The organism is Enterobacter cloacae complex sp. IR5458, from assembly GCF_049238025.1.
Taxonomy (GTDB): domain Bacteria; phylum Pseudomonadota; class Gammaproteobacteria; order Enterobacterales; family Enterobacteriaceae; genus Enterobacter; species Enterobacter kobei.
On the sequence record NZ_JBMKIF010000007.1, the window covers coordinates 171,097 to 228,767 of the forward strand.

Annotated in this window: 53 protein-coding genes, 1 tRNA gene and 3 rRNA genes (2 of these 57 only partly in view); 25 read left to right on the forward strand and 32 right to left on the reverse strand. The window is 51.6% G+C overall.

Annotated features, from left to right (window positions below; translation table 11 throughout):
- The 7 genes from yhdP to csrD all read right to left on the reverse strand — a co-directional run.
- On the reverse strand, positions 1-3,593 hold the 5' portion of the coding sequence (yhdP, locus tag ACOTYN_RS08295) for an AsmA2 domain-containing protein YhdP (protein ID WP_071922849.1). 205 nt of this gene lie to the left of the window's left edge; 3,593 of the gene's 3,798 nt are visible here — the first part of the coding sequence; it begins with the start codon at positions 3,591-3,593; its stop codon lies off the left edge, out of view.
- 42 nt (positions 3,594-3,635) lie between these two features.
- A complete protein-coding gene (gene rng, locus ACOTYN_RS08300; protein ID WP_014885432.1) occupies positions 3,636-5,105 on the reverse strand; it encodes a ribonuclease G in 1,470 nt (489 codons plus the stop codon).
- Complete coding sequence (locus tag ACOTYN_RS08305) at positions 5,095-5,688, reverse strand: Maf family protein (protein ID WP_014885433.1); 594 nt, start codon at positions 5,686-5,688, stop codon at positions 5,095-5,097. The genes rng and ACOTYN_RS08305 overlap by 11 nt, the downstream gene beginning before the upstream one ends.
- Before the next feature lie 9 nt (positions 5,689-5,697).
- On the reverse strand, positions 5,698-6,186 hold the full coding sequence (gene mreD / locus ACOTYN_RS08310; protein ID WP_008502849.1) for a rod shape-determining protein MreD: 489 nt from the start codon (positions 6,184-6,186) through the stop codon (positions 5,698-5,700).
- Complete coding sequence (gene mreC, locus ACOTYN_RS08315; protein WP_008502850.1) at positions 6,186-7,202, reverse strand: rod shape-determining protein MreC; 1,017 nt, start codon at positions 7,200-7,202, stop codon at positions 6,186-6,188. Before mreC ends, mreD begins: the two co-directional genes overlap by 1 nt.
- 61 nt (positions 7,203-7,263) lie before the next feature.
- Entirely contained in the window at positions 7,264-8,307 is a 1,044-nt protein-coding gene (gene mreB, locus ACOTYN_RS08320) for a rod shape-determining protein MreB (RefSeq protein ID WP_000913396.1), read from the reverse strand.
- Between the two features lie 282 nt (positions 8,308-8,589).
- The gene (gene csrD / locus ACOTYN_RS08325; RefSeq protein WP_023337866.1) at positions 8,590-10,530 is read right to left on the reverse strand and encodes an RNase E specificity factor CsrD; all 1,941 of its coding nucleotides are present in this window, start codon (positions 10,528-10,530) and stop codon (positions 8,590-8,592) included.
- A gap of 182 nt (positions 10,531-10,712) precedes the next feature.
- Here csrD and ACOTYN_RS08330 point away from each other — a divergent pair, with 182 nt between their 5' ends.
- The 15 genes from ACOTYN_RS08330 to fis all read left to right on the forward strand — a co-directional run bounded on the left by ACOTYN_RS08330 (position 10,713) and on the right by fis (position 27,326).
- Entirely contained in the window at positions 10,713-11,687 is a 975-nt protein-coding gene (locus ACOTYN_RS08330; protein ID WP_071922848.1) for an MDR family oxidoreductase, read from the forward strand.
- Between the two features lie 77 nt (positions 11,688-11,764).
- Positions 11,765-12,766, forward strand: a complete 1,002-nt coding sequence (gene msrP, locus ACOTYN_RS08335) for a protein-methionine-sulfoxide reductase catalytic subunit MsrP (protein WP_023331424.1) — start codon at positions 11,765-11,767, stop codon at positions 12,764-12,766.
- Positions 12,767-13,366, forward strand: coding sequence for a protein-methionine-sulfoxide reductase heme-binding subunit MsrQ (gene msrQ / locus ACOTYN_RS08340; protein WP_014885437.1), 600 nt, complete (start codon positions 12,767-12,769; stop codon positions 13,364-13,366). It abuts the gene before it with no gap.
- Positions 13,367-13,600: 234 nt separating this feature from the next.
- Positions 13,601-14,053 carry a type II 3-dehydroquinate dehydratase gene (gene aroQ / locus ACOTYN_RS08345; protein ID WP_023331425.1) on the forward strand — a complete coding sequence of 151 codons (453 nt, stop codon included), beginning with the start codon at positions 13,601-13,603 and terminating at the stop codon, positions 14,051-14,053.
- A gap of 21 nt (positions 14,054-14,074) precedes the next feature.
- Positions 14,075-14,536 carry an acetyl-CoA carboxylase biotin carboxyl carrier protein gene (accB, locus tag ACOTYN_RS08350; RefSeq protein ID WP_010436174.1) on the forward strand — a complete coding sequence of 154 codons (462 nt, stop codon included), beginning with the start codon at positions 14,075-14,077 and terminating at the stop codon, positions 14,534-14,536.
- Positions 14,537-14,546: 10 nt separating this feature from the next.
- Positions 14,547-15,896 carry an acetyl-CoA carboxylase biotin carboxylase subunit gene (gene accC, locus ACOTYN_RS08355; RefSeq protein WP_003860388.1) on the forward strand — a complete coding sequence of 450 codons (1,350 nt, stop codon included), beginning with the start codon at positions 14,547-14,549 and terminating at the stop codon, positions 15,894-15,896.
- 219 nt (positions 15,897-16,115) lie between these two features.
- Complete coding sequence (locus tag ACOTYN_RS08360; RefSeq protein ID WP_332957636.1) at positions 16,116-18,017, forward strand: M60 family metallopeptidase; 1,902 nt, start codon at positions 16,116-16,118, stop codon at positions 18,015-18,017.
- Between the two features lie 171 nt (positions 18,018-18,188).
- Entirely contained in the window at positions 18,189-20,087 is a 1,899-nt protein-coding gene (locus tag ACOTYN_RS08365; protein WP_332957634.1) for a M60 family metallopeptidase, read from the forward strand.
- 171 nt (positions 20,088-20,258) lie between these two features.
- On the forward strand, positions 20,259-22,160 hold the full coding sequence (locus ACOTYN_RS08370; RefSeq protein ID WP_224955178.1) for a M60 family metallopeptidase: 1,902 nt from the start codon (positions 20,259-20,261) through the stop codon (positions 22,158-22,160).
- A 104-nt stretch (positions 22,161-22,264) separates the two neighbouring features.
- Entirely contained in the window at positions 22,265-22,507 is a 243-nt protein-coding gene (locus ACOTYN_RS08375; protein ID WP_014885441.1) for a YhdT family protein, read from the forward strand.
- On the forward strand, positions 22,497-23,948 hold the full coding sequence (gene panF, locus ACOTYN_RS08380) for a sodium/pantothenate symporter (protein ID WP_014885442.1): 1,452 nt from the start codon (positions 22,497-22,499) through the stop codon (positions 23,946-23,948). Before ACOTYN_RS08375 ends, panF begins: the two co-directional genes overlap by 11 nt.
- Before the next feature lie 11 nt (positions 23,949-23,959).
- Positions 23,960-24,841: a 50S ribosomal protein L11 methyltransferase gene (gene prmA, locus ACOTYN_RS08385; protein WP_014885443.1), complete on the forward strand. Its 882-nt coding sequence runs from the start codon at positions 23,960-23,962 to the stop codon at positions 24,839-24,841.
- A gap of 128 nt (positions 24,842-24,969) precedes the next feature.
- The gene (locus ACOTYN_RS08390) at positions 24,970-25,710 is read left to right on the forward strand and encodes a carbonic anhydrase (protein ID WP_050863149.1); all 741 of its coding nucleotides are present in this window, start codon (positions 24,970-24,972) and stop codon (positions 25,708-25,710) included.
- Between the two features lie 330 nt (positions 25,711-26,040).
- Positions 26,041-27,006 (forward strand): tRNA dihydrouridine synthase DusB, encoded by a 966-nt coding sequence (gene dusB / locus ACOTYN_RS08395; RefSeq protein ID WP_014885445.1) that lies wholly within the window; start codon positions 26,041-26,043, stop codon positions 27,004-27,006.
- Between the two features lie 23 nt (positions 27,007-27,029).
- The gene (fis, locus tag ACOTYN_RS08400) at positions 27,030-27,326 is read left to right on the forward strand and encodes a DNA-binding transcriptional regulator Fis (protein WP_000462905.1); all 297 of its coding nucleotides are present in this window, start codon (positions 27,030-27,032) and stop codon (positions 27,324-27,326) included.
- 157 nt (positions 27,327-27,483) lie between these two features.
- On the opposite strand, the gene ACOTYN_RS08405 is transcribed toward fis, so the two are convergent.
- From ACOTYN_RS08405 to ACOTYN_RS08480, 16 genes are all read right to left on the reverse strand, one after another.
- Positions 27,484-27,792: a DUF3892 domain-containing protein gene (locus ACOTYN_RS08405; protein WP_001547818.1), complete on the reverse strand. Its 309-nt coding sequence runs from the start codon at positions 27,790-27,792 to the stop codon at positions 27,484-27,486.
- A 150-nt stretch (positions 27,793-27,942) separates the two neighbouring features.
- Positions 27,943-29,604 (reverse strand): terminase large subunit, encoded by a 1,662-nt coding sequence (locus tag ACOTYN_RS08410; RefSeq protein WP_332959464.1) that lies wholly within the window; start codon positions 29,602-29,604, stop codon positions 27,943-27,945.
- Complete coding sequence (locus ACOTYN_RS08415; protein ID WP_023326190.1) at positions 29,588-29,944, reverse strand: phage terminase small subunit P27 family; 357 nt, start codon at positions 29,942-29,944, stop codon at positions 29,588-29,590. The genes ACOTYN_RS08410 and ACOTYN_RS08415 overlap by 17 nt, the downstream gene beginning before the upstream one ends.
- Before the next feature lie 273 nt (positions 29,945-30,217).
- A complete protein-coding gene (locus tag ACOTYN_RS08420; RefSeq protein ID WP_032672058.1) occupies positions 30,218-30,661 on the reverse strand; it encodes an HNH endonuclease in 444 nt (147 codons plus the stop codon).
- A complete protein-coding gene (locus tag ACOTYN_RS08425) occupies positions 30,661-30,954 on the reverse strand; it encodes a head-tail connector protein (protein WP_032660536.1) in 294 nt (97 codons plus the stop codon). Before ACOTYN_RS08425 ends, ACOTYN_RS08420 begins: the two co-directional genes overlap by 1 nt.
- Positions 30,951-31,289: a phage head closure protein gene (locus ACOTYN_RS08430; protein ID WP_001201224.1), complete on the reverse strand. Its 339-nt coding sequence runs from the start codon at positions 31,287-31,289 to the stop codon at positions 30,951-30,953. Before ACOTYN_RS08430 ends, ACOTYN_RS08425 begins: the two co-directional genes overlap by 4 nt.
- A complete protein-coding gene (locus ACOTYN_RS08435) occupies positions 31,286-32,521 on the reverse strand; it encodes a phage portal protein (protein ID WP_032672059.1) in 1,236 nt (411 codons plus the stop codon). Before ACOTYN_RS08435 ends, ACOTYN_RS08430 begins: the two co-directional genes overlap by 4 nt.
- A 1-nt stretch (position 32,522) precedes the next feature.
- Complete coding sequence (locus tag ACOTYN_RS08440) at positions 32,523-33,083, reverse strand: HK97 family phage prohead protease (RefSeq protein ID WP_019077813.1); 561 nt, start codon at positions 33,081-33,083, stop codon at positions 32,523-32,525.
- A gap of 51 nt (positions 33,084-33,134) precedes the next feature.
- Complete coding sequence (locus ACOTYN_RS08445) at positions 33,135-34,301, reverse strand: phage major capsid protein (RefSeq protein WP_032672060.1); 1,167 nt, start codon at positions 34,299-34,301, stop codon at positions 33,135-33,137.
- Between the two features lie 242 nt (positions 34,302-34,543).
- Entirely contained in the window at positions 34,544-35,026 is a 483-nt protein-coding gene (locus tag ACOTYN_RS08450; protein WP_032660547.1) for a hypothetical protein, read from the reverse strand.
- 1 nt (position 35,027) lies between these two features.
- Positions 35,028-36,089, reverse strand: coding sequence for a hypothetical protein (locus tag ACOTYN_RS08455; protein WP_032672061.1), 1,062 nt, complete (start codon positions 36,087-36,089; stop codon positions 35,028-35,030).
- Between the two features lie 140 nt (positions 36,090-36,229).
- Positions 36,230-36,490 carry a hypothetical protein gene (locus tag ACOTYN_RS08460; protein ID WP_032672062.1) on the reverse strand — a complete coding sequence of 87 codons (261 nt, stop codon included), beginning with the start codon at positions 36,488-36,490 and terminating at the stop codon, positions 36,230-36,232.
- Between the two features lie 275 nt (positions 36,491-36,765).
- On the reverse strand, positions 36,766-38,535 hold the full coding sequence (locus ACOTYN_RS08465; RefSeq protein WP_332959455.1) for a DNA primase family protein: 1,770 nt from the start codon (positions 38,533-38,535) through the stop codon (positions 36,766-36,768).
- Positions 38,519-38,731, reverse strand: coding sequence for a hypothetical protein (locus ACOTYN_RS08470; RefSeq protein ID WP_032672064.1), 213 nt, complete (start codon positions 38,729-38,731; stop codon positions 38,519-38,521). Before ACOTYN_RS08470 ends, ACOTYN_RS08465 begins: the two co-directional genes overlap by 17 nt.
- Entirely contained in the window at positions 38,728-38,922 is a 195-nt protein-coding gene (locus ACOTYN_RS08475) for a hypothetical protein (RefSeq protein WP_332959453.1), read from the reverse strand. The genes ACOTYN_RS08470 and ACOTYN_RS08475 overlap by 4 nt, the downstream gene beginning before the upstream one ends.
- Complete coding sequence (locus ACOTYN_RS08480; RefSeq protein ID WP_057951293.1) at positions 38,915-39,100, reverse strand: host cell division inhibitor Icd-like protein; 186 nt, start codon at positions 39,098-39,100, stop codon at positions 38,915-38,917. Before ACOTYN_RS08480 ends, ACOTYN_RS08475 begins: the two co-directional genes overlap by 8 nt.
- 187 nt (positions 39,101-39,287) lie before the next feature.
- On the opposite strand from ACOTYN_RS08480, the gene ACOTYN_RS08485 reads away from it, so the two are divergent.
- Positions 39,288-39,473: a YlcI/YnfO family protein gene (locus tag ACOTYN_RS08485; protein ID WP_048982935.1), complete on the forward strand. Its 186-nt coding sequence runs from the start codon at positions 39,288-39,290 to the stop codon at positions 39,471-39,473.
- 352 nt (positions 39,474-39,825) lie between these two features.
- Here ACOTYN_RS08485 and ACOTYN_RS08490 read toward each other — a convergent pair whose 3' ends face one another.
- From ACOTYN_RS08490 to ACOTYN_RS08505, 4 genes are all read right to left on the reverse strand, one after another.
- Positions 39,826-40,518, reverse strand: a complete 693-nt coding sequence (locus ACOTYN_RS08490; RefSeq protein ID WP_226434701.1) for a hypothetical protein — start codon at positions 40,516-40,518, stop codon at positions 39,826-39,828.
- Positions 40,519-40,538: 20 nt separating this feature from the next.
- A complete protein-coding gene (locus tag ACOTYN_RS08495; RefSeq protein ID WP_019077824.1) occupies positions 40,539-40,823 on the reverse strand; it encodes a helix-turn-helix transcriptional regulator in 285 nt (94 codons plus the stop codon).
- A 620-nt stretch (positions 40,824-41,443) separates the two neighbouring features.
- Positions 41,444-42,094 carry a hypothetical protein gene (locus ACOTYN_RS08500; protein WP_019077825.1) on the reverse strand — a complete coding sequence of 217 codons (651 nt, stop codon included), beginning with the start codon at positions 42,092-42,094 and terminating at the stop codon, positions 41,444-41,446.
- The gene (locus ACOTYN_RS08505; protein WP_023326200.1) at positions 42,094-43,314 is read right to left on the reverse strand and encodes a tyrosine-type recombinase/integrase; all 1,221 of its coding nucleotides are present in this window, start codon (positions 43,312-43,314) and stop codon (positions 42,094-42,096) included. Before ACOTYN_RS08505 ends, ACOTYN_RS08500 begins: the two co-directional genes overlap by 1 nt.
- A gap of 364 nt (positions 43,315-43,678) precedes the next feature.
- Between ACOTYN_RS08505 and ACOTYN_RS08510 the strand changes: the two genes are divergently transcribed.
- Both ACOTYN_RS08510 and ACOTYN_RS08515 read left to right on the forward strand, forming a co-directional pair.
- A complete protein-coding gene (locus tag ACOTYN_RS08510; RefSeq protein ID WP_014885446.1) occupies positions 43,679-43,843 on the forward strand; it encodes a DUF2556 family protein in 165 nt (54 codons plus the stop codon).
- Between the two features lie 136 nt (positions 43,844-43,979).
- Positions 43,980-46,061 (forward strand): putative bifunctional diguanylate cyclase/phosphodiesterase, encoded by a 2,082-nt coding sequence (locus tag ACOTYN_RS08515; protein WP_045268630.1) that lies wholly within the window; start codon positions 43,980-43,982, stop codon positions 46,059-46,061.
- On the opposite strand, the gene envR is transcribed toward ACOTYN_RS08515, so the two are convergent.
- Positions 45,977-46,693 carry an acrEF/envCD operon transcriptional regulator gene (envR, locus tag ACOTYN_RS08520; protein WP_014885448.1) on the reverse strand — a complete coding sequence of 239 codons (717 nt, stop codon included), beginning with the start codon at positions 46,691-46,693 and terminating at the stop codon, positions 45,977-45,979. The two genes, ACOTYN_RS08515 and envR, sit on opposite strands and share 85 nt — an antisense overlap.
- A gap of 389 nt (positions 46,694-47,082) precedes the next feature.
- On the opposite strand from envR, the gene ACOTYN_RS08525 reads away from it, so the two are divergent.
- The 7 genes from ACOTYN_RS08525 (at position 47,083) to ACOTYN_RS08555 (ending at position 56,501) form a co-directional block, all read left to right on the forward strand.
- Positions 47,083-48,222 carry an efflux RND transporter periplasmic adaptor subunit gene (locus ACOTYN_RS08525; protein ID WP_014885449.1) on the forward strand — a complete coding sequence of 380 codons (1,140 nt, stop codon included), beginning with the start codon at positions 47,083-47,085 and terminating at the stop codon, positions 48,220-48,222.
- A gap of 11 nt (positions 48,223-48,233) precedes the next feature.
- Positions 48,234-51,347, forward strand: a complete 3,114-nt coding sequence (locus tag ACOTYN_RS08530) for an efflux RND transporter permease subunit (protein ID WP_071922846.1) — start codon at positions 48,234-48,236, stop codon at positions 51,345-51,347.
- A 304-nt stretch (positions 51,348-51,651) separates the two neighbouring features.
- Positions 51,652-51,873: a lipoprotein gene (locus ACOTYN_RS08535; protein ID WP_008502867.1), complete on the forward strand. Its 222-nt coding sequence runs from the start codon at positions 51,652-51,654 to the stop codon at positions 51,871-51,873.
- Between the two features lie 474 nt (positions 51,874-52,347).
- Entirely contained in the window at positions 52,348-53,373 is a 1,026-nt protein-coding gene (locus tag ACOTYN_RS08540) for an amino acid ABC transporter substrate-binding protein (protein ID WP_014885451.1), read from the forward strand.
- A gap of 67 nt (positions 53,374-53,440) precedes the next feature.
- Complete coding sequence (locus tag ACOTYN_RS08545; protein ID WP_047344605.1) at positions 53,441-54,622, forward strand: amino acid ABC transporter permease; 1,182 nt, start codon at positions 53,441-53,443, stop codon at positions 54,620-54,622.
- A gap of 9 nt (positions 54,623-54,631) precedes the next feature.
- Positions 54,632-55,735: an amino acid ABC transporter permease gene (locus ACOTYN_RS08550; RefSeq protein WP_071922845.1), complete on the forward strand. Its 1,104-nt coding sequence runs from the start codon at positions 54,632-54,634 to the stop codon at positions 55,733-55,735.
- A gap of 7 nt (positions 55,736-55,742) precedes the next feature.
- Complete coding sequence (locus tag ACOTYN_RS08555; RefSeq protein ID WP_071922844.1) at positions 55,743-56,501, forward strand: amino acid ABC transporter ATP-binding protein; 759 nt, start codon at positions 55,743-55,745, stop codon at positions 56,499-56,501.
- Between the two features lie 106 nt (positions 56,502-56,607).
- On the opposite strand, the gene rrf (ACOTYN_RS08560) is transcribed toward ACOTYN_RS08555, so the two are convergent.
- The 4 genes from rrf (ACOTYN_RS08560) to ACOTYN_RS08575 all read right to left on the reverse strand — a co-directional run.
- Positions 56,608-56,723 (reverse strand): 5S ribosomal RNA (gene rrf / locus ACOTYN_RS08560).
- Positions 56,724-56,766: 43 nt separating this feature from the next.
- Positions 56,767-56,842 (reverse strand) — tRNA-Thr (locus ACOTYN_RS08565).
- A gap of 14 nt (positions 56,843-56,856) precedes the next feature.
- Positions 56,857-56,972: ribosomal RNA gene (gene rrf, locus ACOTYN_RS08570) — 5S ribosomal RNA — on the reverse strand.
- Between the two features lie 73 nt (positions 56,973-57,045).
- Positions 57,046-57,671 (reverse strand): 23S ribosomal RNA (locus tag ACOTYN_RS08575); its annotated part runs 1,253 nt beyond the window's last position; the annotation flags it as partial.

Sequence of the window (57,671 nt, forward strand, 5' to 3'; positions counted from 1 at the left end):
ACCACGGCTTCCATATCCAGCTCACGGCGTACCAGATTGACTGAGCCTTTCATGGCGATATCCGCTTCCAGGCCGTCTACCAGCGTGTCATCCGTATGCATCACGCCGTCCTTTATCCACGCCGTGCTGCGGATGGAATCGTAGTAGAAACCTTCGCTGAAGGTGTCGCTGAAATCGAAGCGCAGCTTGCGCAGCAGCGCATCAAAACTCAGCAGGCGCAGGATCTGCCCGGCGCGCCCCGTGCTCACATCGGCGATTTCCCCCTTGCCAAAGCGGGTTTTTAAAATACCGTTCAGTGACGCTTCGTCTGGCTTCCACGGCGCGTCTCGCCAGTGAAGATCGTAATTCACGTCAAATGACGATCCCCGCAGCGGCGTAGTGATGCCAAAGAAATTGGTTGCCGCATCCAGTTTGTTGCCTTTAATGTCGCCCTTCAGGGAGGTACGCTGTTCGCCCGGGTTATTGACCCATTCCCCTGCGGCCGTCATGCGGCCAAAACCGGTATCGACCAGGCCGCCGGAGAGCGTAAGCGTATTCCCCTGGATGGCAAAATCGCCGTCGATACGGCCATATTTTTGCCCCCACAGCCAGCATTCCGCGCAGCGCAGCTGGAGATCGGGCCAGCCGCTAAAATCGACGCGGGAGGCTTGACTCAGCGGCGATGTATTCGCCGGTTGATCTTTACTCGCGGTGGCCGGGTTGTAGTAGAGATAGCGAATCGCTGCCTGCCACGGCGCGTTATTACGCATGGTAAGCGTGCCGTTGATCTCCCGGCCCTGCGCCTCCACTTTGGAGCCATTCGCGGTGGGCTGAGAAACAATGCTAAGGTTGTTCCACTGCTGTCCGCCCAACATCAGCGACGGCGTGCGTACCGTAACGGTTTGCGGGAACTGGGCGGCTTCATCCACGTTTTGTCCAACGCCTTTCTGGAACAGCGCCAGCCACTCCGCGCCATCCATCGGCGGAAGATTGAGCTCAACGCCCGCATGGTCGGGCAGCGGCGGCGTGGTTTTGCTGTCCGTCGTCCAGATAGCCCTGTCGAGGGTGAGTTTGCGATTAAGCAGCCAGCGGCTGTTGAAATGGTTTGTGCTGCCCGCATTTCCGGTCAACGCAAAGCTGTTCAGGTTGCCATCGACGTTGACCTTCACCGGCAGCGATTGTCCGGCCTGTTTATCCAGCGGCGCGGGCAACTGGCTGTGGATGTTTTTCAGGTCACCCGTGATGTCGACCTTATACTGCACGCCTGCGTGATAAGGCAGCTCAATAGCCACTTTGCCATTCCAGGCTACCGCGCCATCCACTGATGACGCGATCGGCTTCGGCAGGACGTCCATACGCGCAGGCTGCCAGTTACCGTCCAGATTGACGGCCACCTGGTAAGCTTTTTCACCCTCAGTGGTTGTGAAGTCAATATTCACCGGCTGATTAAACCAGCTGGCGGTCAGCGGCTCGCTCTTGAGGTTACCATTCACAAAACTGAACTGCCCGCTGAGGTTTTTCAGGGTGCTCTCAAGCGGTTTAATGTACAGACTGTTGTTCTTCAGACGGACATCACCTTTGGCGGTGGTCATCTCACCGTCCAGCGGGATATCAAGATGTAAGCGAGCATTCACATCGCCATCAAGCTGGAGCTGCTGCAGCGTCGCCGCCAGAGACTCTTTCAGCGGCGTCTCCTCAAAGTACGGCCCCACCGCTTTACCTGGACCGTTAATGTCGGCATCAATAAGCAGCTTCTCTTTTGAGTAGTCCGGGATGTTAGCCGTCAGGTTGCTGGCCGTCACGCCGCCCAGCGCAACGCTGTCTGACTTCATCCATAAGCCGTCATTGAGGAAGTTAAGTTCGATATCCAGGTTTTTCAGCGCAGGCCAGCCAGGCTGGAACGCGAAGGTGGCGTTGTGCAGCGGCACCAGCACCTGGAACTGACCTTCATTGTGTTTGTACGGGAAAAGGTGCGGATTACCACCGTAGACCAGTGTGGCATTATCCGCCTGACCGCCCTGAATCGCGCCGCTCAGATAGTCGACCAGCGCTTTCCCCATCAGGTTTTCCGGGAAATAGCGCCAGGCCTGAGAACCATCATCGGTACTGATGCCGGCCAGAATACCCAGCCAGGGCTCATCGCCATCTGGCTGCAGGTAGCGGAAATCGCCGCGTGCATGCACCGCTTTGGCTTTGACGTCGATATGCCTGCCATCAAGCTGGAAGCCCTTATCATTACGGAGCCAGTTCAGCACCGCATTGCCCTGTTCAATTTCCAGCGGCGCACGGAAGACCGTCTCGTAAGGCATTTTGGCGTTGTGCATATCCACCGTCAGCCTGCCGTTTTCCACGCTACCTTCCAGCTTGCCGCTGAAGTGCTCGGCTCCCGGAAGCAGCTTCCACTGCTTCCAGGCAAGATCGTTCCACGAGGCCTGGAAACGGGTTTTCTCTGTGGCCTGAAGCGGGATATCCAGCGCCAGCGCATCAATCTTGCCGCTCGGCTGCGTTGCCAGCCAAATCTCGCCCAGGTCCGGGGAGAGTTTCGCCGCCATCGAGCGCAGGCCTTCGATGGCTGTCAGATCGAGGTTACTGGCGCGGATACGCAGCTCATCGCTGCGTTTACTGGCCGCACCGCCCACGTCCTGCTCCGGCATCCAGGCCAGCGTCAGCGCACCGCGCGGCCACGGCTTGCCGTCCATCGTGATGCGCGTATCCGGAATAGCAAACTGCCAGCCCTCTTTCTCCTGCGTCACATGCGCGGTGAGGTTATCGACGGAAAGCTGATGCTGCTGATTTTCGCCCTTCCAGCTTGCGCCCCCTTGCTTCAGCCAGATATCGCCGCTGGCGAATTTTCCCTTCGTCAGGGTTAGCCAGCCCTCAAGGCTAAAGCGGGCGGTTTCCAGCTGCATGTTTTGCTGTAACCAGTCGCCGAGCCAGGGCTTCACGTCCACATCGTCGGCCTGCAGCCAGACTTTACCGTTGTTTAGCAGGCCGTCATCGTCGCGCAGATCCATACGTACCTGCATCACACCATGCTGGCCGTTCAGGCTGGACAGGCTCACCAGTCCTTCCGCGCGGTGTCGGTTCTTGCCGTTAAGCCAGGTTAGCTGTGGGATCGCCAGTTCGGCGCGCTGGCCGGAAAGGGTAATAAAGCTCACTTCGCTGTCGCGCAGATCGAAATGATCGAACTGGCGGAGGAAGAGATCGCTGAAGCGGTTGGCTTCCAGGCCCTGATTATCCTCACCGCCCGTCAGCGGCGTATTGGTCAGAAACTGAAGCTGGTAAAAGGTGAGATCGCGAAACTGCCAGCGCAGATGCAGCAGGCTTTGCCAGACGTCCAGCGCCAGGGTCACGCGTTTGATTTTCAGATGGCCGCCATCTTTCAGGCTGGCATTGATATCCCGGACGTCGAGCGTCGGGCCAAAATTTTGCCAGCTGGCGCTTAGCTGGCTTACGTCCACCGGCACACCGGTGGTGGATTCGATTTTTGCCAGCAGCTGCGGACGCCAGCTGTCGAGATGCGGCAAAACGAGGCGTAGCCCGCTCACGAGCAACGCGACAATCACGACCAGCGTTGCCCCTGTAAGCAATAAAATCCCCGGCAATCGCCTCACGCATCTCTCCTTGTCAGCTTTCGTCACGCAGCGTACTGCGTTTTACATCATCACAACGTCAAACTGCTCCTGGTTATAGAGCGGTTCAATTTGTACTTTTACCTGTTTGCCGACAAAGATTTCCACTTCCGCCAGCGCGTGCGACTCTTCGCCTTTCAACGCTTCCGCCACCGCAGGGGAAGCATAGACCAGAAAACGGTCGGAGTCGTAGGCGTGATGAACTCGGACGATTTCACGCATAATTTCGTAGCAGACGGTCTCAACCGTCTTTACCGTTCCGCGTCCATGGCAGGTTGGGCATTCATTACACAGCACATGCTCAACGCTTTCTCGGGTGCGCTTACGCGTCATTTCCACCAGCCCCAGCTGCGAGAAACCGTTAATGCTGGTTTTCACGCGATCCTTACTCAGCGCCTGCTCCAGTGAATGCAGCACGCGGCGGCGGTGATCTTCATTACTCATATCGATGAAGTCGATGATGATAATGCCGCCGAGATTGCGCAGACGCAGCTGGCGGGCAATCGCCTGCGTGGCTTCAATGTTGGTGTTGAAGATGGTGTCATCGAGGTTGCGATGGCCAACAAACGCGCCGGTGTTGATATCGACGGTGGTCATCGCTTCGGTCTGATCGATAATCAGATACCCGCCGGACTTGAGCTCAACCTTACGCTCCAGGGCACGCTGGATCTCGTTTTCGACATCATAGAGATCGAAGATAGGCTGACGCCCGGTGTAGTGCTCCAGCAGGCCCGGCATTTCCGGGATGTATTCAGCGGTAAATTCCAGCAGCGCTTCATACGTCAGGCGAGAGTCCACGCGAATGCGGTCGAGCTGCGCATCGGCAAAGTCACGCAGAACGCGCTGAGCCAGCGCCAGCTCACCGTAAAGCTGGTAGCGGGTCTGGTTGCGTTTTTTACGCTCCATCACTTTGGTCCAGACGCGCTTAAGGTATGCGGCATCGGATGCCAGATCGTCTTCGCTGATCCCTTCCGCGGCGGTGCGGATAATAAACCCGCCCTGTTCATCGCAGTAGGCGCTGACCACTTTCTTCAAACGCTCGCGCTCGCTTTCGCTCTCAATGCGCTGCGAAACGCCGACGTGTGACGCGCCGGGCATAAAGACCAGATAACGGGAGGGTAAGGTGATGTCGGTGGTCAGACGAGCGCCTTTGGTGCCCAGGGGATCTTTCACCACCTGCACCATTAAGTCCTGTCCCTGACGCACCAGTTCGGAAATATCGCGCACGGCAAACTGCTTTTGCTCTTCGCCCGCAACGCACTCGGTGTGCGGCATGATATCGGAGGCATGTAAAAATGCCGCCTTATCCAGACCAATATCTACAAAAGCCGCCTGCATACCCGGCAGTACACGACTGACACGACCTTTGTAGATATTGCCTACTATTCCGCGCCGCGCTTCACGCTCAATATGAATTTCCTGAAGAATGCCACCGTCAATATAGGCCACACGGGTTTCCGATGGCGTTACGTTTACCAACAATTCAGCCGTCATAATTATCCCTTCCCTCACGCAGTGAGTTAAAATTGCTCAGCAACTCATACGTTTCCACCAGCGGTAAGCCGACTACGGCGTGATAGCTGCCATGAATCTTCCTGACAAAACAGCCACCCAGCCCCTGAATACCGTATGCACCTGCTTTATCCATCGGTTCACCGCTGGCAATATAAGCGGCGATCTCATCGTCGGTAAGTACTCTGAACGTGACATCGGTTACCACCAGACAATCCAGCACGTGCTGGCTATCCGCCAGCGCGACCGCCGTCATCACCTGATGCGTTTGCCCGGACATTTTGCGCAGCATACGCGCCGCATGTTCGGTATCGTGCGGTTTCTCAAGCACTTCACCATTGAGGATAACGATGGTATCTGCTCCCAGCACCGGCAGATCGCGGGGCACTAACGCCACGCCCGCCTGCGCTTTCTCGCGCGCCAGGCGAGAGACGTATTGCTGCGCACTTTCGCCCTCAGCACGTTTTTCTTCAATGCCGGTCACGATGCGTTCAAAAGATACCCCTAACTGGGTCAGGAGTTCCTGACGGCGCGGGGAACCGGAAGCGAGATACAAAGACGTCATAGAAACCTTTTATTGCACGGCAAACTGCTGGCGAACCTTACGCATCAGCAGGAACAGCCACGGCCAGAGCACACCGTTTACTACACTACTCCAGAACACTTCCGGTCGGAAAGAGACGTTGATCACTAAAAACTCTGCCCAGAAAACAACAATATCCGCAGCAAGCGACAACAACATCACGACCAGGGCCTGTTGCCAGAGCGCGAGGTTACGAAAGAGCTGGAATTTCAGTGCGACGAGGTACGCAATAATGCTCATGGACAGGGCGCGAACGCCCAGCGTAGAGCCACTAATGAGATCCAGTATGGCACCCATAACAAAACCCGTGCCGACATTTACGCGGTGCGGCAGGGCAAGGATCCAGTAAAGTAAAATGAGCAAGACCCAGTTTGGCCGGAAAACGAGAATGTTATCCGGCCAGGGCATAATCTGCAGCAACAGTGCAATGAGGAACGAGAGCCAGATGACCCAGCGTCCCTGGCTACGATAACTTGCCACTACTGCCCTCCCGAAGAGAGTTTAGGCGGTGGCGGCGCATCAGGCAGCGGCTGCGTTAACCCGGTTGCCGGCGCGGGCACTGGCGCAGGTGGCCCCATGGAGTCCGCAGGCGGAAGAACCTGCGGCATCATCTGCATCAGGCGTTCGTTTGCGACACGGTGCACCTCTTCAGGCGTCATCGGATTCGTGCCATTACGATCGGCACCCCAGAGCAGCAGCAGGTAGCGCAGACGCTGTAACCCCGCAGTCGGACGAGCCTGAATAACGGTGTACGCACGCTGAGTATCGAGCTTCACGGAAGAGACCACCGCAACCGGGTAGCCCTCAGGGAAGCGTCCACCCAAACCGGAAGTCACCAGGACATCACCGACACGGATGTCCGTGTTCGCAGGCAGGTGTTCCAGCTGCAGATCGTCCGTACAGCCGTTACCGGCCGCAATCACGCGGATATCGTTACGCAGGACCTGGATAGGCAGCGCATGCGTGGCATCGCAAATCAGCAGCACGCGGCTGGTCAGCTTGGCGACGGCAACAACCTGCCCCACTACGCCTTTATCACTGATTACAGGCTGGCCTTCATACACACCGTTCACACTCCCTTTGTCGATCACAACCTGATCGCTGTAAGGATCGTTCACGGTGGAGATCACCTGAGTGACCATCTTCTGCTCATCCTGACGCAGCGGCGAGCCGAGCAGTTCACGCAGACGCGCGTTTTCCTGCTTATATTGCCCCAGCATCAGCAGTTCGCTGTTTTTCAGCAGCAGTTCCTGGCGTAATGCCCGGTTTTCAAGTTCGAGCTGGTCTCGTGAAGACAGCGTTTGAGAAACGGAGTCGAGCAGTTCACGGGGACCATTTGATATAAAGTAGAAAGGACTGACGGCGGTATCCATGTACGTTCTGATCTGGCTGAACGTACCGAGGCGGCTATCGGCAATAATGACGCCAAGCGCAACCAGAACCGCCAGAATAAGGCGAAACTGTAGCGATGGGCCACGGCTAAAAATTGGCTTCATAGGCTATGCGTATTCTCGTGTCAGAGAGAAAGGGTAGCGATTCGCTACCCTTTCACAATGACTACTCTTCGCTGAACAAGTCGCCGCCGTGCATGTCGATCATTTCCAGCGCCTTGCCACCACCACGGGCGACGCAAGTCAGTGGATCTTCTGCAACTACGACAGGAATACCTGTCTCTTCCATTAACAGGCGGTCGAGGTTACGCAGCAGCGCACCACCACCGGTCAGAACCATACCGCGCTCGGAGATATCGGACGCCAGTTCTGGTGGGCACTGTTCCAGCGCAACCATTACCGCGCTCACGATGCCAGTCAGCGGTTCCTGCAGCGCTTCCAGAATTTCGTTGGAGTTCAGGGTAAAGCCGCGTGGCACACCTTCCGCCAGGTTACGACCACGCACTTCGATCTCGCGCACTTCATCGCCCGGGTAAGCAGAGCCGATTTCGTGTTTGATACGCTCTGCGGTCGCTTCACCGATCAGAGAGCCGTAGTTACGGCGCACGTAATTAATGATGGCTTCATCGAAGCGGTCACCACCGATACGTACGGAGGAGGAGTACACCACACCGTTCAGAGAGATAACGGCCACTTCTGTGGTACCACCACCGATATCCACTACCATTGAGCCGGTTGCTTCAGACACAGGCAGACCTGCACCGATTGCCGCCGCCATTGGCTCTTCAATCAGGAACACTTCACGAGCACCCGCCCCCTGAGCAGATTCACGGATTGCGCGACGTTCTACCTGGGTTGCGCCAACCGGCACACACACCAGAACACGCGGGCTTGGACGCATGAAGCTGTTGCTGTGAACCTGCTTGATGAAGTGCTGAAGCATTTTTTCAGTCACGAAGAAGTCAGCGATAACGCCGTCTTTCATTGGGCGAATTGCGGCGATGTTGCCAGGGGTACGACCCAGCATCTGCTTCGCGTCATGACCCACTGCGGCGACGCTTTTCGGCGAGCCTGCACGATCCTGACGAATGGCCACAACAGAAGGCTCATTCAATACGATGCCTTGTCCTTTTACGTAAATAAGGGTATTCGCGGTACCCAGGTCAATGGACAGGTCATTGGAAAACATGCCACGAAATTTTTTCAACATACTAAGGGATAATCCTGAAAGCTGGGGCGGAAAACAAAATCCGCTTACTTTACCAACCACACGCAGCAGCGACAAGGCGCAAAAATCATCTGCAACGGTGAAAATTTGTGCAGTACGTTTCCTGATGTTACAAAATTGATCCCTGACTCCCTCAGGGCTGAGTCAACAGCAGCATTCCTTACTGACCTTTGTAACCCGTTAAAGGTCGTTCACTGGCTTTTTGCTCGACATACTCAAAGCTACAGGCGCGATATTCTACGTGAAAACAACGTAAACGGCAGGTCAAACAGAGTATCTTTGCAAATATTTTTTCACGTTGGTGTCAAGCGGTTGAGAGGCGGCAAAAAAATCGCCCTGACCGCCCATGACACCGCGCTCTGTTAACATCTGCCATTCGCCCCTGGAGCGCACGCCCGCGGCAAAGACTTGTGTTCGGGTTCCTTTACACGCTTCAACCAGACTCTGAACCAGCAGCTGGTTTTCCGTGCGCTTTTCAATATTTCTTACCAGCCCCGGATGCAGCTTTAATAGCTCCACATCCAGTTCCTTGATCCAGTCGGTACTGACCAGCGTTAAACCAGCTTGTGTCACCGCCACACGCGCACCGAGCGCGTTGATCAAACGAACCACCGGACGTAACCGGCTGATGTGTTGACCCACATCCGCCTCAGCAAGTTCAAAAATAATGCGTTTGCGTTGCGATTTTTCGCATTGCATTAATGTATCACGCAGCCAGCGCTGAAAACGCGGGCGTATTAACGACTCAACGGTGACCTGTAACGCCAGACTTTCTTCCGGCCAGAAAGATAAAAATGGGATCAGGCGGGAAATTTGCTGGCGGTCATACTCTTCAGACAGCCCAAATTGCAGCACCATTGGCAGATATTCCGCAGAAATAACCTCTTCCGTACCGTCAAAAATACGGCACATCAGTTCGCGATGATGGACATAGCCGTTTTTCATGACCGCCGGTTTTTGATAAATGCGTGGCCCACCGCGGCTCAGCATTTGCTCAATCAACGTACGCCACCGCACGTTTCCACGCCCTTTTTCCGGTAACGAGTCATCGTAAACGGCCCATCCGTTCGCCCCCTGCAACACGGCGTTGCGGGTAGCCGATTCCGCATGCTCCATCACCTGCTCCGTCGACTGACCGCCACGCCAGGCGCAGATCCCCATATGCACCATGTCGTCGCGATCGAGCATTTTACTCTGGGGCAGCGCGTCTACCGCCTTCAGCAGCTGGCTGGCAATACTTTCCGACTCTTTTAGCGTGCGATGCGGCAATAACACGGCAAAGTCGCTGCGGTGATAGCGGGCCAATAGTGCCCCGGGGTAGCGCATGATAAAGGTGGAGAGCAGGTTGATCAGCGTAAAGAGATTTTCTTCCGCGGCCCGCTGCCCCCATGTGTCGCGCAGCAGATCGAAATCGGGCAGGCGAATCATCATCACCACGCCGTGAGTGCCCACTTTTTCCGAATCGTCGAGCAGCGTGGCCAGTTGATTATCAAAGAAAAGGCGGTTGTTAAGGCCGGTTTTATTATCCTGCGCGGCATAAGAGCGGATCAGCGTATCCATACGGCTGCGCTGGTCGCTGGCAAACTGAATTTCTGAGAGCAACGTATCCAGCGCACTGCTGGTGCGTGACGGCCATTCATGAACAGAGCCGCGCACCTGCGGGCCGCGCTCACCATTCAGGATGCGGACGGAGCGGATTTCCAGCAGTTCCTGCCCTGAGAGCTGGCGGCGCAACCAGCGAACCGCGAGAAAAATGAGCAGAATAATGAATGCAACCGCGATCGTGAGCGGCGCGGTGGTCATCATGGAACGGAAATAGCTGGCCATCGGATCGAGATAGACCATGTGAATGGTCATACCCGGGTTTTTAAGGGAGTGCACCGTTACTTCCCGGTACTGACTCACTACGCCCGCAGGGCGATAACTTCCCTGCCGTTCATGGCTTAAAACCTGATGCTTTCCCTGCTGAATATCGATCCGAATAATATCAACCGGCACCATCAACTCATCCAGTTCCCGGGAGAGCGACGGGAGTGGCGTGGTCAGCAGACGCGTATCAATGACCGACGCAACAGACTGCACCCGGTTGACCAGTTTGTCCTGAATGGCGTTATAAAAGCTCAAAGAGCAACCCAGAAGCGTGACAAAGATGGTCAGCCCCGTTAGCAAGGTGATAAAAGCCGAGAACTTCGTCGTTAATCGCATCCTTGAGATTACTCCGTGGGTTGAGGGGGTAGCGAGTAAGCGCTAACTTGCATTTCAAAAGCGGCATACTACCAAATCGGGCGTATCTGGCAATTTATTGCGTTAAATCGGCATTGAATTACCCTGAGCGAGTATAGTCTTCAGAAATTATTTTCCAATCATCTGAGTCGTGAGGACCCCGTATGCAGGCTTTGATCTTAGAACAGCAGGACGGCAAAACGCTTGCCTCAGTACAGGCCGTAGAAGAGAGCCGTCTGCCGGAAGGCGACGTCACCGTCGACATCGACTGGTCCAGTTTAAATTACAAAGATGCGCTGGCGATCACCGGTAAGGGTAAAATCATCCGAAATTTCCCTATGGTGCCGGGTATTGATTTTGCTGGCCGGGTCCACAGCAGCGAAGACCCTCGCTTCCATGCGGGCCAGCACGTGCTGCTCACCGGCTGGGGTGTGGGTGAAAATCACTGGGGCGGGCTGGCAACACAGGCGCGCGTAAAAGGCGACTGGCTGGTGCCGATGCCGAAAGGCATGGATGGTCGCAAAGCGATGATCATCGGCACCGCAGGCTTTACCGCCATGCTGTGCGTGATGGCGCTGGAAGAGGCGGGGGTTCACCCTGAGTCGGGTGACATTGTCGTGACCGGCGCCAGCGGTGGCGTGGGGAGCACGGCGGTAACGTTGCTGCACAACCTGGGTTACCAGGTCACGGCGGTTTCCGGCCGGGAAAGTACGCATGATTATCTTCGCCAGCTCGGTGCCAGCCGCATTCTTGGCCGCGATGAATTCGCCGAAACCCGTCCACTGGAAAAACAGGTCTGGGCGGGCGCGGTAGATACCGTCGGCGATAAAGTGCTGGCGAAGGTCCTGGCGCAGATGAACTACGGCGGCTGCGTGGCAGCCTGCGGTCTGGCGGGCGGCTTTGCCCTGCCAACTACCGTCATGCCGTTTATTTTGCGTAACGTTCGCCTGCAGGGCGTGGACTCCGTGATGACGCCAGCGGCTCGCCGCACGGAGGCCTGGGAACGTCTGGTACGCGATCTGCCGGAATCGTTCTTTACCCAGAGCGCAACGGAGATAAGCCTCAGCCAGGCGCCAGACTATGCCAGTAAAATCATGGATAACCAGTTCCACGGTCGCGCGCTGGTGAAAATCGCCTAATCTTCAAATTTTCGTGACATATTCGCGTGAAGCGCTCTCCTCCGTCATGCTTAGAAAAACGCATGACGGAGGATGCCATGAAAAACCGAAAACTGACGGAAGCCGACGTAACGTCCGAGTCTGTCTTTATGTTACAGCGCCGCCAGATCCTGAAAATGCTTGGCATCAGCGCCACTGCACTGACGCTCTCCCCTGCGGCACATGCCGACCTGCTCGACTGGTTTAAAGGTAACGATCGCCCTAAGGCGCCTTCCGGTGCCCCGCTTACGTTTACGAAACCCGCCGAGTGGCAAAACAAACTGACGCTCACCCCTGAAGACAAAGTCACCGGCTATAACAACTTTTACGAATTTGGTCTGGATAAAGCCGATCCTGCCGCCAATGCAGGCAGCATGAAAACCGATCCGTGGACGTTGAAAATTGACGGCGAGGTGGCAAAACCCCTGACCCTGGATCACCACGATCTGACCACCCGCTTCCCGCTCGAAGAGCGCATCTATCGCATGCGCTGCGTGGAAGCCTGGTCGATGGTGGTACCCTGGGTCGGCTTCCCGCTGCATAAGCTGCTGGCGTTGGTTGAGCCCACCAGCAATGCAAAATATGTCGCCTTCCAGACGCGCTACGCTCCGGACGAAATGCCGGGCCAGAAAGATCGGTTTATCGGCGGTGGACTGGACTATCCGTACGTTGAAGGACTACGCCTCGACGAAGCCATGCATCCCCTTACCCTGCTGACCGTTGGCGTATACGGCAAGGCGCTTCCTCCTCAAAACGGCGCCCCCATTCGGTTAACCGTACCGTGGAAATACGGCTTCAAAGGAATTAAGTCTATCGTCAGCATTAAGCTGACCCGCGAGCGTCCGCCAACGACCTGGAACCTGGCAGCACCGGGTGAATACGGTTTCTTCGCGAATGTGAATCCGCATGTGGATCATCCCCGCTGGTCGCAGGCGACTGAGCGCTTTATTGGCGCGGGTGGTGCGCTGGACGTTAAGCGTCAGCCCACGCTGTTGTTTAACGGGTATGCGGATGAAGTGGCTTCGCTTTACCGTGGCCTTAATTTACGGGAGAACTTCTGAGTGCGTTTAACGGCAAAGCAGATTACCTGGCTGAAAGTGCTGCTGCATTTAGCCGGGATACTTCCTTTTATCTGGTTGTTCTGGGCCGCCAGTCAGGGCCTCTTTAGCGCCGATCCGGCAAAAGATATCCAGCATTTTACGGGTCGGATGGCTCTGAAATTTTTACTGGCAACCTTGCTCGTCTCGCCGCTAGCGCGCTACGCTAAACAGCCATTATTGATACGTACCCGTCGGCTTTTGGGGCTATGGTGTTTTGCCTGGGCGACGCTGCACCTTACCAGCTACGCCCTGCTGGAACTGGGAATTAACAATCTGACACTGCTTGGCCGAGAGCTGGTGACACGCCCTTATCTGACGCTGGGTATCGTAAGCTGGCTGGTTTTACTGGCGTTAGCGCTGACGTCCACGCAATATGCGCAGCGAAAGCTGGGCAGACGCTGGCAGTTACTGCACAACTTCGTCTATCTTGTCGCGATCCTCGCCCCCATTCATTATCTGTGGTCGGTGAAGATCCTCTCCCCGCAGCCAGTCCTGTATGCGCTGGCGGCAGTGGCGCTTTTAGCATGGCGTTACAAGAAGTTCCGCCAGTGGTTGCGATAGTTCGCGAAACTGTGCGTTTTCCCGCAGATTGCCCCTCAACCGCAAATCTTTTTTGGATTGCGGTTGATAATCTTCCCTGATAAGACCAGTATTTAGCTGCCAAATGCTACGAAATCGTTATAATGTGCGACCTTGGTTCGCCTGACAGTGGTTTTTGGCCTCTGAAAAGGTGACATTTGCGCTTCGACGGTATATTTTGTTTTTTACCCGAAAATCGCAGGAGATAGCGGCATAATGACTGACAAGTTCCATATCTTAGTATTGAACGGACCGAACCTGAACATGCTCGGTACCCGTGAGCCAGAGAAGTACGGCACGCTAACATTGAGCGAAATTGTTAACCGTCTGAGCACGGAAGCAGCGTCGCTGAATGTGGATTTGGATCATTTTCAGTCAAACGCGGAGTACGCAATCATCGACCGTATTCATCAGGCTAAAGACAATGTGGACTATATCCTGATCAATCCGGCCGCGTTTACGCACACCAGTGTTGCTATCCGCGACGCACTGCTCGCGGTGAGTATCCCGTTTATCGAGATCCACCTGAGTAACGTGCACGCCCGAGAGCCGTTCCGCCACCATTCGTATCTGTCCGATATCGCTACTGGCGTTATCTGCGGACTGGGCGCTGACGGTTATTCATACGCTTTACAGACAGCGGTAAAACGCTTGTCACAATCACACTAAACAAGAGTACGGAACCCACTCATGGATATTCGTAAGATTAAAAAACTGATCGAGCTGGTTGAAGAATCAGGCATCTCCGAACTGGAAATTTCTGAAGGCGAAGAGTCTGTACGCATCAGCCGTGCAGCCCCAGCCGCTAGCTTCCCGGTAATGCAGCAGGCTTACGCTGCGCCAGTGCAGCAGCCTGCGCTCTCCGCAGCCGTTGCACCAGCAGCTGAAGCCGCACCTGCCGCTGCAGCAGAAATCAGTGGTCACATCGTACGTTCCCCAATGGTTGGTACTTTCTACCGCACCCCGAGCCCGGACGCGAAGGCGTTCATCGAAGTGGGTCAGAAAGTCAACGTAGGCGATACCCTGTGCATCGTTGAAGCGATGAAAATGATGAACCAGATCGAAGCAGACAAATCAGGTACTGTTAAAGCGATTCTGGTCGAAAGTGGTCAGCCGGTTGAATTTGACGAGCCGCTGGTCGTCATCGAGTAACGAGGCGAACATGCTGGATAAAATTGTTATCGCCAACCGCGGCGAGATTGCACTGCGTATTCTTCGTGCCTGTAAAGAACTGGGCATCAAGACCGTCGCGGTGCACTCAAGTGCGGATCGCGATTTAAAACACGTATTGCTGGCGGATGAGACGGTCTGTATTGGCCCGGCTCCGTCCGTAAAAAGCTATCTGAACATCCCGGCTATCATCAGCGCCGCTGAAATCACCGGCGCGGTGGCAATTCATCCGGGTTATGGCTTCCTCTCTGAGAACGCCAACTTTGCTGAGCAGGTTGAACGTTCTGGCTTTATCTTCATCGGCCCGAAAGCCGACACTATCCGCCTGATGGGCGACAAAGTGTCTGCGATCACCGCGATGAAAAAAGCCGGTGTGCCAACCGTACCAGGCTCTGACGGCCCTCTGACCGACGACATGGATGCTAACCGTGCTCATGCTAAACGCATTGGCTACCCGGTTATCATCAAGGCGTCCGGCGGTGGCGGCGGTCGCGGTATGCGCGTAGTACGCAGCGATGCTGAACTGGCGCAGTCCATCTCCATGACCAAAGCGGAAGCGAAAGCGGCTTTCAGCAATGACATGGTGTACATGGAAAAATACCTGGAAAACCCACGCCACATCGAAATTCAGGTGTTGGCTGACGGTCAGGGTAACGCGATCTATCTGGCAGAACGTGACTGCTCCATGCAGCGTCGTCACCAGAAAGTCGTCGAAGAAGCACCTGCGCCGGGCATTACCCCGGAACTGCGTCGCTACATCGGTGAGCGTTGCGCCAAGGCATGTGTCGATATTGGCTATCGCGGGGCGGGTACTTTTGAGTTCCTGTTCGAAAACGGCGAGTTCTACTTCATTGAGATGAACACCCGTATTCAGGTTGAACACCCGGTTACCGAAATGATCACCGGCGTTGACCTGATCAAAGAACAGCTGCGTATCGCTGCGGGTCAGCCGTTGTCCATCAAGCAGGAAGAAGTCGTGGTGAAAGGCCATGCGGTTGAATGCCGTATCAACGCCGAAGACCCGAACACCTTCCTGCCAAGCCCGGGTAAAATCACGCGTTTCCACGCGCCGGGTGGCTTTGGTGTGCGTTGGGAGTCTCATATCTACGCCGGTTACACCGTACCGCCGTACTATGACTCAATGATCGGCAAGCTCATCTGCTACGGCGAAAACCGTGACGTGGCGATTGCCCGCATGAAGAACGCCCTGCAGGAGTTGATCATCGACGGTATTAAAACCAACGTTGATCTCCAGATGCGCATTATGAGCGACGAGCACTTCCAGAATGGTGGGACTAACATCCACTATCTTGAGAAGAAACTCGGCCTCAACGAGAAGTAATCTAAAAACACGCCTGTTTATCAGGCGTGTTTATTTTTGCGTCCTTGTTCCCCCTCAAACCATTCACCGCCACTATATATCCAGTCCAACCTAGAAATATTCAATATCATCATTTTTTCTACATTTACTTTTCATTATTCCTCGGTTCTTAACGATATTACAGCGTGATGTAATGAGTCCGTTTTTCTTAATATTTTCTCGATAACGGACATATCTTTTATGAATATACTGAAGAGTGGCATACAGAAAAAATGTGTTGCTGCTGCGCTGTTATGTGCATCGGTAACGTCTTTGCCTTTATACGCTGAAACCACGGCCAACTGGTGGGAAAGATGGCAGGATAACCAGGCCTTCAATGAAGCTCTGGATGAACTCGGTATGAGTTATCAACTGTTATCTGAAGATCCACAAAAAACCCTCACCCGTTCAGCCGACCCGACTGATGTTCTCTACTGGCAAAAGCGCACCATGCAAATTTATGGTGATGCTGACAAAGACATTTATTATATTCCAGCCATTGAAGATCATGATGAAGCTCGTGCCAGAACAGGCTTCACAGGTCGCAATCCCTATTTTAATACCTATTATTATGGTGAACAGGGTGATACGTTCACATTGACCACCTCTTCCCAACCCGATGATGTGGTCTGCTACGCAGGACTGGAAAATCAATACAGCGGTACAATCACAACTAAATATCAGGTGCAGTTAAATGCCAATCACTCAACGCAATATACCATGAGTGAAAATGGATTAATGCTGCTGGCCTGCTGGGATAAAAGTGGTACCTATAGCCATATGAACACACTCGTTCGTGTGGATGTCACATCGACGACCGCGAAAAAACACCCGTTATTTGTCTTTGGTCTTAACACAAAAGAAGAGTGGAAGGCCCTGAGCCAGCAGAGTACACCGACTGGGCAAACGCTGCTCTTTGACGGGCGCTCTCGATATGTTGTGAATAATTCCACCGCCAAAGCATCGCAGAATACCAACGTGCTGCAAATGCTGCGCGAACAATTAAGCTACGTCATGGACTATGATAGGGTTAACGGGCTTGATGGGTCATCGTATTTACATCAGCCTCTGCGCGGTTTGAATTTCGGTATTTTTAACAGCTGCTGCTGGTCTCAGGGAGGCGCCGGACGTATTGGGATCGGCTTTGGCAACAGCTTACCAACCGAAACCAGCTGGGGCCATTGGCATGAATATGGCCACCAAAATCAGATGACCTGGGCATGGGACGGGTTAACGGAAGTGACAAATAATATTATGTCCGTTTCAGCCTGCCGTGTGTTACGCGGAGAAGTCACGGATAAATCCTGTCACGAAAATCTGTATTACAATAATTTCTCCTGGGATCAGCAGGCTGTCGGTTCTTTCCTGAACGCTGGCGAAACACATCAGTTTGATACTGACAATGACGTCTTCCGTAAATTAATGATGTTTACCCAGCTGAAAACATCGTGGCCCGATCTCTTCGCTTATATTGGCAAAACCTACCGCGAAACCTATAACGAGGGTAAAGGCAAATCTCTGGTTGCAACCAATCAACAAAAAATTGATTTCTTTGTGGTCAATGCCAGCAAAGCAGCGGGGCATGATTTACGTGAATTCTTTACACGTTGGGGTTTAGGCTATTCCGCTGATGCTGACTCACAAATTGCTGCCCTGAAATTACCTCAGCCGAACAAAGTGACAAAAACCTTTACCAGTAGCCTGAACGGCTCTTCCCCGATTACCATTGAAGTTCCGGCTGAAGATAACACTGTGAATATTGCTTTTGTGACCAACACACCTAAGGCTGGCCCTACCTCTCTGGTCTGGGTTGAGGATGGTGAAACGCCACTGTATGCGCAGGTTGTCGATAGTCGTAACAGAAGCTTCATCGTGAAACTGCGTGGCCAGAACAGCCATGGCGGCTGCAATATTCATTCCGTTAACACCGCGGTTAACTGCAACTCAGGAACAAGCGCATATTTAAGAGTCGCTTATAAAGCAGAAGATAACCCGCATCTGCCTCAGGGCAGCTATACGGGTGTTCTTCATCTGATTGCGCGTGACTGGCACAACACGGACTGGACGGCAAACGTGAATGTCGATCTTTCCATTGTGAAGTAAGTGCTTTATTGCTGCGCCAGTTTCTGGCGCAGCAGACAATGATTTGGCCTAACCTGCTTATTTATCAGATTCACTATAATGAAGATTAATTAGTTCTACATTTAATAATCCGTTACTAAATGTTGTAATTAAAGGAGTTTCACCTCATGTTTAATTACGGACATTTTTACTATGAATATATTTCAACATGGAATAAAGAGAACTTTTTCCATCGCAGCACTACTCTGTGCGTCTGTTTCTTCCGCTTGTTATGCGGCGGAGACGGTCTCTACTAACCAAACTATGTGGGACCAGTGGAAAAATAATCCTGGATTTACTGAAGCACTCGATGAATTAGGTATTGACTACAATAATTTAATCAATCCAGCTTATGCATCAACCTATGATGCACAAAATGTAAATAACCCCCTGTTCTGGCTCAACCGTACCCTGAAAATATACGGTGAAAGCGAACAAGGACGCTATCAAATTCCTGTCAGCGAAGTTCATGCTGATGGTCGAGCCAGAACCACCAGCCATGGACGTAATAGTTTCTTCTTAACGCATACGTGGGGCGTCAAGAACGAAAGCGTCACCCTCCGTCTTGGTAATGTTCCGCAAAATGTTTCCTGCTATGCCGCCATTGATCCAAACTACGAGGGTATAGGTAGCCCTATTAAAGATCTTGTTCTTAATGCAAATGGTGAGACAACCTACACGTTTTCTCAGGATGCGCTGCTTGTCGTCGGCTGCCAGGATCAAACCCAAAAAATGGAGAATGTGGATAAATTTGTCTCCGTTGATATTGTTAACGGCGGCACATATCACCCCCTCTTTATCTTTGGTATAAATGACAGGGCCGAGTGGCACCAGCAGGCACAGGCCACAACATCATCAAGCTACCACTTTATGTTTGATGGCAGGACACGCTTTGTTGCGAGTCAGACAGTCTCGAAAAACTCAGCGGATAAAAATATACTGCAGACTCTCCGCCAGTCGCTACTGCGTACTATCACTTATGACAAACTCGATGGTCTGGATGGTTCCAGCTGGCTGCACCAGCCTAGCCGTGGTTTACTCTTCGCTACTTATCAGGCCTGCTGTTGGGCAAATGGCGGACAGGGGCTGACAGGCATAGGCGGTGACAGCTCAATCCCTGAGACGCCGAGCTGGCTCGACTGGCACGAGTACGGTCACCATTTCCAGATGGCCTGGTCCTGGGATTCGCTGACTGAAATAACCGTTAATCTGTATTCCCTCGCGGCGTGTTATACCACGCTCGGTGATGTAGATATCAAAAAATGTCATAGTAATTCTGGCCTTAGCGGCTTCAGCTGGGATCAACAAGCTGTCGGAACACTGCTGAAATCAGGCCACACATGGGATTTCAATACAGAAAACCAATTCCGCCGGGCGACTTTCTTTGGTGAACTGATGACAAGCTGGCCGCAGCTTTACCCGGCCCTGGGGAAAGCGTACCGTGAAGTTAACCAGAATGACCCAATCCTGGTTAATAGCAACCAGAAAAAAATCGACTGGTTCACACTTAATGCCAGTAAAATCGCCGGCGTTAATCTGAACCAGTATTTCCAGCAGTGGAATATTCCCCTTTCCCCAGAGGCGGTTGCAGCGATTAATGCGCTGAACTTACCTCAGCCTAAAAAAGTGGAGAAAACCTTTACCGGTAGCCTCAACGGCTCTTCCCCGATAACGATTGAAGTTCCGACTGAAGATAACACCGTGAATGTTGCTTTTGTGACCAACACGCCTAAGGCTGGCCCAACGTCTCTGGTCTGGGTAGAGAATAATGAAACACCACTGTATGCACAGGTTGTCGATAGCCGTAACAGAAGTTTCATCGTGAAACTGCGTGGGCAAACCAGCCATGGTGGTTGCAGCCTCCATTCCGTTAACAGCGTGGTTAACTGCAACTCAGGAACAAGTGCATATTTAAGAGTCGCTTATAAAGCAGAAGATAACCCGCTTCTGCCTCAGGGCAGCTATACCGGTGTCCTTCACCTGATCGCGAATGACTGGCACAACACGGACTGGACGGCAAACGTGAATGTCGATCTCTCCATTGTGAAGTAAGTGCTTTATTGCTGCGCCAGTTTCTGGCGCAGCAGAAAATGATTCGGCCTAACTTGCTTATTTATCAGATTCACTACAATGAATATTAATTAGTTCTACATTTAATAATCCGTTACTAAATGTTGTAATTAAACAAGCTTCACCTCATGTTTAATTACGGACATTTTAACTATGAATATATTTCAACATGGAATAAAGAAAACTTTTTCCATCGCAGCACTACTCTGTGCGTCTGTTTCTTCCGCTTGTTATGCGGCGGAGACGGTCCCTACTAACCAAACGATGTGGGACGAGTGGAAAAATAATCCGGGATTTACTGAAGCACTCGATGAATTAGGTATTGACTACAATAATTTAATCAATCCAGCTTATGCATCAACCTATGATGTACAAAATGTCAATAACCCCCTGTTCTGGCTCAACCGTACTTTAAAAGTTTACGGTGAGGCTGAACAAGGTCGCTATCAAATTCCTGTCACCGAAGTTCATGGCAATGGCACGAACAGAACCACCAACGGGGGACGTAATAATTACTTCTTAACGCATACATGGGGCGTCAAGGGTGAAAACGTCACCCTCCGTCTCGGTGATGTTCCGCAAAATGTTTCCTGTTATGCTGCCGTTGATCCTAACTACGAAGGTATTGTCGGTCCTGCTAATGAGCTTCTTCTGAATGCAAACGGTGACACAACCTACACCTTCTCTCAGAACGCGCTGCTTATCGTTGGGTGTCAGGATAAAACCAAAAAAATGGAGAATATTGATACATTCGTCTCCGTTGATATTGTTAACGGCGGTACGTATCACCCCCTCTTTATCTTTGGTATGAATGACAGAGCCGAGTGGCGCCAGCAGGCACAGGCCACAACGCCATCAGGCTACCACTTTATGTTTGATGGCAGGACACGCTTCGTTGCAAGTCAGGCAATTGCGCAAAACTCAGCAACTAAAAATATAGAGCAGACTCTCCGCCAGTCCCTGCTGCGAACCATTACTTATGACAAAGTCGATGGGCTGGATGGCTCGAGCTGGTTGCACCAGCCTAGCCGTGGTTTGCTCTTCGTCTCTTATCAGAGCTGCTGCTGGGCAAATAGCGGGCAAGGGCTGATTGGCGTGGGTGGTGACAGCTCAATCCCTGAGACGCCGAGCTGGCTCGACTGGCACGAATACGGTCATCAGTTCCAGATGGGATGGTCCTGGAGTGACCAGGGAGAAGTTACCGTCAACCTTTATTCTTTAGCTGCATGTTACACCACGCTCGGCGATACCGATATCAAGAACTGTCACAGTAATGAAGGCTTTAACGGATTCGGTTGGGATCAACAAGCTATCGGCACTCTGCTGAAATCCGGGCACACCTGGAATTTTGCTAAAGAACAAAATGTGTTCCGCCGGGCGTCTTTCTTTGGTGAACTGATGACGAGCTGGCCACAGCTTTACCCGGCCCTGGGGAAAGCGTACCGTGAAGTTAACCAGAATGACCCAACCCTGGTTAATAGCAGCCAGAAAAAAATCGACTGGTTTACACTTAATGCCAGTAAAATCGCCGGCTTAAATCTGAATCAGTATTTCCAGCAGTGGAATATTCCCCTTTCCGCAGAGGCGGTTGCAGCGATTAATGCGCTGAATTTACCTCAGCCGAATAAAGTGGAGAAAACCTTTACCGGTAGCCTGAATGGCTCTTCCCCAGCTAATATTGAAGTACCGGCTGAAGATAAAAATTTCAATATTGCTTTTGTAACCAACACACCTGAAGCAGGTCCTACCTCTCTGGTCTGGGTTGAGGATGTTGAAACACCACTGTATGCGCAGGTTGTCGATAATCGTAACAGAACCTTCATTGTGAAACTGCGTGGCCAGAACAGCCATGGCGATTGCAATATTCATTCCGTTAATACCGCGGTTAACTGCTCCGTAGGAACAAGTGCACATTTAAGAGTCACTTATAAAGCAGAAGATAACCCGCTTCTGCCTCAGGGCAGCTACACCGGTGTCCTTCATCTGATTGCGCGTGACTGGCACAAAACGGACTGGACGGCAAACGTGAATGTCGATCTCTCCATTGTGAAGTAAGTACTTTATTGCTGCGCCAGTTTCTGGCGCAGCAGAAAATGATTTGGTATCCCCCCTGCAATGCGTACAATCCGCCTCTCACTATGAATTATCCAGGAGAGTGGATGGACGCTCGTTTTGTTCAGGCCCATAAAGAAGCGCGCTGGGCGCTGTGGCTGACCCTTCTCTATCTTGCCGCATGGTTGGTAACCGCTTACTTACCTAATTCAGACATCGGTATTACCGGCCTGCCTCACTGGTTTGAAATGGCGTGCCTGCTGGTACCGCTGGTATTTATCCTGCTGTGCTGGGCGATGGTTAAATTTATCTACCGGGATATTCCGCTGGAGGACGATGATGCAGCTTGAAGTCATTCTGCCGCTTGTCGCATACCTGCTGGTCGTATTTGGCTTGTCCATTTATGCCATGCGTAAAAGGGCGACCGGCGCCTTTCTGAATGAGTATTTCCTCGGTAGCCGTTCGATGGGCGGCGTCGTGCTGGCCATGACGCTGACGGCCACCTACATCAGCGCCAGTTCATTTATCGGCGGTCCCGGTGCCGCGTATAAGTACGGGTTAGGCTGGGTACTGCTGGCCATGATCCAACTGCCTGCCGTCTGGCTTTCTCTGGGTATTCTGGGTAAAAAGTTTGCCATTCTGGCCCGGCGCTATAATGCCGTGACGCTCAACGATATGCTGTTTGCACGCTACCAGAGTCGCTTGCTGGTATGGCTGGCAAGCCTGAGCCTGCTGGTCGCCTTTATTGGTGCGATGACGGTGCAGTTTATCGGTGGAGCTCGTCTGCTGGAAACGGCAGCCGGGATCCCCTACGAGACAGGGTTGATTATCTTCGGGGTAAGCATTGCGCTGTATACTGCGTTTGGCGGATTCCGCGCCAGCGTGCTGAACGATACGCTGCAGGGAATGGTCATGCTGATTGGCACGATCGTTCTGCTGGTGGGCATCGTTCATGCTGCGGGTGGACTTACGCATGCGGTGGAAACCCTGGAAGCTATTGATCCGAAACTGGTCTCGCCGCAAGGCGCGGATGATATTCTTTCTCCGGCATTTATGACGTCGTTCTGGGTGTTAGTCTGCTTTGGGGTGATTGGTCTGCCCCATACCGCCGTGCGCTGTATCTCCTATAAAGACAGCAAAGCCGTTCACAAAGGCATTATTATCGGGACGATTGTCGTCGCGATCCTGATGTTCGGCATGCATCTGGCGGGTGCATTAGGACGTGCAGTCATCCCTGACCTTACCGTGCCGGATCTGGTGATCCCGACACTGATGGTTAAAGTGCTGCCGCCATTTGCCGCCGGGATTTTCCTTGCTGCGCCAATGGCCGCTATTATGTCCACTATCAACGCCCAGCTACTGCAAAGCTCCGCGACGATCATTAAAGATCTCTATCTCAACCTGCGTCCTGAGCAGGTAGAAAATGAACGTCGCCTGAAGCGTATGTCAGCCATTATTACTCTGGTGTTAGGGGCATTGCTGCTGTTAGCCGCATGGCGCCCGCCGGAGATGATCATCTGGCTGAACCTGCTGGCGTTCGGCGGCCTTGAAGCCGTTTTCCTCTGGCCGCTGGTGTTGGGTCTCTACTGGGAACGTGCCAATGCTGCAGGCGCGCTGGGCGCGATGATTGTTGGCGGTGTGCTGTATGCCGTACTCGCAACGTTTAAGATTCAGTACCTGGGCTTCCATCCTATTGTGCCTTCGTTACTGCTAAGTTTACTGGCGTTTGTGGTGGGGAACCGTTTCGGTCAGCCCGTCCCACAGTCCGCTATGATTTCTACTGATAAATAAAGAGTTTTGCCATGCCGTGGATCCAATTAAAACTGAACACAACCGGCGCGAACGCCGAGGAACTGAGCGATGCGCTGATGGAGGCCGGCTCGGTCTCCATCACCTTCCAGGACACGCATGACACGCCGGTCTTCGAGCCGCTGCCGGGCGAAACGCGCCTGTGGGGTGATACCGACGTCATTGGACTTTTCGATGCCGAGACCGACATGAAAGAGGTCGTCGCGATTCTGGAAAACCATCCACTGTTAGGTGCAGGTTTCGTGCACAAAATCGAACAGCTGGAAGATAAAGACTGGGAACGGGAGTGGATGGATAACTTCCACCCGATGCAGTTTGGCAAGCGTCTGTGGATCTGCCCAAGCTGGCGCGAAGTGCCAGATGAAAACGCCGTCAACGTGATGCTCGACCCGGGCCTGGCATTTGGTACCGGCACCCACCCGACCACCTCCCTGTGCCTGCAGTGGCTGGACGGTCTGGATCTGGCAGGAAAAACCGTGATCGACTTCGGCTGCGGCTCCGGGATCCTCGCTATCGCGGCGCTGAAACTGGGTGCGGCAAAAGCGATTGGGATCGATATCGATCCGCAGGCAATTCAGGCCAGCCGCGATAACGCCGAGCGTAACGGCGTCTCCGATCGTCTGGAGCTGTATTTGCCGGATGCGCAGCCAGCGGCCATGAAAGCCGACGTGGTGGTCGCCAACATCCTGGCAGGCCCGTTACGTGAACTGGCACCGTTAATCAGCGTACTGCCCGTTGAGGGCGGTCTGCTGGGGCTTTCAGGTATCCTGGCAAGCCAGGCCGACAGCGTGTGTGAAGCCTATGCGGATCTCTTCGCCCTCGACCCGGTGGTAGAGAAAGAGGAGTGGTGCAGGATCACCGGTCGTAAAAAATAAGCATTTGGCGTGGTCATCTGACCACGCCTCTCCTCCACTGATAGTCCTCTCTCCCCGCGCATTTCTCCGGTAAAATAACCACACAAATCATAATGATTTGAATTACAACAATTCACCGGAAGAATATTATGAATCACATTACTGGCAAGGCAGCGCTGATTGCGCTGAGTATGATCTCGGCTTCAGCTTTCGCATCACACTGGAGCTACGAAGGGGAAGGTTCACCGGAACACTGGGGTGAGCTGGATGAGGCCTACAAAACCTGTCAAAATGGGATGTATCAGTCTCCGATTAATATTGATTCGACCATTAGCGCCCATCTCTCTCCGCTGAAAACACACTACATTGATGGCCCCATGACGCTGACGAACAATGGCCATACCATTCAGGCCAGTGAGAAGGCGGATACCCGCGACACTATTACGCTGGATAACCAGGCCTGGACGCTGCAGCAGTTCCATTTTCACGCGCCGAGCGAGAACACCGTGCATGGCAAGAAGTACGCAATGGAAATGCATCTGGTGCATAAAAATAGCGCGGGTGAGCTGACCGTGGTGGCCGTCATGTTCAATAAAGGCGCAGCGAACCCGGAACTTGATAAACTGTGGAGCGTGATGCCTCAGCAGGCCGAACAGAACGCCTCCATCAATCAGGAACTCGACCTGAACAAGCTGCTCCCGGTCAACAAAACTTACTGGCGCTTCAGCGGTTCACTGACCACCCCACCTTGTTCAGAAGGCGTCACCTGGATTGTGCTTAAGCACCCTCTCACGCTCTCAGCTGAGCAGTTGGAGAAATTCACCCATACAATGCATCACGATAACAATCGCCCGGTACAGGCCCTGCATGGCCGTCTTGTGGTCGAATAATCTGCATTTTTTGCCCTGAGATCATGTTCTAAAATGCGACAGAGATCGCAAAGAAGTGAGGAAATCTGCTGCGAAAAACAGCAGATTATCCCGCTCAACTGTCGCGTTTAATGAGAAATGATGAGAAGTTACGGGAAATTGTAAGCGCTCATAAAACAATCATTTAATTATAACCCAATGATTTAAATGATGAATAATTTTTAACGGAATAATTGAGCGGCGATTCCTTGATCTACAACAGTGGATTGTTCAAAGTTTGGCCTTTCATCTCGTGCAAAAAATGCGTAATATACGCCGCCTTGCAGTCACAGTATGGTCATTTCTTAACTCATGCGCATCGGACACCACCAGCTTAGAAATCGCCTGATCGCAGCCCCAATGGCAGGTATTACCGACCGGCCGTTCAGGACGCTGTGCTATGAGATGGGAGCCGGTTTAACCGTATCCGAGATGATGTCGTCTAACCCGCAGGTCTGGGAAAGCGATAAATCCCGCCTTCGGATGGTGCACATTGATGAGCCAGGTATCCGCACCGTGCAAATCGCCGGAAGCGTGCCTGAAGAGATGGCAGATGCCGCGCGTATTAACGTGGAAAGTGGCGCCCAGATTATTGATATAAATATGGGTTGCCCGGCCAAGAAAGTGAATCGCAAGCTTGCAGGTTCAGCCCTTCTGCAATACCCCGATCAGGTGAAGTCTATCCTGACGGCGGTTGTCAGCGCGGTGGACGTTCCTGTTACGTTGAAGATTCGCACGGGTTGGTCGCCGGAACACCGTAACTGTGTAGAGATTGCCCAACTGGCCGAAGACTGTGGCATTCAGGCCCTGACCATTCATGGACGCACTCGCGCCTGTTTGTTCAATGGTGAAGCTGAATACGACAGCATTCGGGCAGTTAAGCAGAAGGTTTCCATTCCGATTATCGCGAATGGCGACATAACTGACCCGCTTAAAGCCAGGGCTGTGCTCGACTATACGGGAGCTGATGCTCTGATGATAGGACGTGCAGCTCAGGGAAGACCCTGGATCTTCCGGGAAATCCAGCATTATCTGGACACTGGGGAGCTGCTTGCCCCACTGCCTCTGGCAGAGGTTAAGCGCTTGCTTTGTTCGCATGTTCGGGAACTGCATGACCATTACGGTCAGGCAAAAGGGTACCGAATTGCGCGTAAACACGTCTCCTGGTATCTCCAGGAGCACGCTCCAGATGACCAGTTTCGGCGCACATTCAACGCCATAGAGGATGCCAGCGAACAGCTGGAGGCGTTGGAGGCATACTTCGAAAATCTTGCGTAATGAAATAAAGAGCTGACAGAACTATGTTCGAACAACGCGTAAATTCTGACGTACTGACCGTTTCTACCGTTAACTCTCAGGACCAGGTAACTCAAAAGCCCCTGCGTGACTCGGTTAAACAGGCACTGAAGAACTATTTTGCTCAACTGAATGGTCAGGATGTTAATGACCTGTATGAGCTGGTACTGGCTGAAGTTGAACAGCCACTGTTGGACATGGTGATGCAATACACCCGCGGTAACCAGACCCGCGCTGCGCTGATGATGGGTATCAACCGTGGTACTCTGCGTAAGAAACTGAAAAAATACGGCATGAACTGATACAGTTCAGCTATATTATTGAATAAAAAGGCGCTACTCGGAATGGGGATGCGCCTTTTTTATTATTGTTTATACAGATGTTTATACAGCTTTGGCTGAACAAACAAAAAAGCACCAGAACAATTCTGATGCTTTATGCCTTTAGTAACCAAAGTGTTTAGTACTCAGGAAGGTTTTCTAAGTTATCCTTGGATGTACCATTAGGTCTAGTAGTAATGTAATCAGTACCGTTGACACGGTCCTTAACCACTTTTTGACCTTTCTTCCACTTACCGTCATCACCTTTGAAAATGGTGTAAAAGGTATAGCCGCTATCGATTTTATTCACTACCCACTGCCGTGTTTCTGATGTCCCTTCTCCAACAGTATCGCCATTATCGACATGCACATACACATGGGTAATGTGAGTGTGTTTATCGTTATATCGGACTTTAGAAATAAGGTAATCAGCCCATTTATCAGTCATATTTCACCAGAAGTTTGAACAGGAAAAGCCCTGCAATACATTTATAAACAACAAAACAGACTCTTCCTATTCCACGACAGCAATGTAGTGATCTAGAGCAATTTTATATTCCTGATAACCTCAAGATAATTCTGCCTTTACGCTTTATGCTCAAATCCCATTAAATAAAGCCAGTCGCTCTTTGTGACTGTCGCTCATATCGAAAGCAAAATCCTCATGCTCGGCCTGGAAGGTGCCGAACGCCATCAGCGCAGATACCGCCGGGTCTATCTTGTTTGAGGATTTCTTTTTGTTGGGCTTAATGTTGGCGTTAGCGTCGGACTCCATCACCACGTTTCCAATCGCCCAGGCCAGAACCGGATCGCCACGATGGCGCACCACCTTACGGTTAACGAACACCTCGAAGGATTTCGCCACAGGACTGAACTTGAGATAGGTTTGCGGGAACGGCTCCACATCGAGGCCCGCTCCCTGTAGCTGAGTGCGCAGGTGCGTGGCGTTCCACGTATCAAAGCCCACCAGCCGGATATTGAATGTTTCAGCGTCACGCAGGATATCGTCACGGATGCGGTCATAGTCGATGCAGTCGCCGGGCGTGGTGCGTATCCATCCCGCTTTCACCCACTGGCGGTAGATGGCGCGGTTTTTGTTGGCGACGTTAAGCAGCTGCGCTTCCGGCAGATAATGACGGGTAAGGAGTCTGATCTCCCTGTCGAACGGGAACGCATAGCTTACGCTAGTGATGTCGCTGGTAGAGGACAGGTCAAACCCGGCATAACACTCCATTCCGGCCAGATCGTCTTCGGTATAGTCGAGCGCACAGGCATCCCATGCACCGGCGCCCATCCACGGCGTGGAGCCCTGACACCAGATATTGAAACGCTTGGTCAGCATTTCCACCCACTGCGACGGTATGCCCCGCGCTTTCTGGATGGTGGACTCCAGTTTCGCCGCGTCAACGGACACATACAGGTTAGGGTTAGCCTTGATCCACATTTCAGGCTGCTCAACCTCACTTTCGTCGTCCAGTTCGTAGATCAGGACAAACAGCGAATCGTTGCTCTCTTCCCCGGCCAGAATCTGGCAGCAGTAGTCATAATGCTGTTTACAGGCAGAGACAACGTTACTCCCGGCGGTCGTGATGGCGAACAAAATCGCCTCAGGACGTGCGCCCATACCCAGCTCAAGCGCGGAATAAACGCCGTTATCCGGGTGAAGGTGGTACTCATCGACAATCGCCAGGCTGGGATTAGTCCCCTCAATGGTGGCCGCTTTCGCCGCCAGCGGCTTTAACAGGCTGTTGCTCTTCGGGAAAATGACCTTATGCGCCTGGATATTGACGCGCTTTTTCAGCGGTTTGGACAGCAGGCACATCTGGCGGGCATCGTCGAATACGATTCGGGCCTGATCCCGGCTCACCGCCGCCGTGTAGATATCCTGCTGGCCCTTCTCCATTACGAGAAACCAGTTAGCCAGCATGGCGGCCACGGTGGATTTAGCGTTTTTACGCGGTACCTCAATAAAGGCGCTGCTGTACTTGCGGCGGCCTGACTCCCTGACCTTAAAGCCCAGCAGGTTAGCAAAGGCGAACTGCTGCCACGGCTCCAGCTCGATTGGCTGGCCCCTAAGCGGGCCTTTGACGTGTGGACAGAGCCGGGAGAAGGCAATAAACCGCTCCACGATCGCCGTATCGAACTCATAACGGGGGTCATTCAGGTCTGAAAAGTACCTCTCGACGGCCTGTTTTACTCGCTTACAGGCCGGAATTTCACCCGATTTAATGGCGTTTGCGTAATCATTCCAGACGGTCAAGCTCGTCCTCCTCTTCCGTTTCCACCGGATTGCGGCGGCGGCTTACCGGATCAAAGCCCAGCAGCGACGACATTTTTATGAGAATTTTTTCGGCATCCGCTTTTGCGCTCAGTGCCGGGTTACGGCTCTCACCGCCCTGGCTGTTCACTATGCTGAATCCCCGCGTGGCAAGGTCTTCCACGGCTTTGCGGTACATCGAGTAATTGACGCAGTACAGCTCAAGGTTGTTCCAGTCGGCAGGCGTCAGATCACCGCGCTCCGCCAGCTGCTTCGCCTTTGCTTTCCACTGCTGCGCCGCGATTTCATCAAGGTAGGCGGGCGGCTTGGGTGGTCTTGCCATAACTTACTGTTTTCCTGTCTGTTTTATTTTCAAAAAAATCACCGTGCGTAAAAATTTGAGGGGGCAGGTGGTTCCTCGCTGAGAGGGGTTTGTCCTGAAAACCTCCCCCACCCCGTCCATGCGCCCTGTCAGTGATTGCGGAAGCATTCCATAAGCTCCCGGTCACGCTGGCTCATGCGCTTTACTACGGGCTTCGTGTGCGCTCTCTGTCTGGCTGGTTGCCATGACTCACGCTGCTTTATCAGCCCACTAATCAGCCGCTGCTGTTCCTGCTCAGTCATTGTTTGCCTCATAGATCCAGTCGGTGCGATGACGCGCTGCTTCTTCCTGCTCGCGGAACTTACCGGCTTTACGCTGCTGCTTCGTCACCGGGTCTGTTGTGGTTGTCTTCCGTCCATGACAGGCAGCGCATAACGACTGGTGATTACTGGCGGGCCAGAACAGCACATCGGCCTCACCCTCGATAGGGATGATGTGATCGACGATAGTTGCCGATGTATAGACGTCAGCCTTAAGACAATGGACACACAGCGGATTAGCTTTCAGAAAATGACGACGGTATTCGCCCCAACGGTTGGAGTAACCGCGCTCTGTTCGTGTACCTCTTCGGCTGTCGCTTTGTCGGCGGGCATCCCGCTTATGCTCATCACACTTGCCGGATTTCACCCGCTTATTACATCCCGGCTCATTACATCGGCGTAGTGGTTGCCACGGCATCAGTACACCCCCACATCACGGTAGACAGACCACAACGCAGAGACAGCCATCGGTATCTCTTTGGTGTCAGTGTCGCCAATTGTCGTGCGGTACTCGTACAGCTGAGAGACGTACATCAGACAGCCAATCTTGATAGCTGGCGTAAACTCCAGCCCGTTATCAAACCGCTTGCCGATATGCTTCTGGCAAACCTCCAGCGCCGCATCGATGTACGCCTGTATCAACGTATCTTCGTAATCATCATCAATACGGCAATGCAGCTTTGCTTCATCCAGGGTGATTTCTGCTGTCATTTTTCCGTTCCTGTCTTGCAGAGAATTTCCAGCCGGGTACCTTCCGAATCAGGAATAGGAGGCCCGATAATATTGAGAGTGCTGCCAGCAAACGGGCCAGTAAGCACTTTCAGACGGTTGGCTGCGGTAATATCACGGCGGAAACGCACCCAAACGCGGATCGTCGCTTCGGCAACCTCGGCACCTGACGCCATTAACTCTCGGCCACTGATCCCCTTAACCTCAGCCCATATGGTTTCCCCGTCTTCCCAGACCTGAACAACCTGACCGGACGGCTCCCTGTGGGTAGTGAATACCCGAATAGTGACGCGGCTTCTCAGCCCCCCGGCTCTCATGCGTCACCTTCCTTGCCGTCTTTGCTGATCTTCACTTCCTGCTTCCATGCCTGGCTGAATTCGTCACCACCTTCACGCGGCGGCATCCCCTCACGCTCACGGGCTTCGTTCGGGTTCATGATCCCGTTCTTAATGCCTCGCTCATAAGTGGCGTAACGTTCGGTTGGCGTAGCGCGGAGAAGGTCAGCAGAGTCAAACTCCACCTGATAGCGGGTTCCCGGAACCGGAGAGGCCACCAGCAGCGCAGATTTGATTTGTTGCTCGAAGTTCGCCAGCCACGGGCGCATGGTCATGGTGAGAAATGCGCGGCTCGCTTCGCTAAAGTTGCTGTAGGTGCTATTGCTGTATTCCTGCAAGAAGATGGGCGACACGTTGAACATGCGGGCAATGTCTTCAATGGTGAAGCGACGGGAGGCCAGCCATTCGGCATCCTGATTACTCATGCCAAGCTGCTTGTAGTCCATGCCACCTTCAAGGATCGGCGTTTTCCCGGCGTTTCTGGCACCTTTGTAGCGCTCCAGTGCGTCCAGAGCCTGTTTGCCCTTCACGCTGTCGAGCCACTCAGCAGTAGTGACCACGCCAGCCGCCATCATGCCATCTTTCATAATGCTGGCACCGTGGCGCTGTTGGGCCAGACCTAACCCCAGCGCCTCACGGCAGGTGGTGATCGGCGAGCGCCCCAGAAAACCATCATCGGTCGAGTAACGCAGGTGCAGGATCTCTTCTTGCAAGTAGGTGCGCACAGCCCCGGTAAATGGTTCAGTAATGGTGTATTTGTATTTATGCTGGCCGATACGCTCAGGAACAACCGCTCCCGGCGCATACGGGTGCAGGGATTGCGGCTGGCCGTCGTGGCCCCACTGGATCACCGCATAGGCGTTACCATTCAGCAGACAATGGCGCATCATCGTGCGTTTAAACTGATAAGGTGTCTGGCAGTCGTTCGGCTGCTCGTTCAGCAGAAAATCCACCGGATGATTGCTCAGCCATTCTCGCGCCTCACGCCCGTTATCATTACGCACGCGGTAGAGGTAGCAGGGCATTGTTGCCACCGCCTCACTGATAACTGATACGGCGTTCATGACCGCCGGCAGAGATTCCGCAGTACCCGCAGACACATACTCGCCTGATCCGGTATTTGGAATCCCTGCCATCGCCAGAAATTCATCAATGGTCATGCTGCGCTGCTCAGAGGGTTCAGACTTACGGCCAAACGGCCAGATATTCCACATATCAGAGCCCCGCTAATTCAGCCCAGCGGCGACGGTTATCGCCAGCGCGGCGCAGTTCAGGATGTTGGGAGAAAAGCGAACGGTGCGCGATTTCCACGCCAGACTCAGGATAAGCAGGCATTGAGGTAACGGTAATCTCCCGCAGTTCGGCTGCGGTAACAGTGCGCAGGTATGGAGACTGAGCAATATCCCACGCCTCTTTCAGCGCCCGGAAACCAAAGCTCATGCCGGAGATATCCCCGCGCTCCACCAGCTCCAGCACATCGTTGCCAAGCTGGGTATTCGGCGGGGTCAGCTCGAAGCGCAGCCCGGTATCATCTTCTGACAGCACCAGCGTGCCGGATTTAGTGCGGCCCAGCAGCTGGGTATAGTTATGCTCGTACAGCGCACGCACATCGCTACCGGATGCCAGGCTGTCTTTAAACGCTCCCGGCGCAAACTGCTCGCGGAACTCGTCCCAGATAATTTCAGAGAGACTGTTCCAGCGCACGGCATAGCCCACCAGCTTTTTGTTGCTGGCGCTCACTTCGGAGGTACGGATTTCAAAATCGATTGTTTTCATTACTGGACTCCACAGAGGGCAAAAAGGGGCCGCAGCCCCTTAAACGTCAAATCAGGAACCGGAGCCTGAAAGCTCAAGCACCTTGATGGCGTTGGAGTCCACCACACCACCGCCCAGGTATTTATCGGTATGCACCTTGTAGAAACCCGGTTCGGTGATGTTGTCAGGACGGGTACGCACACCAGTGGTGTGATCCACGATGAAATAGCCGCGTTTGAAGTCGCCCACAGCAAGGAACGCTTCACCTGCTTCCGCATCTGGCATGGTTTCGAGATACTGAACCGGACGGCCCAGCAGCGTATCGGGAGAACCCGCAACCAGACGATCGCGCCAGATATAATCCCCGTTGTCGTTTTTCAGCTTTTGCAGTTTGGCGGCGGTGTTGGAGTTCATTACCCATACGGCATTTTTGCGGTATTTGGCTTTCAGCTTATACAGCAGGTCGATCAGGCCATCAGAGGAAACGTCAGCAGCTTCCATCTTCTCCAGCGTACCGAACGGGCGGGTTTTATCCGCAGTGGCCGCGCGAGGGTAAGACAGGAACCCTTTGGATTTTTTATCACCGTCGCCGTTCACAAAGTCGCTTTCTTCGGTAGCGGTGAAGGTATCGGCGATTTCAGAAGACAACCAGCCCAGAATATCCACTTCAGAGAAGTCGAGAATTTCCTGAGTGGTTTTCGGGTAGGCGTAGATCGGGTTGAGTTTGATATCAACGCGCTCCATCTTCGGCGTGCTGGTTTCGGTACGCGCTTCGCCTTCGGTACCACGCTTAACGGTAGTACCGCCCACAGATACCAGCTTCTGGTATTCGTTGGTTTTAGTGGTCTTCACCGTTGCGATGGAGCGCATCACGCTATCATCCTGCAACTGGCGCATAATCTCTTTGTCCAACTCAGGGATAACGGTATAACCGCCGTCAGCCTGCACCAGTGTGGAGAGAGAACGGGTATCACCTGTCATGATGTAGTGGCGCAGCTCGTCGTTGCTTACTGGCTCACCTTCAACGGAAGTACCAGGCAGATTGCGCTGATCGTCGGCGACGGCTTCAAGACGGGTGATTTCAACTTCGAGGGCATCAGCCTGGGCGCGGAGTTCATCGAACTTTTTGCCCTCTTCTTCGTTCAGGTTGCGCTTTTCGGTGTCGGCTTTGTCCAGCATGGAACGCATCTGAGTTTTGAGTGCGGCTTTTTGCTGGCGTAATTCGAGTAATTTCTTCATGGAGTGGTTTCCGTAACAATTAATGTTAAGACGTGAAACCAGCGCTTGGAGGGGAGGCCGTTAAATCTTTTTCTGCCTCTCGCAGGCTGTACTCGCTACAGCTTGATTTAACAGCCAGTGGCGGCTCACGTCTGAGTGCCACTTCTCAAGATATACATGAAAAATTTAAAGAAAACCCCCGTCAGAGACAGGGGTAATCACGGGTAAACATGAGTACAAATAATTTACAAATCTTTTGTAAGTTACATTTTGCGGTGTTTCTCATCCTGTTCACGACGAACCAATTTAGCTTTGAAATTTGTAACTTCGTTCATCAATGAATAAATGATAAAGATTGTAAAAACTGTAACCCCAAGCAGCCCACCTGATATTATTAGAGTTATTTTTTTAAATAATTGCCCACCGTCGCCAATCATCATAGATATGCCAACAAAGATAGCCGAAAGAAAATAAAAGACTATACAAGTAAATAACCTACCACGTTTCAAATCAACTATATAAAAAAGCCGCCTAGCTTCATCGCCATTTAATTGCTGGCTTTCTTTCAAATCGCTTAATTTATAAATCGCTTGCAAGCAGTAAGCTAAAGGAAGGACTAAAACCGCAATGATTGGGGAAGGCGCAGTCAACTTATCCACACCGAAATGATGGATAAGGCCGAATAGACACAATGCTCCTATCAAAAAAGACAGGATAGTGAATATAAATGTACTTAACACCTTCATATTACCCCCTATTGTCTATTTCTCCATTAAGTATGTTTGCAGACAACCATTTAAACATTTTAAGATATAAGTCATCTTCTGACAACAAACCTTCATGAACTTGGACATTTAGAGAATCAGAAAGTTTCAGTTCTTTACCCGTTATAATTCCACCATTTTTAAGCTCTACCCTAACGCTATCATTATCAAGATCTCGCAAGGAGCTGGCGATAGTATCCAGTACGAACTGACCGCTGCCTGTGGTAGTTCGATTATAGCTTATCTCAAGTTTAACATTAAGATTCGCTTCATCCAGTGAATCGTCGAGATCTAATTTACTAGCCCAACCATCGCCCAGAACTGTATCAAGAATTTTAGTTCCTATTCCAGCAGGCTTAAATTGTACTGTTTTAGATTCGAGACGCTGAATTTCTCTTTTTGCCGCTTCTTTATCTCTTTTGGGATTGAGTTGTAATTGTTCACTTTCTATAGGAGAACGCCCTAACACCACACTCTTAACCGGGGATTCCTCTAATTTTTTCACTATAGAGTTTGCAGGCTTGTCCTTAAAAATTATGGAAGTAACGCCTGTTGTAGATAATGTATTATTGGCAAACAGGTTATTTACATGCTGCTCAAACTCTTTTGTTCTCAATGCGGCAGACTGGACAATTAAGACATGATTCTTATAAACCCCAAAATAAAGAATAGATTCTACAAACTCTTTTTCCGTCCCTTTATCGCCTTTACGCTTCTTAAGCGATGCGGTTGTTATAGGATCTATTTTATAAGCTTGGGCATTATCTTCCATCGTTATAGTTGCTTGGGTTTTACCAGGTTCGAAGAGTAAAAACTGCCCGAAGAAAATACTTTCGTAATGCTGGCTTTTATTAATGAGGTGAAATCCAGCAGACGGATCATTAGGGTCTATTTGCTCTTTTCTGCTAGATGCTAATTCATAAGCACCGCCTTCACCCAAGGCTTCCTCTAAAATAGATTGCAGATATTGCTTTGAACCACCAATCACCGCCCTTTTATAATGAACAGTTCTTCTTTTGTATGTTGTAGGTTCTTGTGTAGTCATCTAAGATCCTTAATTTCTTTCAATAGAATGCTAATAATTCAACATGAATTTAAATTGTAAATCCCAGCCCTTAAGATAACTCAAGAACAACATAAATCAATCATCAAAGCACAGAACAACACTGCATATGCTTAAGGCTGCTATTTCTCACTCATCCATTCTGGAGGGGCAGGCAATAGAGCCCGGTATCCTTCTAGATGCTCCAGCAAGGCATCCAGCTGTTCTGTATTCGTAACGAGTCGTTCTCCGGAAAGAGTGTGCATCACAAAACCGTGTGGGTCATCCCAAAAGAACGCTTCCTCTTCAAGGGCTTTACGGTAATCGGCAGTGTGCATTGTATCAAGACTGGTTAAACCAAACTTTTCCAGGTGTTCCCTGCGTTCCTCATTAGTGATTGGCATGTAGCCCCTCCTTTAAAATTTAAAAATATGCGTTTAAGTGTTCACCTGTTCACCTTTGCATTTTTTCTATTTAAATTCATTCGGTTACAGGGTGAAGACTATTATTTTAAGCATTCACTAGTGTTCACCCTAACCCTTCACCTTTTAAAAGAAAAGATCTTTAAAGGTGAACAGGTGAATACTTGGTGAACACTTCATAAAAAAGTGTTCACCCATTAACATATTGTTATTTAATGATTTTTGCACATGGTGAACAGTGGTGAACACTTTTCCCATTACTTTTGATTTTCTCCGCTGTTATGAGATGTATCATTCCACATAGGCATCCAGTCTTCTGAGTCGTCGTGAAGCGTGACGTTTGACCTTATGCCATGTTTTGTTTTGCGCTTCTGATACTCCTTACCGTATTCAGCCATTGCGCCTGGCATATCCGTACCGAACCTCATCAGCGACACCGGCTTGCTCAGACCATTGGCCCGCATGTAAGCCAGATAAGCGTGATACAGATAACGGCGCGGGCTGAATGGCACGATCTCGGCATTGCCAATCAGCATTCCATCACAAACCACCGAAGCCATCAGGTAGCCGCAAAAGTCCACCAGTGAATCCCCTTCACGTTTGATGGCCAGCGCTTCTTCTGATTTCTGCTGCTCATGCAAAAGCTGTTTGGCTTCGTCCTGCCTGGAAAAGCGAGTGAGCAGGTGGCGAATGATTACAGCCAGCTCACCTTCAATCTTCTCGGCCAGCATAGGATCGCGTTCGTTTTCCGGTACCACTTCGGAGAAGTTGAAAATCACCCGCCGTCTGGAAATCCCCCCGCTTCTGTCGCTGAACGACATGGCATTGTTATTGACGGCAAGCACCACAGCAGGAATACGGGTTGAATATGGTGCTTTGTGTTTTGGGTCGATAGCCACCTTATCCCCGCCAGTGATAGCTTTAATCCCTGCTCCGTCGCCAGCGTACCGGGTCATATCCGGCATGATAATCAGCGAATATCCCACTACCAGTGCCCTTTCCCTTGGGTTCTCCAGCGCCGCCATGCTCGCCGATACGGTGTTGGCCTTGCCCGCCAGCATCGTGCAGATCTCCGCCATAACACTTTTACCACTTCCGCCCGGCCCCGTTACCTCAAGAAACAGCTGCCAGTCGTACCGGTTCGCCAGCACCATAAACAGCGCAGACAGTACGCGGTCTGCTTTTCGGTCATTATCCGCCACAGAGCGGCGGAGCCATTTCCAGAAGTTCGGCGCATGGGTTGCCAGAGTCTCTCCTTCTGCTGGTTCGCTGAATGGCAATTCGCTCGCAACGATAAGCCAGTCCTTTTTATCATGCGGTCGAAATTGGCCTAACCGGGTATCAAAAACCCCGTTGCTGAAACCAATAAGATTTCGGGCTGTATTACCCATCACTGGCAGACCCAGCTTCATTGTATCGACAGCGGATTTAATCGCGTTCTGCGAATAGGCTACTTCGGCATCAATAAAAATTTGCGCCATTTCCCGCTGTAGCTCTTTATCCGAAAGCGGAACCCACACCACGCCGTTGTAATGATGAACCGTGTCGGAATCAGCACGGATCGCCAGATTGCCATCGTAATGAGCAAGCAGAACCTCCCCGCGCTGGCTGGCTCCCATCTGGTTAAGCGCTGGCGTAGCACTACCCCTCGTAGTCACCATTAGTGGCTCGTCTTCCAGGCGTTTCATTAATGGCGTCCAGTCCTCTTTCTCACCTTTTTCGTTGATAAACTCAGCATTGGTAACGCCAGCCTCACACAGCTTATTTGCAATCATGCTGATTTGGTTTTGCTCGATAAGTCCGGCCTGACAGACACGGGCAAACCGACGGCCTTTATCAACAATGCGCAGGTGGGGCAATTCCGCCAGTTGGGTGTGATCCAGAACCACAGGCGGAACATCGTCTCCATGCTCGCCCTTCCCTTTCTGGTAATCCTGAGCGGCTTTCCATGCTCCCGTTCCAGCAAAGATGATGGCCTCCTCCATTTTGTCGCGCGGGAGGGTTTTCACATTAGGCGCGTTTTTCACTGTAAGCCTCCTGCGCTTTCTGCAGACGATCTTTTGACTCATGAACCAAGCTGAAAATGGCGGCCACACAGTTAGATTCGTGTTCATCACCTTCGCCGAGGGAGTCCATCCAGATTTCCAGCATAGCCAGAGCCTGATTGCTGTATGCCAGTGCGTCTTCGGCGTGCATCAGGACTTCAAAAGGAACCTGTCTCATTTTGTCTCTCCCATGTGCAGCTCGGCGACTAATTCCCGGTGGATTTCCTGATTAAAATCACAGGCAATAGAAATCAGATTCAGCAGCGTTTCTGAACATTCACCAGAGGCTTTTTCCAGGATGGTTTCGTAAAGTGATGAAGCCAGCGCTGATTTATATTCGGCCTGCTCCAGACAGATTGGATCACGCATGGCGCACCTCCACAGGCAGACGGCCAGCGAATACCATCACGCAGCCAGCCGGTGATTGCTCACGGGCTTCGCGCTCAGTGGTAGCGGTGATGTGAATGACGTTGCGCCCGATGGCGCTCAGTGCGAGAAAACGATACTGATATTTGGGGCGAGTTTGGGTATGCTGTAATTCAGCCATAACTGTTACCTCAACTAACGGTTTGGTTAGAGGCCCGGTTAGTGTTGACGCACTGCCGGGCTTCGCGCTTACAAGGTGAATCGCACCTTTGTTTTTAAAACTACATGCAAGTGAATCGCACTTCAAGCCTTTTACTATTATTTTTTTTGCGTATACTGAATCGCACCTAGCACAAGGAGATTCAGGAATGGCAACGGGTTCAACCAACAACAAATCGCAGCAGCTTAATGCACGCTTTCCACACGATGTTGTAGCGGACTTAGAAAGCAACCTCGAAGATGGAGAGACAAAAGCGCAATTCATTGTCACGGCTGTAAAAGGCGAGATCAAACGCCGCCAGCGCAAGAAAGCCAGATCGGAATCTGAAAGCTGAACAGGGTTACTTTCCGTAATGCTGTGAACTGCCCCTCTTAAAAAGGGTCTGTTTTGCGCAACTATTAATGAGTTGTGCAGAGGCTCCCCTCTTAAAGAGGGTTGGTTATCTTCGCAGCTCTCTACGTTTTTCGTCGGAGCCTCTAAACCACGTTTAACGTTGTTTTGCCATGAACCCGAATACTGTTCGCCTTTGTCTCGATCTCCGTACGTTAAACGTACGCGGTTAATTTGTGCGTACGGATTTCGTCGGCTCAAGGTTTGACCACCAGCGGCAAGCCTGGTAATCTGGCGATGTTTCTGTAAAGCGGTATTGCACTGGCGGCCCGGCATGGCCGCCTTTGTTTTGCCTGTCATACAATAGCCTCCACTTTCAGCCCGCCAGCGGTATACCCCTGAACCCGAACACCATCGACGCGATGACGCTTTTTCGTCAGAAAGCGGATGTGATCTGCGTAGACGTACTGCCATTTACCATCGAGTGCCACACGTTTAAACCACGGATGAGGCTTAGATATGGTCTGGACAACTGGCGCGGAAGCCTTGCAGGGCGTGGGTTCTGCTGTGCATACCCCCTTATCGTTACCCGTTACTCTATACAGCCAGTAACTTGCCAGCTTCCCGGTCAATTTACGGGTGCGCACGGGGATATAACCCGCCTCACGCATCGCCTTACCAAAAGTGGCATCGTCCGGGTAATACTGGCGGCGTAGTTCCGTAGATACTGAAACGGCAAAGCTGCGTTTAGTCGGGTATTCCTGCCACTGGCCGACAAATTCAAAAGGAAGACCATTAACCCTTCTTTTGGTCTTGTCCTTGCCGCTTATCCCTACATCATGGTCTGCCTCATGCACGGACACGCCGGAACGCAGCCACACCAGCCCGTTACCGTTGTGGCGCAACCCCAGATCGGCAAGCGTAAATTCACCGCGATTAATGGGCGACCAGTCACCGGAAATAACCTGTTTACGGTTCGCTGAAATATCGTGCTGGCTGGCTACAGGGTGAGCGAATCCCTGCCCGTGGAGGGCATTAATCTTTTTCATCTCAGATTACCTGTGGTTAATTAAGCAGATTTACGGCTGTATGGGTTATTGACGTTCTCTACTGCTGGCGGATTACGAACCCACCAGAGCACATCCGAAAGAAGCCAAGCACAGCTATTGCGGCCAAAGTGACAGCGCGGAGGGAAGCGCCCCTGCTGCTCCATCTTCCAGCGGCTGGAACGGGAAAGACTGGTGATCTCGCTGCATTCATCTTCACGGATTCGGCGATCAAACTTAAAGCCGTACTCTTCTAAAAGGGTGCGGCGCTGTTCAGGATTTGGCGGGGTAAAGGTTATATTTTGCATGCTGCCTCCACTGTTTCAATGTTATGCGAAGAGATTAGTGGATAAACGACCAGCATTTCCATTGATTCTGGAATCCTTTAAAAGAACACGCAATTCCATTGAAAGATAGAAATTCCATCAAGATAACGCTCCCCTGTTTAAAACAGTTTCCACAGTAATTTCAACGGCTGTCTCGAGAGAAAAAATCATGAATTTCAATAACTCGCCGAAGATCACCGTTCTTTAACGATTTGATTCACCTTGGATTGTTCATAACAAAGATGAACAATGATGAACGCTGATGAACAGTGATGAATAACCATGAACAAAGATGGAAAAAGTTAGCAAGTAATGACCTAGTAGGGACCGTGGATGGAGCTAGGTATTGTTAGGTGCTGTCGGGTGCCGTTACGTGTCATAACGTGTCATTACGTGTCGTTGAATGCTGTTGAATGCTGTTGAATGCTGTTGAATGCTGTTGAATGCTGTTGAATGCTGTTGAATGTAACGGTAATACACATCAAATATAACAATTGAATCTCCTTGGCGATCATAGAATCGCCAAAAGCTCCAACAAATATAATTAATTAGTATTTTCACATGAAATATAAATAATACCTACTAACACTGCAAAATAATATTCATTCCGTATAATAAATCGAATTTAATGCCTTTCGAATTTTCTCATATATTGCTGATTTAGATAATCCAGTTTTAGATATACCTTCCTCATCAGCTAATTTATATAGTTCGTTTAAAATAGCCGAGATGCTTGGTTTTTTAGAGGTGCCAAACGAATGGCCTATCTTATGTGCTATAAGCTTGACCAGCATCCCCATTAATTTATCATTATATTCCTTTTCATCTTCTTTACGATGCAAGCCGCGTTTGCTGCTTTTCAATGCAATTCCGACCTGTAAAAGCTCATCCCCTCCCATAGCATAAAGATGCTCTTTTCCTTTGTTTTGATTAGCAATTATAGCCACCGCCGCAAGGCATCTGTCCTTTATGGGTTGTGGTGTAATATCTTCATCAATAAGAGGATATGCCAGAGCAAACATATAGTCTGCGGGATAGGCTGTTGAGTTTCCACCTCGAAATAATTTAGATGCTGATAACCATCTACTCAGTTGTCGATAGTATATATTGTAAGCTTCAACTTTCGCTTCAGGGATATCAGCAGTTTTAACTGTCGGATCTACCCCACACATAAGTAGTGCAAGTTGTTTAATATTTAGCTCCGGGGCTTTGGCTTCTCGCTCGAAAATACCCAATTTTAGAAAACTAGTCATTATTCAGCCTTATTCAACAAAACAATGTTAGTGAATCCACCTGATAAAATATCAAGTCTGTCATACCATTTATTCAACGCATCCAGTTTCTCAGGCAAGTACAGACTACGGTTATAAATCGCCATGACTCCCGGCATTGAGTGCCCCAGCAACTGTTCGACAACGTGTGGTGCTATACCCATATTATTCATATGCGTTGCTAAAGTTCGTCTTAGATCGTGCAGTGTCCATGGTTCAGAATGCCCCAGCTTTTTATAAACGCCGCGGCCCCACTGACTTACCGCTTCACTGCCTTTAACCGATCCAAGCAAAAGGCCGGATCGTTTCGTTTCATCATGCAGTATTTCAATGAATTTGCGCATGGCATCCGGCACAGGTCTTACAATCTTCTCGCCACCCTTGCTGTGCTCTTTGGGAACTGTCCAGACCCAGGCATCCATATCCCATTCACTCCACTCTGATAGCCTGGCCTCCTGCGTTCGGCACCCAAACACTATTAAGATTGTCAGTAGCCTGGTGTAGTAAGGCATGAAGCAAGTGCCAGAGGAAATGGCAGCCCATAAATCGCCAGCCTCTTTATCGTTTAATACCCGGTCTTTTTTTGCCTGTTTTTTACCGACATCTGGAATTGTTAAATCTTCAAGCGCGGTACTCACAGCATAGCGACGAACCCGGCAGAATTTCAGGGCTTGTTTGCACATCTGGAACACATAACCTGCGGCGACTGGAGTTTTCTTTTTCATCCTGTCAAAGCAGTCAAGCCAGTATCGTGTTTCACAGTCAGCGAGCGCCATTTTCCCTATATAAGGATAAATGTGTTTTCGCAGCTCCGCTTTGTGCCGTTCAACATTCGCGCGGTTCTCTTCTGCATATTCGCGTATCCAGTATTCTATAGCTTCCTTAACAGTGACCGGTTTAAGGGTTTCCTGAGTAGTCAACGCCAACTGGTGCTTTGGATCTTTACCTGAGGCCAGCCACTGGCGGCATTTATCACGCGATGAACGGGCTTCTTTGAGGCTCATATCCGGGTATCGTCCCAGAGTCAGACGATGCAGCTTCTGCCCGTCAAGTCGGTAAGTAAACACCCAGCTAATACCACCAGCTTTCGTTACCTTGGCGCTCAGCCCGGCACCATCAGCATAGAACTCAATCTTACTGGCCGGGATACCATGTAATCCCTTTAACTTCCTGTCGCTCAGTTTGTTAAGTTCGCCAGCCATAGACCACCCAGCCCAAAGTGTTTATACAAATGTTTATACAGAATTGCTTGCATAATAGCATAAACAAAGAAAAACACTGGAACAATATACAGGCATGAATTTATACAACGCATTGATTATTATATGAATATTAAAATCATCTAAAAGCATGAAAACAGCTAATATGACAGTACGGCATGAACTAATTTCGATTAGCGAAATGCTTGTTTAAAAAGGCGCTACTCGGCATGGGGATGCGCCTTTTTTATTACCTGCCAATGCTATCGTCAACACTTTGTAAACCCTCGCGTATCCCGCTTTTAAACCGCAACTTTTCGTGTATATTTCCACCACTTCAGTGGTTCTCTTCTCGCGGACTGACACAATGATTCGTAAATACTGGTGGCTGGTTGTCTTTGCAATCTCCGTTTTCCTCTTCGATGCCCTTTTGATGCAGTGGATTGAACTGATGAGCACTGAAACCGACAAGTGCCGCAATATGAACTCCGTGAACCCGCTCAAATTAGTGAACTGCTCAGAACTCGATTAACGCCCTGACGTCACTGCCCCCCGAATTACCCACTAAAAACGGGGATTTAAAACCCTTTGAGCCGTTACCTTACGGTGATAATGTCTCGCCCCTCTCAACCTCTCCTGCTTAACGTCAGACACGAGTAGAACCGACCATGCTGGTTAGCCAATACAACCTTATCCTTGTAGTTCTTTCCTTCGTTGTGGCCATCCTCGCGTCGTATACCGCACTGAATATGGCGGCACGCGTCGCCGGAAGTCAGGGCGTCGCCGCCCGCGTCTGGTTGGCTGGCGGCGGTATTGCGATGGGCATTGGCGTGTGGGCTATGCACTTTATCGGCATGCTGGCGATGGACCTCTCCATGAGCATGAGTTACAACGTCAGCCTGACCATTTTATCCATGGTCATTGCCGTGGGTTCTTCACTGTTTGCACTCTGGCTCGTCAGCTGTGAACAACTGCGCTTGCGCCGTCTGCTACCCGGCGCGCTGGTGATGGGAAGCGGTATTATCGCCATGCATTACACCGGTATGGCCGCGCTGGAAGTGAGGCCCGGTATCGTCTGGGACACGTTGTGGGTGGCCATTTCAGTCGTCATTGCCCTTGCCGCTTCGCTTGCTGCATTGTGGCTGACCTTCCGCCTGCGTCACGAAGCGGCTCAGGTCGTGCTGATGCGTCTGGGTGCCGCCATCACAATGGGCATTGCCATTGCCGGTATGCACTACGCCGGGATGAGAGCCGCGCAGTTTCCAATGTCGACGATGACGCACCATGTTGGTATTAACAGCAGCTGGCTCGCCATGCTGGTCAGCGTCGTCGCGCTCTCTATTCTTGGGATCACCCTGCTGGTGTCGATGCTGGATGCCCGTCTTCAGGCACGTACTGCCCTACTGGCCTCATCGCTTGCAGAAGCGAACCGGGAACTTGCTCAACTGGCGCTGCAGGATACGCTAACGCGTCTGCCCAACCGCATCCTGCTGGAAGACCGACTCGATCAGGCGATCAGTAAAGCCGATCGTGAAGGAACCCATTTTGCGCTGATGTTTATGGATCTCGACGGCTTTAAAGCCATCAATGACGCCTATGGTCATGATGTCGGTGACAAACTGCTGGTCGCCGTTACGCAGCGTCTGCTACTGCTTCTGAAGGGCCAGTTCACTCTTGCACGTATCGGCGGTGATGAGTTTGTTCTGCTGGCTGAGGGCGAAGGCCCGGACGATGCCGCCTCGCTGGCAAATTCGCTGGTACGCGCAATCGATAGCCCGTTCAACCTCGACCCTTATGAACTGATGGTGACCCTCAGCATTGGTATCGCTTTTTATCCTCACGACGGCAAAACCGAACGCGAGTTGATGTTTAACGCCGACGCGGCGATGTACCACACCAAGCATATGGGCCGAAACGGTTATCACTTTTTCCAGCCTTCCATGAACACCCTGGCGCAGACCCATCTTCAGTTAATGAACGATCTGTGGATGGCCATCGAACGCAATGAGCTGCGCCTGTTGTATCAGCCAAAATTTCACGCGCCCGCAGGACCTCTCCTCGGGTTTGAGGCACTGTTGCGCTGGCAACATCCTAAGCAGGGACTACTGACGCCGGATCTTTTCCTGCCACTGGCGGAAAAGACGGGGCTTATCATCCCTATTGGTAACTGGGTGATCAATGAAGCCTGCCGCCAGCTGAGAGAATGGCATCTTCAGGGACATCAAGACTGGTCAATGGCTGTAAACCTGTCGACATTGCAGTTTGAACAACCATCACTGGTTAAAACGGTTCTCGACTGCCTGGAGCGCCATCAGGTACCGCCGGAAATGCTGATCCTGGAAGTTACGGAAACGACGGCAATGAGCAACCCGGATGAGAGCGTACGGGTGCTGACAGAATTGACGAATGCAGGCGTGAAAGCGTCCATTGATGACTTTGGAACCGGGTATTCAAGCCTGCTGTATCTCAAGCGCTTACCGGCCTGTGAACTGAAGATCGACAGAGCATTTGTAAAAGAGTTAAGCGGGGAAAGCGAGGATGCCACCATTGTCTCGGCGATTGTGGCTCTCGCAAAAACACTTAACCTGAAAGTCGTGGCTGAAGGTGTGGAAACCGAAGCCCAGCAAACCTTTTTAACAGAGCTGGGTTGTAACACCCTTCAGGGTTATCTGTTAGGCAAACCAGCCAGCGCGCAGACCATAGAGGCGCTTTGTGCGCGAGGTGAAATGTTGCCTGGCGCTGAGCTGTAGTCATCCTGAGGCGACACGCGCAAGACAGGGAGTGTCGCCAGAATACTGTCGACCAGCGCGGGTGCCTGTTGATAGAGATTAAAACTGTCGGTATTCATTAACCAGTTTTTAATGATTCCGCTAAAAAAGCCATGCAATACAATCATGGTCAGTTCAACATTCATCTGCGCCGCAACGATTCTCTGAGAAATACATTTTTCTAGCGTAATACGTAAAGAATCATAATTAAAGCCAATGCGTTTACGGATTTCATCTTCTGAAATCATATCGCTATGAAACTCACATTTATGATACAGAATTTGTAAAAGCGCGCATTGCCGGGGTTCATGCGCGATATACTGTAGCGCCGTAATAAATTGCTCACGAAGCATTAACAACGGGTCATCATTTTCGGAAAGAGAAAGCCTGTCGCAAATAATGTCACGCAGCGGTAATTGCTGTTCCCAGATCGCATTAAATATCTCTGTTTTACTGGTAAAGTGCCAGTAGATGGCACCGCGCGTAACCTTTGCGGCATCCGCGATATCCGTCAGCGTCGTGCTGGCCACGCCACGCGTCGCAAACTGCCCGATAGCCGCCTCAATCAACTGCTGTCGGGTCTGTTGAGCCTCTTCTTTCTTTTTACGCGCCATAGGCAGCTACTCGTTACTCACTGGGTTTATACGTAACCTCGGGTTCAGATGGCTGGAATTATTCCCTAAAACCCGTTTTCATTTTGCACAAAAAAAGTCAATTCCCTTAACTCATAATTAATACAAATGCATAATCAATATTTAATTCATGATATGAATATTTTAAGGCATTAAACCCTCTTTCTCTGGTTAGCCTGGAGGGGAGTATATTCATATCTTCTCCGGGCCCCATTCTGATTTTTCCTTCACGCCTCGTCATTCGCACTTATAAATTAAAAAACATTAAATATCCTCATTATTATACGCAGCTACATTTTATTTTTTTATCCCTCTGCCCCAACGACCGTTCTACGGCAAATCTCGGTTAATGGGTATTTAAAGGAACAGTAATGACGAATCATTTCAGACGTTTGCCCTTATCCGGTTTCATTGTCTGCGCTGTACTGCTCTCTGGATGCGATGGCCAGGAAAACCAACAACAACATCCCCAGGCACCTCAGGTCAGCGTGCATATCGTGAAAAGCGCGCCGCTGGCGGTCACCACTGAACTCCCGGGCAGAACGGATGCATTCCGCGTGGCGGAGGTTCGTCCACAGGTTAGCGGTATCATCCTGCGTCGTAACTTCACGGAAGGTAGCGATGTAAAAGCAGGAGATTCGCTTTACCAGATTGATCCTGCGACCTATCAGGCGGCTTACGATAGCGCGAAAGGTGAGCTGGCGAAGGCCCAGGCGGCGGCCAATATTGCGCATCTGACAGTAAAACGTTATCTCCCGCTGGTAGGCACCCAGTATGTCAGCAAGCAGGAGTATGACCAGGCCGTGGCAACAGCCCAACAGGCCGATGCCAGTGTTATCGCCGCCAAAGCCGGCGTCGAAAGTGCACGTATTAACCTTGCCTATACCAAAGTGACGTCTCCCGTCGATGGGCGCATCGGCAAATCCAGCGTGACAGAAGGTGCTCTCGTCACGAACGGGCAGGCCTCTGCACTGGCAACAGTCCAGCAGCTTGATCCGATTTACGTCGACGTCACCCAGTCCAGCAATGAATTTATGCGCCTGAAACAGACAAGCCTGCAAAAAGGCGACACGGCCAGCAGCGTTGAACTGCTGATGGAAAATGGTCAGCCTTATCCGCTGAAAGGTACTTTGCAGTTCTCAGACGTCACGGTGGATGAAAGCACCGGTTCGATTACCTTGCGCGCCATTTTCCCTAACCCTCAACACCTTCTGTTACCCGGGATGTTCGTTCGCGCCCGCATTGATGAAGGCACACAGCCGAATGCAATTCTGATTCCCCAGCAGGGTCTGACCCGTACGCCGCGAGGTGATGCAACCGTCATGGTGGTTAACGATAAAAACCAGGTTGAGCCACGCACCGTCGTTGCGCCTCAGGCCATTGGTGATCGCTGGCTGGTGACGGAAGGGCTGAAAAACGGTGACCGCGTGATTGTCAGCGGATTACAAAAAGCCAGGCCAGGTGCCACCGTCGTCGCCACCCCAGATACCACCACAGCGCCCGCCAGTTAAGGAACGACGACATGGCTAATTTCTTTATACAGCGGCCGGTTTTCGCCTGGGTACTTGCCATCATTTTGATGATTGCAGGCGGGCTGGCTATTCTCAAACTGCCCGTTGCCCAGTATCCAACGATTGCCCCGCCAGCCGTTGCGATTTCCGCAACCTACCCCGGCGCAGATGCCCAGACGGTACAGGATACCGTGACCCAGGTTATCGAACAGAACATGAACGGTATCGATAACCTGATGTATATGTCCTCCACCAGCGATTCAGCGGGTAATGTCACCATCACCCTGACCTTCGAGTCGGGAACAGACCCGGACATCGCCCAGGTGCAGGTGCAGAACAAGCTGCAGCTGGCCATGCCGCTGCTGCCGCAAGAAGTTCAGCAGCAAGGGATTGGCGTTGAGAAGTCCAGCAGCAGCTTCCTTTTGGTCGCCGGTTTTGTTTCGGATAATAAAAGCCTTACTCAGGATGATATCTCCGACTACGTCGCTTCGAACGTCAAGGATGCCATCAGCCGAACATCGGGTGTCGGCGACGTTCAGCTGTTTGGTGCCCAGTATGCGATGCGCATCTGGCTCGACAGTAACGCGATGAACAAATACCAACTGACGCCGCTGGATATTATCAATCAGTTAAAAACGCAGAACGACCAGATAGCGGCAGGCCAGTTGGGTGGAACACCATCAGTCCCTGGACAGCAGCTGAATGCCTCCATCATCGCGCAAACTCGCCTGAAATCACCGGAAGAGTTTGGTCGCGTCACGCTCAAAGTGAACCAGGACGGCTCAATGGTTCATCTGAAGGATGTGGCTCGCATTGAGTTGGGTGGCGAAAACTACAATATGGTGACCAAAATCAACGGGCAGGCGGCAACCGGTCTGGGGATTAAGCTCGCTACTGGTGCAAACGCGCTGGATACGGCGGCAGCCATCAAGAGCAAGCTGGCACAACTGCAACAGTTCTTCCCGCAGGGACTGAAGGTCGTCTACCCCTACGACACCACGCCTTTTGTGAAAATCTCGATTCATGAAGTGGTGAAGACCCTGTTTGAGGCGATCATTCTGGTCTTCCTGGTCATGTATCTGTTCCTGCAAAACCTGCGGGCAACGCTGATCCCAACGATCGCCGTGCCGGTTGTTCTGCTGGGGACCTTCGCCGTGCTGGCTGCGTTCGGTTTCTCCATCAATACCCTGACGATGTTTGGGATGGTGCTGGCGATAGGGCTACTGGTTGATGACGCCATCGTGGTCGTCGAGAACGTTGAGCGCGTGATGGTGGAAGATAAACTGCCGCCGAAAGAGGCCACGCAGAAGTCAATGGAGCAGATTCAGGGCGCGCTGGTGGGGATCGCCATGGTCCTCTCGGCGGTCTTTGTTCCGATGGCATTTTTTGGTGGCTCGACTGGGGCCATCTATCGCCAGTTCTCGTTAACTATCGTTTCCGCGATGGCGCTATCCGTGCTGGTCGCGCTGATCCTGACCCCCGCACTCTGCGCAACGTTGCTTAAGCCCGTCTCCAGCGACCACCATGAGAAGAAAAGGGGCTTCTTTGGCTGGTTCAATGCGCTCTTTGATAAGAGTGTGGAACACTACAGCAACAGCGTGAGCGGTATTTTGCGTAAGACCGGTCGCTATCTGGTGGTGTATGTCATTATTGTTGGTGGCATGGCGGTGTTGTTCCTGCGCTTACCGACCTCCTTCCTGCCCGAAGAGGACCAGGGGGTCTTTATGACAATGGTTCAACTCCCGGCGGGGGCGACCCAGACGCGTACTCAGGCGGTCCTCGACCAGGTTCAGGACTACTATCTGGGCAAAGAGAAGGCGAACGTTGAATCCGTCTTCACCGTAAACGGCTTTAGCTTTAGCGGACAGGGTCAGAACTCCGGTATTGCCTTTGTCAGCCTGAAGCCCTGGGAGGAGCGCCCGGGCGAGAAAAATAGCGTTGAAGCCATCGTGGGTCGCGCGACAAAAGCGTTCAGTCAGATTAAAGACGGCCTGGTGTTCCCGTTCAACCTGCCTGCGATTATTGAGCTTGGAACCGCAACGGGATTCGACTTTGAACTTATCGATCAGGCTAACCTGGGACATACCCAGCTGACGCAGGCACGTAATCAACTGCTCGGGATGGTAAAAGAGCACCCAGACCTGCTGGTGCGCGTGCGTCCAAACGGACTGGAAGATACGCCTCAGTTCAAGCTGGATGTCGATCAGGAAAAGGCGCAGGCATTGGGCGTCAGCCTTTCCGACGTCAACCAGACTATCTCGACGGCGTTGGGTGGCACCTATGTGAACGACTTTATCGACCACGGGCGCGTGAAAAAAGTTTACGTGCAGGCAGATGCCCGTTTCCGCATGCTGCCGGGGGACATTAACAACCTCTACGTGCGCAGCGCGAACGGAGAGATGGTTCCCTTCTCCGCCTTTAGCTACTCTCACTGGGTTTATGGCTCACCTCGCCTGGAACGCTTCAACGGGATGCCTTCAATGGAGATCCTCGGGGAATCCGCACCGGGTAAAAGTACCGGCGAAGCGATGGTGTTGATGGAAAGCCTGGCCGCAAAACTGCCTGCAGGAATTGGCTATGACTGGACGGGCATGTCTTATCAGGAACGCCTTTCCGGTAACCAGGCGCCCGCACTGTATGCCATTTCACTGATCGTGGTGTTCCTGTGTCTGGCGGCCCTGTATGAGAGCTGGTCCATCCCATTCTCCGTGATGCTGGTTGTGCCGCTGGGTGTTATCGGTGCTCTGCTCACCGCGTCGCTGCGCGGATTGAACAATGACGTCTATTTCCAGGTCGGCCTGCTGACGACAATTGGCCTGTCGGCGAAAAACGCCATCCTGATTGTCGAATTTGCTAAGGACCTGATGGATAAAGAAGGTAAAGGGATTATTGAAGCCACCCTGGAAGCATCAAGGATGCGCCTTCGACCGATCCTGATGACCTCCCTGGCCTTTATCCTTGGCGTCATGCCGCTGGTAATCAGTACCGGAGCCGGGAGTGGTGCGCAAAATGCTGTCGGTACGGGCGTTATGGGAGGCATGCTTTCCGCGACGCTGCTGGCGATTTTCTTCGTTCCCGTTTTCTTTGTGGTTGTCCGGCGACGGTTTACCCGCCATAAAGAGTAACGCCCCCATGAAAGGCACCCTGTGGTGCCTTTTTTATTTTTAATATAAACAATAAATTAGACATTATTGAATTGCAGTGTTAAAAATGCGGCGATTTACATTAAGTAGAAACGCCCTGTTGTGTCTCCATAATTTCTCCATTAATTCATCCTGAAACCGACTTTTCTCCACGATTTTTACAAACGACATACTTTGAGATTATTCCCCGTGCAATGAGGTGTTACCCCGGTGGTAAAATAGCCTCCAGTTCGTTAATAGCCCTCCTGGCTTTGTAGCGAATGAGAAATAATACTGAGGTAACATCATGAAAAGATTCATTTCCGTTGCACTTCTCGCTGCGCTACTTGCTGGATGCGCGCACGATTCTCCATGTGTACCGGTTTACGATGACCAGGGTCGACTGGTTCATACCAATACCTGTATGAAAGGCACCACCCAGGATAACTGGGAAACCGCGGGTGCTATCGCCGGCGGAGCGGCTGCCGTGGCGGGTTTGACGCTAGGTATCGTTGCCCTGACGAAGTAACATCCATTAAGAAAGCGCGGCTCGGGCCGCGCTTTTGCGTTTAAAAAGTGCATTGTTATCGAATAAGTAAAAAAATAGCCCCGTTTTTATTCAAGAAATTAATTCCCATCGACTGGCTATCACATCTTTTTAGTATATAAAAGTTTATTTCATATTTTATCGTGATGATTTTCACACATTAATCTTATTGAATACCCTGCCAATATTCACTTCAGAAACTATCTCTTGATTTATCTCATCCTCATTGAAACTTTTGCTCCGATTTGTGGCACAGGTTGTAATTTCGCACCGTTTCGGGGCGTTCGTTTTATTTAAGCGTGTCTACACTCAGCATTAAGCGTTCTGTTATCACTTATTTTGTGGAACGCAAAACTGGCATTACGTTTGCTTTATAAACGTTGGCCAAAGCCACAGACAGGTTTAGCGCTTAAAAAGCGCTTCTATAACGATAAATTTCGCCACACAGGATGCATTATGAAAAAGACGATGATAGCCAGCCTGACCGCTGCAGGCATGTTGTTTGCCGTAGCGGGCCAGGCCCATGCGGGTACGACACTGGATGCCGTTAAAAAGAAAGGTTTTGTTCAATGTGGTATCAGTGATGGTCTGCCTGGCTTCTCATATGCCGATGCGAACGGCAAATTTACCGGTATTGATGTGGATGTCTGCCGCGGCGTCGCAGCTGCCGTTTTTGGGGATGACAGCAAAGTAAAATACACCCCGCTGACGGCGAAAGAACGCTTTACGGCGCTGCAATCTGGTGAAGTTGACATGCTCTCGCGTAATACCACCTGGACCTCCTCTCGTGATGCAGGTATGGGGATGTCATTTACCGGCGTGACCTATTATGACGGCATCGGATTCCTGACCCACAATAAAGCGGGCTTGAAAAGTGCCAAAGAACTGGATGGCGCCACCGTGTGTATCCAGGCGGGTACGGATACGGAGCTGAACGTCGCGGATTATTTCAAAGCCAATAAGATGAAATACACCCCTGTGACGTTTGATCGCTCGGATGAATCAGCCAAAGCACTGGAATCCGGCCGTTGCGACACGCTGGCCTCTGACCAGTCACAGCTGTATGCCTTACGTATTAAGTTGAGCAACCCGGCAGAATGGATTGTGCTGCCAGAAGTGATCTCCAAAGAACCTCTCGGACCTGTTGTTCGTCGTGGTGATGAAGACTGGTTCTCCATTGTTCGCTGGACCCTGTTTGCCATGCTGAACGCGGAAGAGATGGGCATCAACTCGAAAAACGTTGATGAGAAAGCCGCTAATCCATCCAACCCGGATATGGCTCACCTGCTCGGTAAAGAGGGTGATTTCGGCAAGGATCTGAAGCTGGATAACAAGTGGGCTTACAACATCATCAAGCAGGTGGGTAACTATTCTGAGATCTTTGAGCGCAACGTGGGATCGGAAAGCCCGCTGAAGATCAAACGCGGCCAGAACAATCTCTGGAATAACGGCGGCATTCAGTACGCGCCACCAGTACGTTAAGTCAAAGCTGTAACGGGCACTGCTCAGGCGGTGCCCAGTCCAGAGTCATGGTTACTGAGGTTTCTTTATGTCCCATCGCCGCTCAGCCGTAAAAGGAACGCTATCCTTTTCTCATCCCGCGGTCCGCGCCTGGCTATTCCAGATCATTGCTATTGTTGCGGTTGTTCTCATCGCCGTGTATCTCATCCATAACACCATCACCAACCTGAATAACCGCGGTATTACCTCCGGTTTTGCGTTCCTGGATCGCAGTGCAGGGTTTGGTATTGTTCAGCATCTTATTGATTATGAGGAAGGTGACACGTACGGACGCGTGTTTGTGGTCGGTTTACTGAATACGCTGCTGGTATCGGCGCTTTGTATTGTCTTCGCCTCGATATTGGGTTTCTTTATTGGCCTGGCTCGTCTTTCTGAAAACTGGCTCCTGCGGAAGCTTTCAACCTTTTATATTGAGACGTTCCGCAACATCCCACCGCTGCTGCAGATCTTTTTCTGGTATTTCGCGGTCCTGCGTAACCTTCCTGGCCCCCGTCAGGCCGTCGATGCGTTTGAGCTGTTTTTCCTGAGTAATCGTGGGCTATACATTCCCTCTCCGCAGTTCGCCGAAGGGCTTTACGCCTTCATCGTCGCAGTTATTATTGCGATCGCCATTTCTGTCGGGCTGTTCCGTTATAACCGCAAGCACCAGATTAAAACAGGGCAGCTTCGTAAAACATGGCCCGTTGGCGCTGTGCTAATTGTTGGCTTACCGTTAGTCGCACACTGGCTTTTTGGTGCGGCTTTGCACTGGGATATCCCCCATCTGCGCGGGTTCAATTTCCAGGGCGGGATGGTGTTAATTCCTGAACTGGCAGCACTCACGCTGGCGCTCTCGATTTATACCTCCGCATTTATTGCAGAAATCATTCGCTCCGGGATCCAGGCGGTGCCTTACGGACAGCACGAGGCGGCGCGTTCACTTGGTTTACCGAATACCGTGACGCTGCGCCAGGTCATTATTCCCCAGGCCCTGCGGGTAATCATTCCGCCACTGACCAGTCAGTATCTCAACATTGTCAAAAACTCCTCGCTGGCCGCCGCGATTGGTTACCCGGATATGGTGTCTCTCTTCGCCGGCACCGTGCTTAACCAGACCGGACAAGCTATAGAAACCATTGCCATCACCATGTCTGTCTATCTGATCATCAGTCTGGCGATTTCATTGCTGATGAACCTTTATAACCGCCGTATTGCACTGGTCGAGCGCTAAGGATTTATGATGTCGAAAGCGATACTGTCGCACTCCTCGCGTCCAGCCAGCACAACCGGTGGACGTTTCATTATCTGGGCACGTAAGAACCTGTTCTTCAGCTGGAGCAACAGCCTGCTGACAATAGTCTGCCTGTGGTTGATGTGGGAACTGATCCCGCCGCTACTCAACTGGGCATTCCTGCAGGCGAACTGGGTGGGTTCCACGCGTGCCGACTGTACGAAAGCAGGCGCATGCTGGGTGTTTATTCACGAGCGTTTTGGCCAGTTCATGTATGGATTGTATCCTCATGAACAGCGCTGGCGGATTAATCTGGCGCTGGTTATCGGTCTGCTTTCCATCGCCGTAATGTTCTGGAAAAAGCTACCTCATCGCGGACGCTATATTGCCGGCTGGGCTGTAGCGTATCCCATTATTGTTTGGGTGTTGTTGTATGGCGGCTTCCTGGGGCTGGAACGCGTTGAAACACGCCAGTGGGGCGGTCTGACGCTGACGTTGATTATCGCTTCTGTGGGGATAGCTGGCGCTCTGCCGTGGGGCATTTTACTCGCTCTGGGGCGTCGTTCAACAATGCCGGTCGTGCGTGTGCTCTCAGTGATCTTTATTGAGTTCTGGCGTGGCGTACCACTGATCACCGTATTGTTTATGTCTTCGGTCATGCTGCCGCTGTTTATGGCAGAAGGTACAACGATCGACAAACTGATTCGTGCCCTGGTCGGGGTGATTCTGTTTCAGTCTGCCTATGTCGCTGAAGTTGTGCGTGGTGGCCTGCAGGCGTTACCTAAAGGCCAGTACGAAGCAGCGGAATCACTTGCTCTCGGATACTGGAAAACGCAGGGGTTGGTCATCCTTCCACAAGCACTCAAGCTGGTGATCCCGGGCCTGGTCAACACGATCATTGCCCTCTTCAAAGATACCAGCCTGGTCATCATCATCGGATTGTTCGATCTCTTTAGCAGCGTGCAGCAGGCAACCGTTGACCCTGCCTGGCTGGGCATGTCCACCGAGGGATATGTCTTTGCTGCTCTGATCTACTGGATCTTTTGTTTTAGCATGTCGCGCTACAGCCAGCACCTGGAAAAGCGCTTTAACACCGGGCGTACACCGCACTGAGGAAATTATGAGCCAAATTACTATGACACCCGCCGACGCGATGATTACGCTGGAAAACGTGAATAAATGGTATGGACAGTTTCATGTCCTGAAAGACATTAATCTCAAGGTAAAGCAAGGCGAACGAATCGTTCTTTGCGGCCCTTCCGGTTCAGGGAAATCGACAACCATTCGCTGTATCAACCATCTTGAAGAGCATCAGCAGGGACGCATTATGGTTGATGGTATCGAGCTGAATGAAGATATTCGCAATATCGAACGCGTACGCCAGGAAGTGGGGATGGTATTTCAGCACTTTAATCTATTTCCCCACCTGACCGTTCTGCAGAACTGTACGCTTGCGCCGATTTGGGTACGAAAGATGCCGAAACAGGAAGCGGAGGCGTTGGCAATGCATTACCTCGAACGCGTACGTATTGCAGAGCACGCCAATAAGTTTCCCGGCCAGATCTCAGGCGGACAACAGCAGCGTGTGGCTATCGCCCGTTCGCTATGCATGAAACCCAAAATTATGCTGTTTGACGAACCGACATCTGCGCTGGATCCGGAAATGGTGAAAGAAGTGCTGGATACTATGATTGGGCTGGCGCAATCCGGGATGACGATGTTGTGCGTGACGCATGAGATGGGTTTTGCCAGAACGGTGGCAGACCGGGTGATCTTTATGGACCGCGGTGAGATCGTTGAACAGGCCCCACCGGATGAATTCTTTGCGCATCCGAAGTCGGAACGTACGCGTGCATTCCTGTCGCAGGTGATTCATTAGTCATTTGCTTTGCCGGGTGGAGGCTTTGCCTTACCCGGCCTACCGTTTTTTCTGCACATAAACGCAAAAAGGCCATCCTTTCGGATGGCCTTTTCACTTATTTGATGTCTGGCAGTTCCCTACTCTCACATGGGGAGACCCCACACTACCATCGGCGCTACGGCGTTTCACTTCTGAGTTCGGCATGGGGTCAGGTGGGACCACCGCGCTAAAGCCGCCAGACAAATTCTTTTACTTCTTGCCGAACTTTAACCTAAGTATAAAGTGGTGCTGATACCCAGAGTCGAACTGGGGACCTCACCCTTACCAAGGGTGCGCTCTACCAACTGAGCCATATCAGCACACTAAATTTGATGCCTGGCAGTTCCCTACTCTCACATGGGGAGACCCCACACTACCATCGGCGCTACGGCGTTTCACTTCTGAGTTCGGCATGGGGTCAGGTGGGACCACCGCGCTAAAGCCGCCAGGCAAATTCTGTTTAATCTGTATCAAAGCTGAAATTTGATTGTCTGTCTCTTCGCCAAAACACCTTCGGCGTTGTAAGGTTAAGCCTCACGGTTCATTAGTATCGGTTAGCTCAACGCATCGCTGCGCTTACACACCCGACCTATCAACGTCGTCGTCTTCAACGTTCCTTCAGGAGACTTAAAGTCTCAGGGAGAACTCATCTCGGGGCAAGTTTCGTGCTTAGATGCTTTCAGCACTTATCTCTTCCGCATTTAGCTACCGGGCAGTGCCATTGGCATGACAACCCGAACACCAGTGATGCGTCCACTCCGGTCCTCTCGTACTAGGAGCAGCCCCCCTCAATTCTCCAGCGCCCACGGCAGATAGGGACCGAACTGTCTCACGACGTTCTAAACCCAGCTCGCGTACCACTTTAAATGGCGAACAGCCATACCCTTGGGACCTACTTCAGCCCCAGGATGTGATGAGCCGACATCGAGGTGCCAAACACCGCCGTCGATATGAACTCTTGGGCGGTATCAGCCTGTTATCCCCGGAGTACCTTTTATCCGTTGAGCGATGGCCCTTCCATTCAGAACCACCGGATCACTATGACCTGCTTTCGCACCTGCTCGAGCCGTCACTCTCGCAGTCAAGCTAGCTTATGCCATTGCACTAACCTCCTGATGTCCGACCAGGATTAGCTAACCTTCGTGCTCC

Excerpts from the sequence above, each read along its gene's own strand:
- ACOTYN_RS08500 (WP_019077825.1), bottom strand. The coding sequence starts at position 42,094 with ATGACTAGTTTTCTAAAATTGGGTATTTTCGAGCGAGAAGCCAAAGCC.
- ACOTYN_RS08540 (WP_014885451.1), top strand. The coding sequence starts at position 52,348 with ATGAAAAAGACGATGATAGCCAGCCTGACCGCTGCAGGCATGTTGTTT.
- ACOTYN_RS08405 (WP_001547818.1), bottom strand. The coding sequence starts at position 27,792 with ATGACTGATAAATGGGCTGATTACCTTATTTCTAAAGTCCGATATAAC.
- fis (WP_000462905.1), top strand. The coding sequence starts at position 27,030 with ATGTTCGAACAACGCGTAAATTCTGACGTACTGACCGTTTCTACCGTT.
- ACOTYN_RS08360 (WP_332957636.1), top strand. The coding sequence starts at position 16,116 with ATGAATATACTGAAGAGTGGCATACAGAAAAAATGTGTTGCTGCTGCG.
- accC (WP_003860388.1), top strand. The coding sequence starts at position 14,547 with ATGCTGGATAAAATTGTTATCGCCAACCGCGGCGAGATTGCACTGCGT.
- accB (WP_010436174.1), top strand. The coding sequence starts at position 14,075 with ATGGATATTCGTAAGATTAAAAAACTGATCGAGCTGGTTGAAGAATCA.
- ACOTYN_RS08550 (WP_071922845.1), top strand. The coding sequence starts at position 54,632 with ATGTCGAAAGCGATACTGTCGCACTCCTCGCGTCCAGCCAGCACAACC.
- ACOTYN_RS08480 (WP_057951293.1), bottom strand. The coding sequence starts at position 39,100 with ATGGCTGAATTACAGCATACCCAAACTCGCCCCAAATATCAGTATCGT.
- ACOTYN_RS08545 (WP_047344605.1), top strand. The coding sequence starts at position 53,441 with ATGTCCCATCGCCGCTCAGCCGTAAAAGGAACGCTATCCTTTTCTCAT.
- ACOTYN_RS08370 (WP_224955178.1), top strand. The coding sequence starts at position 20,259 with ATGAATATATTTCAACATGGAATAAAGAAAACTTTTTCCATCGCAGCA.
- ACOTYN_RS08475 (WP_332959453.1), bottom strand. The coding sequence starts at position 38,922 with ATGCGTGATCCAATCTGTCTGGAGCAGGCCGAATATAAATCAGCGCTG.
- ACOTYN_RS08495 (WP_019077824.1), bottom strand. The coding sequence starts at position 40,823 with ATGCAAAATATAACCTTTACCCCGCCAAATCCTGAACAGCGCCGCACC.
- ACOTYN_RS08555 (WP_071922844.1), top strand. The coding sequence starts at position 55,743 with ATGAGCCAAATTACTATGACACCCGCCGACGCGATGATTACGCTGGAA.
- ACOTYN_RS08390 (WP_050863149.1), top strand. The coding sequence starts at position 24,970 with ATGAATCACATTACTGGCAAGGCAGCGCTGATTGCGCTGAGTATGATC.
- dusB (WP_014885445.1), top strand. The coding sequence starts at position 26,041 with ATGCGCATCGGACACCACCAGCTTAGAAATCGCCTGATCGCAGCCCCA.
- ACOTYN_RS08470 (WP_032672064.1), bottom strand. The coding sequence starts at position 38,731 with ATGAGACAGGTTCCTTTTGAAGTCCTGATGCACGCCGAAGACGCACTG.
- ACOTYN_RS08440 (WP_019077813.1), bottom strand. The coding sequence starts at position 33,083 with ATGAAAACAATCGATTTTGAAATCCGTACCTCCGAAGTGAGCGCCAGC.
- prmA (WP_014885443.1), top strand. The coding sequence starts at position 23,960 with ATGCCGTGGATCCAATTAAAACTGAACACAACCGGCGCGAACGCCGAG.
- ACOTYN_RS08455 (WP_032672061.1), bottom strand. The coding sequence starts at position 36,089 with ATGACTACACAAGAACCTACAACATACAAAAGAAGAACTGTTCATTAT.
- ACOTYN_RS08375 (WP_014885441.1), top strand. The coding sequence starts at position 22,265 with ATGGACGCTCGTTTTGTTCAGGCCCATAAAGAAGCGCGCTGGGCGCTG.
- msrP (WP_023331424.1), top strand. The coding sequence starts at position 11,765 with ATGAAAAACCGAAAACTGACGGAAGCCGACGTAACGTCCGAGTCTGTC.
- ACOTYN_RS08425 (WP_032660536.1), bottom strand. The coding sequence starts at position 30,954 with ATGACAGCAGAAATCACCCTGGATGAAGCAAAGCTGCATTGCCGTATT.
- envR (WP_014885448.1), bottom strand. The coding sequence starts at position 46,693 with ATGGCGCGTAAAAAGAAAGAAGAGGCTCAACAGACCCGACAGCAGTTG.
- ACOTYN_RS08530 (WP_071922846.1), top strand. The coding sequence starts at position 48,234 with ATGGCTAATTTCTTTATACAGCGGCCGGTTTTCGCCTGGGTACTTGCC.
- mreB (WP_000913396.1), bottom strand. The coding sequence starts at position 8,307 with ATGTTGAAAAAATTTCGTGGCATGTTTTCCAATGACCTGTCCATTGAC.
- ACOTYN_RS08445 (WP_032672060.1), bottom strand. The coding sequence starts at position 34,301 with ATGAAGAAATTACTCGAATTACGCCAGCAAAAAGCCGCACTCAAAACT.
- ACOTYN_RS08515 (WP_045268630.1), top strand. The coding sequence starts at position 43,980 with ATGCTGGTTAGCCAATACAACCTTATCCTTGTAGTTCTTTCCTTCGTT.
- aroQ (WP_023331425.1), top strand. The coding sequence starts at position 13,601 with ATGACTGACAAGTTCCATATCTTAGTATTGAACGGACCGAACCTGAAC.
- mreC (WP_008502850.1), bottom strand. The coding sequence starts at position 7,202 with ATGAAGCCAATTTTTAGCCGTGGCCCATCGCTACAGTTTCGCCTTATT.
- ACOTYN_RS08365 (WP_332957634.1), top strand. The coding sequence starts at position 18,189 with ATGAATATATTTCAACATGGAATAAAGAGAACTTTTTCCATCGCAGCA.
- ACOTYN_RS08485 (WP_048982935.1), top strand. The coding sequence starts at position 39,288 with ATGGCAACGGGTTCAACCAACAACAAATCGCAGCAGCTTAATGCACGC.
- ACOTYN_RS08505 (WP_023326200.1), bottom strand. The coding sequence starts at position 43,314 with ATGGCTGGCGAACTTAACAAACTGAGCGACAGGAAGTTAAAGGGATTA.
- csrD (WP_023337866.1), bottom strand. The coding sequence starts at position 10,530 with ATGCGATTAACGACGAAGTTCTCGGCTTTTATCACCTTGCTAACGGGG.
- ACOTYN_RS08490 (WP_226434701.1), bottom strand. The coding sequence starts at position 40,518 with ATGAAAAAGATTAATGCCCTCCACGGGCAGGGATTCGCTCACCCTGTA.
- panF (WP_014885442.1), top strand. The coding sequence starts at position 22,497 with ATGCAGCTTGAAGTCATTCTGCCGCTTGTCGCATACCTGCTGGTCGTA.
- rng (WP_014885432.1), bottom strand. The coding sequence starts at position 5,105 with ATGACGGCTGAATTGTTGGTAAACGTAACGCCATCGGAAACCCGTGTG.
- ACOTYN_RS08430 (WP_001201224.1), bottom strand. The coding sequence starts at position 31,289 with ATGAGAGCCGGGGGGCTGAGAAGCCGCGTCACTATTCGGGTATTCACT.
- ACOTYN_RS08510 (WP_014885446.1), top strand. The coding sequence starts at position 43,679 with ATGATTCGTAAATACTGGTGGCTGGTTGTCTTTGCAATCTCCGTTTTC.
- ACOTYN_RS08305 (WP_014885433.1), bottom strand. The coding sequence starts at position 5,688 with ATGACGTCTTTGTATCTCGCTTCCGGTTCCCCGCGCCGTCAGGAACTC.
- ACOTYN_RS08415 (WP_023326190.1), bottom strand. The coding sequence starts at position 29,944 with ATGGCAAGACCACCCAAGCCGCCCGCCTACCTTGATGAAATCGCGGCG.
- ACOTYN_RS08435 (WP_032672059.1), bottom strand. The coding sequence starts at position 32,521 with ATGTGGAATATCTGGCCGTTTGGCCGTAAGTCTGAACCCTCTGAGCAG.
- ACOTYN_RS08330 (WP_071922848.1), top strand. The coding sequence starts at position 10,713 with ATGCAGGCTTTGATCTTAGAACAGCAGGACGGCAAAACGCTTGCCTCA.
- ACOTYN_RS08525 (WP_014885449.1), top strand. The coding sequence starts at position 47,083 with ATGACGAATCATTTCAGACGTTTGCCCTTATCCGGTTTCATTGTCTGC.
- ACOTYN_RS08535 (WP_008502867.1), top strand. The coding sequence starts at position 51,652 with ATGAAAAGATTCATTTCCGTTGCACTTCTCGCTGCGCTACTTGCTGGA.
- ACOTYN_RS08420 (WP_032672058.1), bottom strand. The coding sequence starts at position 30,661 with ATGCCGTGGCAACCACTACGCCGATGTAATGAGCCGGGATGTAATAAG.
- ACOTYN_RS08450 (WP_032660547.1), bottom strand. The coding sequence starts at position 35,026 with ATGAAGGTGTTAAGTACATTTATATTCACTATCCTGTCTTTTTTGATA.
- ACOTYN_RS08460 (WP_032672062.1), bottom strand. The coding sequence starts at position 36,490 with ATGCCAATCACTAATGAGGAACGCAGGGAACACCTGGAAAAGTTTGGT.